At 56.4% G+C, this 57,671-nt stretch carries 48 protein-coding genes, 3 pseudogenes and 1 riboswitch; of the genes and pseudogenes, 23 read left to right on the top strand and 28 right to left on the bottom strand.

Annotated features, from left to right (window positions below; translation table 11 throughout):
• Nucleotides 1–67 precede the first annotated feature (67 nt).
• A complete protein-coding gene (locus RGAI101_RS20475; RefSeq protein WP_008230099.1) occupies nt 68–970 on the bottom strand; it encodes a LysR family transcriptional regulator in 903 nt (300 codons plus the stop codon).
• A 122-nt stretch (nt 971–1,092) separates the two neighbouring features.
• Between RGAI101_RS20475 and RGAI101_RS20470 the strand changes: the two genes are divergently transcribed.
• The 4 genes from RGAI101_RS20470 to RGAI101_RS20455 are packed head-to-tail and all read left to right on the top strand — an operon-like array spanning nt 1,093 to nt 5,557.
• On the top strand, nt 1,093–2,061 hold the full coding sequence (locus RGAI101_RS20470) for a TAXI family TRAP transporter solute-binding subunit (RefSeq protein ID WP_198133755.1): 969 nt from the start codon (nt 1,093–1,095) through the stop codon (nt 2,059–2,061).
• A 4-nt stretch (nt 2,062–2,065) separates the two neighbouring features.
• Entirely contained in the window at nt 2,066–3,925 is a 1,860-nt protein-coding gene (locus RGAI101_RS20465; RefSeq protein ID WP_008229891.1) for a TRAP transporter permease, read from the top strand.
• Nucleotides 3,922–5,271, top strand: a complete 1,350-nt coding sequence (locus tag RGAI101_RS20460) for an acyclic terpene utilization AtuA family protein (RefSeq protein ID WP_008229919.1) — start codon at nt 3,922–3,924, stop codon at nt 5,269–5,271. The genes RGAI101_RS20465 and RGAI101_RS20460 overlap by 4 nt, the downstream gene beginning before the upstream one ends.
• Entirely contained in the window at nt 5,258–5,557 is a 300-nt protein-coding gene (locus RGAI101_RS20455) for an AtuA-related protein (protein WP_008230085.1), read from the top strand. Before RGAI101_RS20460 ends, RGAI101_RS20455 begins: the two co-directional genes overlap by 14 nt.
• 192 nt (nt 5,558–5,749) lie before the next feature.
• Here RGAI101_RS20455 and RGAI101_RS20450 read toward each other — a convergent pair whose 3' ends face one another.
• Nucleotides 5,750–7,396: a mechanosensitive ion channel family protein gene (locus tag RGAI101_RS20450; RefSeq protein ID WP_198133754.1), complete on the bottom strand. Its 1,647-nt coding sequence runs from the start codon at nt 7,394–7,396 to the stop codon at nt 5,750–5,752.
• Between the two features lie 308 nt (nt 7,397–7,704).
• Here RGAI101_RS20450 and RGAI101_RS20445 point away from each other — a divergent pair, with 308 nt between their 5' ends.
• The 11 genes from RGAI101_RS20445 to RGAI101_RS20395 all read left to right on the top strand — a co-directional run bounded on the left by RGAI101_RS20445 (nt 7,705) and on the right by RGAI101_RS20395 (nt 21,669).
• Nucleotides 7,705–8,220, top strand: a complete 516-nt coding sequence (locus tag RGAI101_RS20445) for a 2Fe-2S iron-sulfur cluster-binding protein (RefSeq protein ID WP_008229917.1) — start codon at nt 7,705–7,707, stop codon at nt 8,218–8,220.
• Complete coding sequence (locus RGAI101_RS20440; RefSeq protein WP_008230018.1) at nt 8,217–9,203, top strand: FAD binding domain-containing protein; 987 nt, start codon at nt 8,217–8,219, stop codon at nt 9,201–9,203. Before RGAI101_RS20445 ends, RGAI101_RS20440 begins: the two co-directional genes overlap by 4 nt.
• Entirely contained in the window at nt 9,200–11,398 is a 2,199-nt protein-coding gene (locus RGAI101_RS20435) for a xanthine dehydrogenase family protein molybdopterin-binding subunit (RefSeq protein WP_008230087.1), read from the top strand. Before RGAI101_RS20440 ends, RGAI101_RS20435 begins: the two co-directional genes overlap by 4 nt.
• A gap of 95 nt (nt 11,399–11,493) precedes the next feature.
• Complete coding sequence (locus tag RGAI101_RS20430) at nt 11,494–12,444, top strand: L,D-transpeptidase family protein (protein WP_008230130.1); 951 nt, start codon at nt 11,494–11,496, stop codon at nt 12,442–12,444.
• Nucleotides 12,441–13,253, top strand: coding sequence for an extensin-like domain-containing protein (locus tag RGAI101_RS20425; protein ID WP_037230436.1), 813 nt, complete (start codon nt 12,441–12,443; stop codon nt 13,251–13,253). Before RGAI101_RS20430 ends, RGAI101_RS20425 begins: the two co-directional genes overlap by 4 nt.
• A 516-nt stretch (nt 13,254–13,769) precedes the next feature.
• A complete protein-coding gene (locus RGAI101_RS20420) occupies nt 13,770–14,885 on the top strand; it encodes a hypothetical protein (protein ID WP_037230434.1) in 1,116 nt (371 codons plus the stop codon).
• Nucleotides 14,882–16,039 carry a glycosyltransferase gene (locus tag RGAI101_RS20415; RefSeq protein ID WP_008230150.1) on the top strand — a complete coding sequence of 386 codons (1,158 nt, stop codon included), beginning with the start codon at nt 14,882–14,884 and terminating at the stop codon, nt 16,037–16,039. The genes RGAI101_RS20420 and RGAI101_RS20415 overlap by 4 nt, the downstream gene beginning before the upstream one ends.
• Nucleotides 16,036–17,793 (top strand): ATP-binding cassette domain-containing protein, encoded by a 1,758-nt coding sequence (locus tag RGAI101_RS20410; RefSeq protein ID WP_008229973.1) that lies wholly within the window; start codon nt 16,036–16,038, stop codon nt 17,791–17,793. Before RGAI101_RS20415 ends, RGAI101_RS20410 begins: the two co-directional genes overlap by 4 nt.
• A 43-nt stretch (nt 17,794–17,836) precedes the next feature.
• Nucleotides 17,837–19,309, top strand: coding sequence for a B12-binding domain-containing radical SAM protein (locus RGAI101_RS20405; RefSeq protein WP_037230432.1), 1,473 nt, complete (start codon nt 17,837–17,839; stop codon nt 19,307–19,309).
• Nucleotides 19,213–20,517, top strand: coding sequence for a glycosyltransferase family 4 protein (locus RGAI101_RS20400; protein ID WP_157044769.1), 1,305 nt, complete (start codon nt 19,213–19,215; stop codon nt 20,515–20,517). Before RGAI101_RS20405 ends, RGAI101_RS20400 begins: the two co-directional genes overlap by 97 nt.
• Nucleotides 20,518–21,669, top strand: a complete 1,152-nt coding sequence (locus RGAI101_RS20395) for a glycosyltransferase family 4 protein (protein ID WP_037230428.1) — start codon at nt 20,518–20,520, stop codon at nt 21,667–21,669. It abuts the gene before it with no gap.
• Here the strand turns inward: RGAI101_RS20395 and RGAI101_RS20390 are convergent.
• The 15 genes from RGAI101_RS20390 to nrdH all read right to left on the bottom strand — a co-directional run bounded on the left by RGAI101_RS20390 (nt 21,636) and on the right by nrdH (nt 36,687).
• Nucleotides 21,636–22,439: a class I SAM-dependent methyltransferase gene (locus RGAI101_RS20390; protein ID WP_008229874.1), complete on the bottom strand. Its 804-nt coding sequence runs from the start codon at nt 22,437–22,439 to the stop codon at nt 21,636–21,638. The two genes, RGAI101_RS20395 and RGAI101_RS20390, sit on opposite strands and share 34 nt — an antisense overlap.
• On the bottom strand, nt 22,436–23,836 hold the full coding sequence (locus tag RGAI101_RS20385; RefSeq protein WP_008229926.1) for a B12-binding domain-containing radical SAM protein: 1,401 nt from the start codon (nt 23,834–23,836) through the stop codon (nt 22,436–22,438). The genes RGAI101_RS20390 and RGAI101_RS20385 overlap by 4 nt, the downstream gene beginning before the upstream one ends.
• Nucleotides 23,833–24,000, bottom strand: a complete 168-nt coding sequence (locus tag RGAI101_RS22015; protein WP_008229885.1) for a hypothetical protein — start codon at nt 23,998–24,000, stop codon at nt 23,833–23,835. The genes RGAI101_RS20385 and RGAI101_RS22015 overlap by 4 nt, the downstream gene beginning before the upstream one ends.
• A 5-nt stretch (nt 24,001–24,005) precedes the next feature.
• Nucleotides 24,006–25,379 (bottom strand): B12-binding domain-containing radical SAM protein, encoded by a 1,374-nt coding sequence (locus RGAI101_RS20380; RefSeq protein ID WP_008230152.1) that lies wholly within the window; start codon nt 25,377–25,379, stop codon nt 24,006–24,008.
• Nucleotides 25,380–25,397: 18 nt separating this feature from the next.
• A complete protein-coding gene (locus RGAI101_RS21400) occupies nt 25,398–26,087 on the bottom strand; it encodes a methyltransferase (protein ID WP_008229905.1) in 690 nt (229 codons plus the stop codon).
• Between the two features lie 80 nt (nt 26,088–26,167).
• The gene (locus tag RGAI101_RS20370) at nt 26,168–27,103 is read right to left on the bottom strand and encodes a hypothetical protein (protein WP_008229909.1); all 936 of its coding nucleotides are present in this window, start codon (nt 27,101–27,103) and stop codon (nt 26,168–26,170) included.
• Nucleotides 27,104–27,595: 492 nt separating this feature from the next.
• Nucleotides 27,596–28,816 carry a cation:proton antiporter gene (locus RGAI101_RS20365; protein ID WP_008230106.1) on the bottom strand — a complete coding sequence of 407 codons (1,221 nt, stop codon included), beginning with the start codon at nt 28,814–28,816 and terminating at the stop codon, nt 27,596–27,598.
• 395 nt (nt 28,817–29,211) lie between these two features.
• Nucleotides 29,212–29,883: a hypothetical protein gene (locus tag RGAI101_RS20360; protein ID WP_037230424.1), complete on the bottom strand. Its 672-nt coding sequence runs from the start codon at nt 29,881–29,883 to the stop codon at nt 29,212–29,214.
• Nucleotides 29,884–31,284: a selenium-binding protein SBP56-related protein gene (locus RGAI101_RS20355; RefSeq protein ID WP_037230422.1), complete on the bottom strand. Its 1,401-nt coding sequence runs from the start codon at nt 31,282–31,284 to the stop codon at nt 29,884–29,886.
• 697 nt (nt 31,285–31,981) lie between these two features.
• On the bottom strand, nt 31,982–32,743 hold the full coding sequence (locus RGAI101_RS20345; protein ID WP_008230007.1) for a hypothetical protein: 762 nt from the start codon (nt 32,741–32,743) through the stop codon (nt 31,982–31,984).
• Nucleotides 32,744–32,949: 206 nt separating this feature from the next.
• Nucleotides 32,950–33,924 (bottom strand): class 1b ribonucleoside-diphosphate reductase subunit beta, encoded by a 975-nt coding sequence (nrdF, locus tag RGAI101_RS20340; RefSeq protein ID WP_008229988.1) that lies wholly within the window; start codon nt 33,922–33,924, stop codon nt 32,950–32,952.
• Nucleotides 33,925–33,932: 8 nt separating this feature from the next.
• The gene (locus RGAI101_RS22725; RefSeq protein WP_008229888.1) at nt 33,933–34,973 is read right to left on the bottom strand and encodes a ribonucleoside-diphosphate reductase; all 1,041 of its coding nucleotides are present in this window, start codon (nt 34,971–34,973) and stop codon (nt 33,933–33,935) included.
• Between the two features lie 32 nt (nt 34,974–35,005).
• Nucleotides 35,006–36,061 carry a ribonucleotide reductase N-terminal alpha domain-containing protein gene (locus RGAI101_RS22720; protein ID WP_302621190.1) on the bottom strand — a complete coding sequence of 352 codons (1,056 nt, stop codon included), beginning with the start codon at nt 36,059–36,061 and terminating at the stop codon, nt 35,006–35,008.
• Nucleotides 36,043–36,465 (bottom strand): class Ib ribonucleoside-diphosphate reductase assembly flavoprotein NrdI, encoded by a 423-nt coding sequence (gene nrdI, locus RGAI101_RS20330; RefSeq protein ID WP_008229970.1) that lies wholly within the window; start codon nt 36,463–36,465, stop codon nt 36,043–36,045. Before nrdI ends, RGAI101_RS22720 begins: the two co-directional genes overlap by 19 nt.
• Nucleotides 36,466–36,687 (bottom strand): glutaredoxin-like protein NrdH, encoded by a 222-nt coding sequence (gene nrdH, locus RGAI101_RS20325; RefSeq protein ID WP_037230513.1) that lies wholly within the window; start codon nt 36,685–36,687, stop codon nt 36,466–36,468.
• 102 nt (nt 36,688–36,789) lie between these two features.
• Nucleotides 36,790–36,981, bottom strand: a riboswitch (cobalamin riboswitch).
• A 458-nt stretch (nt 36,982–37,439) separates the two neighbouring features.
• Here nrdH and RGAI101_RS20320 point away from each other — a divergent pair.
• Entirely contained in the window at nt 37,440–38,687 is a 1,248-nt protein-coding gene (locus RGAI101_RS20320; protein WP_008229928.1) for a glycosyltransferase family 4 protein, read from the top strand.
• Here RGAI101_RS20320 and RGAI101_RS20315 read toward each other — a convergent pair.
• Both RGAI101_RS20315 and RGAI101_RS20310 read right to left on the bottom strand, forming a co-directional pair.
• The gene (locus RGAI101_RS20315) at nt 38,650–39,771 is read right to left on the bottom strand and encodes a hypothetical protein (RefSeq protein WP_037230417.1); all 1,122 of its coding nucleotides are present in this window, start codon (nt 39,769–39,771) and stop codon (nt 38,650–38,652) included. The genes RGAI101_RS20320 and RGAI101_RS20315 overlap by 38 nt on opposite strands.
• Before the next feature lie 178 nt (nt 39,772–39,949).
• Complete coding sequence (locus RGAI101_RS20310) at nt 39,950–40,591, bottom strand: polysaccharide biosynthesis/export family protein (protein WP_008229961.1); 642 nt, start codon at nt 40,589–40,591, stop codon at nt 39,950–39,952.
• Nucleotides 40,592–40,759: 168 nt separating this feature from the next.
• Here RGAI101_RS20310 and RGAI101_RS20305 point away from each other — a divergent pair, with 168 nt between their 5' ends.
• On the top strand, nt 40,760–41,686 hold the full coding sequence (locus RGAI101_RS20305) for a NodZ family protein (protein ID WP_254655324.1): 927 nt from the start codon (nt 40,760–40,762) through the stop codon (nt 41,684–41,686).
• Here RGAI101_RS20305 and RGAI101_RS20300 read toward each other — a convergent pair.
• Together RGAI101_RS20300 and RGAI101_RS20295 are read right to left on the bottom strand one after the other, a co-directional pair.
• Nucleotides 41,677–42,651, bottom strand: coding sequence for a glycosyltransferase family 2 protein (locus RGAI101_RS20300; protein WP_008229948.1), 975 nt, complete (start codon nt 42,649–42,651; stop codon nt 41,677–41,679). The genes RGAI101_RS20305 and RGAI101_RS20300 overlap by 10 nt on opposite strands.
• A gap of 13 nt (nt 42,652–42,664) precedes the next feature.
• Complete coding sequence (locus tag RGAI101_RS20295; RefSeq protein ID WP_008229978.1) at nt 42,665–43,375, bottom strand: sugar transferase; 711 nt, start codon at nt 43,373–43,375, stop codon at nt 42,665–42,667.
• Nucleotides 43,376–43,747: 372 nt separating this feature from the next.
• On the opposite strand from RGAI101_RS20295, the gene RGAI101_RS20290 reads away from it, so the two are divergent.
• Together RGAI101_RS20290 and RGAI101_RS20285 are read left to right on the top strand one after the other, a co-directional pair.
• Nucleotides 43,748–45,313: a GumC family protein gene (locus RGAI101_RS20290; protein ID WP_008230118.1), complete on the top strand. Its 1,566-nt coding sequence runs from the start codon at nt 43,748–43,750 to the stop codon at nt 45,311–45,313.
• A 74-nt stretch (nt 45,314–45,387) separates the two neighbouring features.
• A complete protein-coding gene (locus RGAI101_RS20285) occupies nt 45,388–46,119 on the top strand; it encodes a CpsD/CapB family tyrosine-protein kinase (protein WP_198133753.1) in 732 nt (243 codons plus the stop codon).
• 90 nt (nt 46,120–46,209) lie between these two features.
• On the opposite strand, the gene RGAI101_RS20280 is transcribed toward RGAI101_RS20285, so the two are convergent.
• The gene (locus RGAI101_RS20280) at nt 46,210–46,884 is read right to left on the bottom strand and encodes a DUF1045 domain-containing protein (RefSeq protein ID WP_008230073.1); all 675 of its coding nucleotides are present in this window, start codon (nt 46,882–46,884) and stop codon (nt 46,210–46,212) included.
• 109 nt (nt 46,885–46,993) lie between these two features.
• Here RGAI101_RS20280 and RGAI101_RS22010 point away from each other — a divergent pair.
• From RGAI101_RS22010 to RGAI101_RS20265, 3 genes and pseudogenes are all read left to right on the top strand, one after another.
• Nucleotides 46,994–47,152 (top strand): annotated as a pseudogene (locus RGAI101_RS22010) (IS6 family transposase); the annotation flags it as partial.
• A gap of 147 nt (nt 47,153–47,299) precedes the next feature.
• Nucleotides 47,300–47,911 (top strand): hypothetical protein, encoded by a 612-nt coding sequence (locus tag RGAI101_RS20270; protein WP_157044768.1) that lies wholly within the window; start codon nt 47,300–47,302, stop codon nt 47,909–47,911.
• A gap of 11 nt (nt 47,912–47,922) precedes the next feature.
• Nucleotides 47,923–49,017, top strand: a complete 1,095-nt coding sequence (locus RGAI101_RS20265; RefSeq protein WP_037230413.1) for a cache domain-containing protein — start codon at nt 47,923–47,925, stop codon at nt 49,015–49,017.
• Nucleotide 49,018: 1 nt separating this feature from the next.
• Here RGAI101_RS20265 and RGAI101_RS20260 read toward each other — a convergent pair whose 3' ends face one another.
• The 6 genes and pseudogenes from RGAI101_RS20260 to RGAI101_RS20230 all read right to left on the bottom strand — a co-directional run bounded on the left by RGAI101_RS20260 (nt 49,019) and on the right by RGAI101_RS20230 (nt 57,078).
• Nucleotides 49,019–50,998 carry a glycosyltransferase family 2 protein gene (locus RGAI101_RS20260; RefSeq protein ID WP_008230071.1) on the bottom strand — a complete coding sequence of 660 codons (1,980 nt, stop codon included), beginning with the start codon at nt 50,996–50,998 and terminating at the stop codon, nt 49,019–49,021.
• A 4-nt stretch (nt 50,999–51,002) separates the two neighbouring features.
• Nucleotides 51,003–52,172, bottom strand: a complete 1,170-nt coding sequence (locus tag RGAI101_RS20255) for an HlyD family secretion protein (RefSeq protein ID WP_037230409.1) — start codon at nt 52,170–52,172, stop codon at nt 51,003–51,005.
• Nucleotides 52,173–52,274: 102 nt separating this feature from the next.
• Nucleotides 52,275–53,330 (bottom strand): glycosyl hydrolase family 8, encoded by a 1,056-nt coding sequence (locus RGAI101_RS20250; RefSeq protein ID WP_083792111.1) that lies wholly within the window; start codon nt 53,328–53,330, stop codon nt 52,275–52,277.
• 152 nt (nt 53,331–53,482) lie between these two features.
• A pseudogene (locus tag RGAI101_RS20245) lies at nt 53,483–54,910 on the bottom strand (IS3 family transposase).
• An 80-nt stretch (nt 54,911–54,990) separates the two neighbouring features.
• Nucleotides 54,991–55,648 (bottom strand): annotated as a pseudogene (locus RGAI101_RS20235) (methylase); the annotation flags it as partial.
• A 233-nt stretch (nt 55,649–55,881) separates the two neighbouring features.
• Entirely contained in the window at nt 55,882–57,078 is a 1,197-nt protein-coding gene (locus tag RGAI101_RS20230) for a glycosyltransferase family 4 protein (protein ID WP_008229899.1), read from the bottom strand.
• 122 nt (nt 57,079–57,200) lie between these two features.
• Between RGAI101_RS20230 and RGAI101_RS22660 the strand changes: the two genes are divergently transcribed.
• Nucleotides 57,201–57,671, top strand: a 471-nt coding sequence (locus tag RGAI101_RS22660; protein WP_198133756.1) for a sulfotransferase, incomplete at its 3' end; no start/stop codon positions are given.

Here is a 57,671-nt window from a genome sequence, read left to right as displayed (position 1 = left end):
AGAGGATGCTTTATTCGGCGGGTAAAATATTTGAAAGACTGGTTTGAAAAGCTCTGCTGCCGCGACCTTAATGTCGCGATGAAACGCGGACATACTTCAGAAAGGCTGTGGCTGTCGGTGATAGCGTCCGGCCCGATCGCCTGACAAGGCCGATGCGCCTGCGCGTGCCGAAATCAGAAATATCGCGAATGACAAATGTCTCGGATCGCAGGATCGCCAGCGTGAGCCTTGGGAGAACCGTGATACCAAGCCCGGCGGACACCAAAGCCCCGGCCGTTGCAAGATGCGCGACTTCAAAGCGGGGGCTTAGGCTGTGGCCGAAACGCTGACATGTTCCGTCGATAAGCTCTCTGACGCTGGTACCGGTTTCCATGACGATAAACGGCATCGCGACCAGTTCCTCCCAGCCATAGGCGCGATCTTCTGCCAATGGCCCGTCCGGCATGCCGAGCGCGACAAATTCATCTTCCATCAACGGTTCGAAGGCAAGCCTTGAACGCGCGGTCACGGTACCTGCCGTAAAACCGATGTCAGCTTGACCGGAATCGACGGCATCCAGAACGCTGCCCGAAAGCGCATCAATGATCTTGAGATCGATTTCCGGGTGATCCGCAGTAAAGTTACGCAGGATCTGTGGCAGCAGGCTCGCGGTGATGGAGGGCAGCCCTGCGATGGTCAACCGTCCGCGCTGCGCAGACTGATAGCTCCCGAATTCTGCCAACCCGTCTTCGGCAGTGTTGATGATCCGTTCGGCGATCTGGGCAAAAGCACTGCCCGCAACTGTAATTTCGACACTTCGGGTATCTCTGTCGAACAGGCGGCTGCCAAGGCGCGCCTCGAGAGAGGTGATCTGTCGCGACAACGCAGAGGGAGACAGACCAAGCTGATCTGCCGCCGCGCGGAAAGATCTTTCTTGTGACAGGATCAGAACGGCCTGGAAATCGAGAAGGGTTGGATTGCTGCGTTTCATGCATCAATTATGTCGAATACTTCACTTCTTGCAATAGAGTGCATTTGTCATAATCGTATCCGAGACCGGATCGCGCTGCCCGCAGAGGTGACCTGATCCGTCCACATCATTGGGAGGATACCATGAAACACACTATGCGTACGCTCATCAGCGCAACCATTCTTGCGGGCTCAGCCGTGACCGCTCAGGCGCAGGATTTGCTGATCGGATCGACATCCGCATCGTCCAGCCACTACGGATACTTCGTCGCCGTCGGCCAGCTGATCAACGAAAATGCAGAGGGCGTGAATACCACTGTGGTCGAAACCGGAGCCACAATGGACAACATCCGCCGGATGGAGCGCGGTCAGATCGATCTGGGCCTTGTAACGACAAATGTAGTCCAGCACGCCAATGCCGGTACAAAGGAATTCGAAGGGAATGCGCAGGATTTGCGTTTGCTGTGGGTTTACACCGGCGCTCCTCAAAACGTCGTGGTGCGTACAGATGCAGGCGTCGATAGCCTGGAAGGGCTGGCGGATGTCAAATTCAACCCCGGCATTAAGGGGTCCGCAACTGAATCCACCACTGAAGCCGTCTTCGAGACCTTGGGCCTGACCGCAGATTTTGTGCGCGGCTCAACGACGGACATCGTCAATTCGATCAAGGACAACCGCGTCGCAGGTTATGTCAAATCGGGGTCTGGCAACAAGCTGGACGGATCGACCATGGATGTTGCCACAGCAACCGATATCGCGATTTTGGGCCTGAGCAGCGCACAAGCCGACAAACTGCGCGCCGACATGCCCGACATCTCGGTTGTCGACATCCCCGAGGGTGCCGCGGACGGTATTCCGGCCTATACGACATGGAGCTTTGGCGTCGGTGTCGCGGCTCCTGCGTCTATGGATGACGAGACAGCGTACAAGATTGTCAGCGCGATCATGGCGGACAAGACAGCGCAGGCCAATGCGATGGCCAGCCTGAAAGGCGCAAGCATCGCCGACATGACGGTACAGTTCGGCACGGTCCCGCTGCACCCGGGTGCTGCGCGCTGGTTTGAAGAGCAGGGCATCGAACTGCCCGCCAAGCTGATGCCAGCAAGAGACTAGGCAGATGACACTGGAGCGTATGCAAAAAGGGCTGGCGATCCTCGTTGGGGCCTTTGTCTTTTACACGGCAGCGACAGGCCCCTTCGAGGGTCTGATCCAGAGAGCAATCTTTCTGGCGCTGGTCGCAACCCTTGGCTTTGCGCTTTATCCTCTGGGTGCCGGGAAATCCTGGCACCCGGTCGGGCTGGTGGTCGATCTGGCCCTTACTGTGATCGTGATCTGCGCCTGCGGGTATGTGATCTGGAACTACGATGAAATCATGACGACGTTGCCTTGGGCCACGTCGCTGGACAAGGCGCTGACTGCCGGGCTTGTTCTTGCGGTGCTTGAACTGGGGCGGCGGACCGTCGGGCTGATCTTTCCCGTGCTGGTTTTGATCGGGGTCGGCTACGCCCTGTTTGGCAACCTGCTGCCCGGGCCGCTGCACCACCGTGGATTTGACAGCGCCTTCGTGACCGAAACGATATTTCTGGGCGACCTTGGCATCTGGGGGATGCTGACAGGTGTGGCCGCCACGGTCATCGCAGCGTTTGTGCTGTTCGGCGCACTGTTGCTTCATACGGGGGGCGGGCAGGCGTTCATGGATCTGGCGATGCGGTTGGGCGGTCGCCAGCCCGGCGGAGCCGCCAAGATCGCGACGATTGCCAGCGGCCTTTTCGGGATGATCTCGGGGTCGGCTGTGGCCAACGTGGCGACCACAGGGAATTTCACCATCCCCATGATGATCCGGCTGGGATATCCGCGTCCCTTCGCTGCGGCGGTGGAGGCCGTGGCATCGACGGGCGGACAGATCGCGCCGCCGATCATGGGGGCCGCGGCCTTTGTGATGGCAGAAATTCTGGGCATTCCTTACGTCACCATCATTCTGGGCGCGATCATTCCCGCCGTGCTGTTTTACCTGTCGGTCTTCATGACCGTGCATTTCGTTGCCCTGCGCCGCAATCTGGCGGTGGTGCCGGACGAGGATCTGCCCGACTGGGCCGTCATCATCGCACCGCGCCGGGTGCTGCCGATCCTTGCCGCATTGGGCGGGCTGGGCATCGGGATCTGGCTGGGCCGGTCAATTTCAACTGCGGCGTTCTACGGCGTCGTCGGATTGCTGGTGGCCTTTGTCGCCACGCAGGCCGGACGTCTGTCGTTCAAAGAAATGGCGCATATGATCGTCGAAGGGCTTGAGGACGCAGGCAAGGGAATGGTGATCATCGGCGTGCTGCTCGCTGGTGCTCAGGTGCTGGTCTCGATGATCAACCTGACGGGCATCGGGGTCACGCTGTCGTCGCTTATCGTTACCATGGCTGGGGATTCAGTGCCCTTGGTCGCCGTGATCGTCGCGGGGGTCTGCCTGATCATGGGCATGGGCCTGCCGACGACGGCGGCCTACGTCCTTGTTGCGGCTGTGCTTGCGCCTGCGATGACAGCGGTCGGGGTTGATCCATTGGCCGCGCATCTGTTTGTGTTCTACTTCGCCACCATCTCGGTCATTACACCGCCGGTCTGCGTCGCGGTCTTTGTCGGTGCGGGTATCGCCGGAACCAACTGGCTTCCCGCCGCAGGAGAGGCCGTGCGCCTGGGTGCCGTGACTTATGTGGTGCCGTTCTTGTTCCTTCTCTATCCCGGCATGATGTTGCAGGGCAGCTGGTTCGATGCCGTCGAAGCGATCGTGGCCGGTCTTGTCCTGGTCATCGCGATCCCTGCGTTGCTGGCGGGAATGCGGCTGACCGCATCGCGCGGGCTGGACATCGGCATACTGGTTGGGGTCATCGCGATTGCAATCTGGCCACATCCGGTAACGCCTTTCATCGCGCTCGCGGCTTTGGCCTGTGCGTTCAAGATCGGGTCTCAGAGCAGAAGGGTCGTGACATGAGCGTGCTGAGAATAGGGGCCGGTGCGGGATTTTCGGGGGATCGCATCGCACCCGCAGTCGAACTGGCCGAGAAGGGAAACCTTGATTTCCTCGTGTTCGAATGCCTTGCCGAACGTACCATCGCCCTTGCCCAACAGGCACGGTTGAAAGATCCGGCTGCGGGTTTTGACCCGATGCTTGAACGGCGGATGCGCGCTGTGCTGCCGATCTCCGCCCGCAACGGCACGCGGATCGTGTCGAATATGGGGGCCGCAAATCCGCTGGCAGCGGCGCGACTGGTCCGGAAGGTCGCACAGGATCTTGGCCTGCACCACCTCAAGATCGCCGCCGTGACGGGGGACGACGTCCTGAATGTTGTCGGCCCTTTCAAGCTGGATGAAACCGGAGCCACTGCGTCGTCGATGGGGGATCGTCTGATTTCGGCCAACGCCTATATCGGCATCGCGCCGATCGTTGCAGCGCTTGATGCGGGCGCGGATGTGGTGATCTGTGGTCGCGCGTCCGATCCGGCACTGTTTCTTGCCCCGCTTGTGCACCATTTCGGGTGGCCGATGGACGACTGGACCCGGCTGGGCCGCGGCACCCTTGTCGGCCATCTTCTGGAATGTTCCGCGCAGGTTACAGGCGGCTACTTTGCGGACCCCGGCGTCAAGGATGTGCCAGACCTTGCCCGCATCGGCTTTCCGCTGGCCGAGGTAGCAGAGGATGGCAATGCGGTCATAACCAAAGTCGCGGGAACCGGTGGATGCGTGACGCGCGCAACCTGCACGGAACAACTGCTTTATGAAATCCACGATCCGGAGAATTACATTCAACCAGATGTGGTCGCCGACTTTTCACGGGTCAGCATTGAACAGATCGGACCCGATCGCGTGGCGGTTTCCGGCGCGGACGGGCGGGCTGCTACGGGGTATTTCAAGATATCGGTCGGCTACCGAGACGGTTGGAAAGCTGATGGTCAAATCACATATGCCGGCGCGAACAACATCGCGCGGGCAAAACTTGCGGCCGACCTGGTCCTGCAACGGCTCGCGGACGCTGGCATCGCACTGACCGAAAGCCGGTACGATCTGATCGGTTATGATTCCGTCCCCCGTGCTGTAACCGCTGAAAACATGGCACAGCCGCACGAGGTCAGGATGCGTTTTGCCGCGCGGTGTCGCACATCGGAAATCGCCAATCAGGTGGTCGACGAGGTTGAAGGCCTTTATCTTTGCGGTCCGGCTGGCGGCGGCGGCGTGACCCGAAGCGTCAGGGAAATCATTGCGATTGCATCGACATTGATGCCTTCAAAAGATGTGCAGACAAGCTTTGAAATGCTGGAGACTCAAGATGCAGTTGCATGAGATTGCCCATGGCCGCACCGGGGACAAGGGGGACACCTCCAACATCTCTATCATCGCCTTTGATCCCAAAGATTGGGCGCGGATCCTGCGGGACGTGACCGAGGAAAAGGTCGCGGCGCATTTTGGTCCTGACGTTGCAGGGGACGTCACGCGGTATCTGCTGCCGCAGCTTCAGGCGATGAACTTTGTCCTCAAAGGCGCGCTGACCGGGGGGGTCACACGATCGCTTGCCCTGGATGCACATGGGAAATGTCTGGCCTCGGTCCTGCTTGAAATGGAAATCTGACGATCGTTGGAAGGTAAGCTGCTGTTTCAGACGCGCACACAGGATGTCGCTATTCCTGATACCCACCAGATGGTCTGCACCGTTTTCAAACGACCTGCCGGACTGGCAGCCCGGCTTGAGGGCGAAGCCAAATGGCCTGGTTGGCTTTATCATTCAGCCTTCTAAAGCCCTCGATTTACAGGTCCCTTAGGGTCATGCGCCCTCTGCCGGATTCACTTCGGGAAATACGCGGGTGCCCGCGCTCTCCATATCCTGCATGCGTTTGATCAGCCGCTCTCGCACCTCGCAGGACACTTCCCACGATGTGTTCGGGTTGTTGCAGGTCACGCAGAAGGTCACGATTTGACCAAAGACATCCTGACCCGTCACCCTGACCTCATGTTCGTCGCGATCGCCGAGGTCTTCATGTTCGACCTCGTCGATAACCTTAAAGAATACGTCTCTTAATTCCTCAACTTCAGCATCGTGCGCGACGTGGATTTCGACCAGCCGTTTCATGTGGGGGTCCCTGATCGTCCAGTTCTCGAAAGTCTCGGATACGAATTCCGTAACCGGCACAACCAACCTCACGCCTGTCCAGACCCGCAACAGGACGTAGGTAAAGTTGATCCGCTCGACAGAGCAGATGTGCCCTTTGTACACGACGTTGTCGCCGATCCGCGCCGACTGGTTCAGGGCGATCTGCATTGACGACATGATGTTGGACAGGACCTCGCGCGCGGCAAAGCCCAGAACCAGCATCACGGCACCTGCCGACGCCAACAAGGAGAAGCCGAAGGTGCGGAACACGTCCGCTTCGGCCAGAACGATGCCAAAGCCAAGCAGGACGATCACGACGATCAGCATACGCCGCACCAGCGATACTTTCGTGGCGGTTTCGCGGCGGTGGTCGTCGTTGATCTGCTGCAGATCGTCATTGTCAAATTCGATGATCCGGTCGATGATCCGGTCGACGACATTCACCACAAAGACGAGCGCCGCAATCACATAGCCCAAGGCAATCGTCGGTGGAATAAGGGCGGAAATCGGGCCTGAGAACACGAATATCCCGCTGATGATGGATATGATCAATGTCATCACAAAGGTCACGATCGGCAGACGCGATGCTTCGATGATCTTTTTGGAAAAATCCCGTTTGGCGGTCGCTGCGGCGCGGGTCAGGGCCTTGTGGGTCGTGACCCCGCCGATGATAGAAAGCAGGAACATGACCGGAAGGCCGATGACCTCCCACCACATGAGGTTCCAGAATCCGTTCTGACGGGCCCAGTCCGGCAGCTTTCGTTCCATCTTTGACGGACCATAGGTGTCGTATAGCTTGGTTATGTTGGCCACGGACCGCTGGGAAAACACCCACACCGGGGCTTGGTCCTTAACCTGAACGCGGTCCAGATAAATAGGATAGGGCCGGTTGTCGATTTCCAGCACCCAAAGCAGGATGGAGCGTCTGGTCTGCCCGGCGACCGCGCTTTTCGTCGTGGCGGTTGCGTCCAACGCATCTGGCCGGTCCAGAAGATCGCCCCAGCTGATGACAACCTTGCGGTCCACCAAGGCATAAAGCTGTTCGGCAAGCTGCGGTCCTGCCGCTGCCTGCTGCGTGCTCGGGACGGTCGCCAGATTAAGCAGATGTGCCGCGGTGGTGAAATCCTTTGCATCCGCGAGATCAAGCAACGCTTCCATCGTGGCATGGGGGGAGCTGCGATCAAGTTGGTCAGGAGGTGCGCCCAACCCGACGTTCAACGCATCTATCTGGTAGACGTTTTCTTCGGCGACGGCAGCGGCCGCACAAATCATCAATGTGCACAAAAGGAATGAACGAAGCACTGTGGCGTAAGACGGCATTGATATTCCTATGGCAGACCTCGGATACCCAAACCTAATATAACGTGTCGGGATAAGGTTCCCGAACGCAGCATGGCCAAGGTGCATTCCGGCCCGGACCTTGCATTTATGCAACAGGTCAGGGTGCGCGAAAGCGCTTTTTGTCTGGCCAACGGCGTGCCAGCGACAGCGCTGTAGTGTCCAGAGAACCGCGGCACTGCTTGAAGCGCGCGCAAACTAGGGAACAATAACGCCGACCGTACGTTGGTCTATGCTCGATCAGCTAATGGCTGACCTTCGCGCGATGCCCGTAATAAGAAAGAAAAAACATGACCCGTAGCACCTCTCTCACGATCAACGGTGAAACGCATGTCGTCGATGTCGACCATCGCACGACCTTGCTGGACCTGCTGCGCCACCACCTTGATCTGACGGGGACAAAAAAAGGCTGCGACCACGGACAGTGCGGGGCCTGCACGATATTGGTCAACGATCGGCGGATCAATGCATGCCTGACGCTGGCTTGCATGCACGACGGCGACGATATCACCACGATCGAAGGGTTGGGCACGCCGGACGACCTGTCGGCGATGCAAAAAGCGTTCATCAAACATGACGGGTTTCAATGCGGCTATTGCACTGCCGGGCAGATATGTTCGGCGACAGCAATGCTGAAAGAGGCCAAGGCCGGGTGGCCTTCGAACGTATCGTCGTCTTTGGATGGTAAGGGTGCCCTGTCGAACGAAGAGATTTCGGAGCGGATGAGCGGAAACCTTTGCCGCTGTTCGGCCTATACCGGGATCGTGAATGCGATCCGCGAAGCGGCCGGGGAGACGGGCCAATGAAGCAATTCGATTACAGCCGTGCCACGTCAACCTCTGATGCAACCAGGGCGGCGTCGGTCCATGGTTCCGCAATCATTGCAGGGGGTACGAACCTGATTGACCTGATGAAGCTCGAGGTGATGTCACCCGATGTGCTGGTCGATATCAACAGGCTGGACCTTCATCAGATTACACCGACGCAGGACGGCGGGTTGCGGATTGGCGCATTGGTCACCAACAGCGATCTTGCCGCGCATGAAACAGTGCGTCGCGACTATGAGGTGTTGTCCCGCGCCCTTCTTGCCGGAGCATCGGGCCAGTTGCGCAACAAGGCGACGACGGGCGGCAACCTGCTTCAGCGGACGCGCTGCGCCTATTTTTATGACACTGCGATGCCGTGCAACAAACGGGAACCGGGCAGTGGATGTCATGCCCGCGACGGCTTTAATCGTATCCTCGCTATTCTGGGCACCAGTGAACACTGCATCGCCACGCATCCGTCCGACATGGCAGTTGCCATGATGGCGCTTGATGCGGTGGTTGAGGTCGAAAACACAACTGGCGACACGCGCAAGATCGCGCTTGATGACCTGTATTGCCTGCCGGGCAGCACACCGGATGTGGAAACCGTATTGCAGCGAGGTGATCTGATCACTGCTGTTCTATTGCCACAGCCAAAGGCGGGCCTGCACGTCTACCGCAAGGTACGCGACCGGTCTTCCTATGCGTTTGCGCTGGTGTCGGTTGCGGCGGTTGCGCAGATGGACGCTGGAAAAATTGCGCAAATCTCGTTGGCGTTTGGCGGACTGGCACCCAAACCATGGCGCAATCAGCAGGTCGAGGCTGCCTTGACCGGTCAGGCCCCGTCAGAGGCGCTTTTCGATCAAGCTGCCGACATTCTGTTGGCGGAGGCACAAGGCTTCGGCGCAAACGATTTCAAAATTCCCCTTTCACGTCGCACGCTCAAGGCTGTGTTGCGGACCGTTACGGAGACCAGCCAATGAACGCGCATCACAAAATGGACGAAAAGCAGACCGATGTCCTATCCGGCATGGCGCAAGGCGTTCTTGGCAAAGGTGCATTGCGTGTCGATGGCCCGCTGAAAGTTACCGGGCAGGCCGCTTATGCCGCTGAAATCGGTGACGGTACCGAAGCCGTCGGCGTGTTCGTACGTGCCACGATCACAAAGGGCCGTGTCGCAAAGATTGATGAAGCGGCAGTACGTGCCATGCCGGGTGTCTTGTCCCTGATCACGGACGAACGGCTTTTGCGCAACCCCGCGCAGGGCACCGCGAACGAAGCGCCGATACAAGGCGCGCGCGATGTCGCGTATTTCGGTCAGCCCATCGCATTGGTGGTGGCCGAAACCTTTGAACAAGCGCGACATGCCGCCCAAAATATTGCCATCACCTATGATGCCGAAAAGGCTGTTACCGACCCCCTTGATGGCGCGGCGCAGTTCGACCTTCCCGACGCCAAGCAAATTGAACACGGCGATGTACAGACCGCCATGGCCGATGCACATGTGAGCATCGATGCCACCTATACCACCCCGTCCCAGAGCAGCGCCGCAATGGAACCGCATGCGTCAATCGCAAGCTGGGAAGGCGACATGCTGACGCTGCACGGGTCCTATCAGATGCTCAAATACAACCGGAACGAATTAGCGGATGCCTTGGGCATTGATCCCGCGAATGTCAGATTGCTGGCCCCCTATGTCGGGGGTGGTTTTGGCGCGAAACTGGGCTTGTCCTCCGAAGCGGTAGCCGCCGCTATCGCCGCCAAGGAACTGGACCGCCCCGTGCGTGTCGTCATGACCCGCCCGCAGGTTTTCGAGACCACGATGCGGCGCAGTTCCACCCATCAGCGGTTAAGGCTTGCGGCGGATGCTGACGGCAACCTGACGGCTATCGGTCACGATGCGACAGTGTCAAACCTGCCCGGTGAATCGTTCAGCGAACCTGTCGCATTGGCCACGCATTTTCTTTATGCAGGCAAAAACCGCGCCTATGCACACCGCATCGCGCGGGTGCATCGCACTTGTGCGGGGTCCATGCGCGCCCCGGGTGAGGCCGTGGGCATGTTGGCGCTGGAAAACGCGATGGATGAACTGGCGCACAAGGCCGGGATCGACCCGGTCGCATTGCGCCTGCGCAACATCCCCGAAAAGCACCCTGAAAGCGACAAGGTGTTTTCATCGCGCCGCTTTGCGGATTGCCTGACCGAAGGGGCTGAACACTTCGGCTGGTCAATACGCAGGGCCACACCGGGCCAAGTCCGGGAGGGCGAGTGGTTGATCGGCATGGGCGTGGCATCTGCGGCACGGGGCAACATCCTGTCTGAGTCCAAAGCCCGCGTTATCCTGCATGCTGATGCGACGGCGACGGTTGAAACCGATATGACAGACATTGGTACCGGTACCTATACCATCCTCGCGCAGATCGCGGCCGAGATGTTGGGCCTGCCCCTTGAGAGCGTCACAGTGAGACTTGGCGATACCGATCTGCCCCCGGCCGCCGGTTCCGGTGGGTCGTGGGGGGCAAGTTCTGCCGGGTCTGCGGTGTTTCTGGCGTGCCAAAGTTTGCGCAATGACATTGCCGATCTAGTTGATGCAGACGCCGCCGACATCACCCTGAAAGACGGCATCATCACGACCGGAAACGTCCAGCGCGACCTGTCCGATACGTTGACCAACGACATCACCGCCACAGGGCACATCGAACCCGGAGAAACGAGCAATGCGGTAGAGCAAGCCGGTTTTGGCGCGCATTTCGCCGAAGTGGCCGTGAACAGCATCACAGGCGAAACCCGTGTGCGGCGGATGCTTGGCGTGTTCTCGGCGGGACGTATCCTGAATGAACAAACCGCCCGGTCACAATGCTTTGGCGGGATGATCTTTGGCATCGGTGCCGCGCTGACCGAAGAGCTGGTACATGACCACCGCGACGGACATATCGTTAACCACAACCTTGCCGAATATCATGTGCCTGTGAATTTGGACGTGCCGCAGTTGGACGTCGTCTTCCTGGAAGAACGGGACGAATGGGCCAATCCGATCCAGTCCAAAGGTGTTGGGGAACTTGGCATTTCCGGTGCAGGTGCGGCAATTACAAACGCGATCTTCAACGCGACCGGTGTGCGTGTGCGCGATTATCCCGCGACCCTTGATAAGATACTGCCGGACTTGCCAGAGGTTTAGGAAACTCTGTTTCCTTCAGTCAGGCTAGTAAGAATATGGTGAACCCTTTGGGGGTACCAAACGTTGTGAACGAGTTAATGAAAGAGTTTTGTAAAATGCGTACCCTTATCTCCGGTCTTGCGATCATGCTGGCCGCCCCTGCTTTGGCCATGACGGCTGACGACATCAACACGGCACAATATACAGATGGGGCCATCCCCAACGGACAGTCTGCCATTACCGTCAAGCTTCAGGTGTTGCTGGATCAGGCCGGCATTTCGCCCGGTGTGATCGACGGATATTCCGGCGGAATGAGCGAAAGCGCCCTGCGCGGGTTCGAGGCGCGCGAAGGCTTAGAAGTCGATGGCGTTCTTGACCCCGAGGTCTGGGCCGCACTGGGGGGTAGCAACGGTGGCGCCATATTGCAGAGCTACACCCTGACCCAAGAGGATCTAAGCAATCTGTCAGCTGAGATTCCCGACAACGTCGCAGAAAAGGCCAAGATGGAAATGCTCGGTTTTACCCGCGTGACCGAGGCGTTGGCCGAGCGGTTTCACATGGACGAAGATTTTCTGAAACTTCTCAACCCCGATGCCGCATTCGCCGAAGGGGATACGATCACCGTCACGGACACTGGACCGGACCTGGAAGGGGCGGGAGCCCGTATCGAGATCCGTAAATCGGAGCAGCGCGCGGTCGTGTTTGACGCAGAAGGCAATATGCTCACGAACTATCCGGTCGCCATCGGGTCCAAGGAAACACCATCCCCCGAAGGCAGTCTGGAGGTCACCGCTGTTGCGATCGACCCCACCTATAGCTACCGGCCTTCTGTCAATTTCGAAGCGGATGGCGTCAAAGAAGAACTCACGCTGCCACCTGGGCCGAATGGGCCTGTCGGGTCAGTCTGGATTGATCTGTCCAAACCTACATACGGTCTGCATGGCACGAGCGCGCCAGCAAAGCTTTTCAGTGCTTCAAGCCACGGATGCGTCCGCTTCACAAACTGGGACGTCAAGGAACTGGCACACATGGTCAGCAAGGGGGTTGTCGTGGACTTTGTCGAATGACACGCACTGCCTTCCTAACTTTGGTGATGGCGATGGCGTTTCCCGCCATCGCACAGGACCTTGCACCAGAGATGTCACCAAAGCCCCGGTTGAACCAGAACCGCGTCAGCATCACTGATGCGGGCAATGTTGTCATTCCCCCGGAGAAGAAGGCCGATCCTAAATCTGTCATCGAGACGGAGGATGACGCTGAAAAGACCGGCATGCGGGACCAGTTGCGCGAAACCGACGCCGACTACAAAGCATGCCTGATGCGCCTGGACCAAATGGGCGTGGTCTATAGCGAGGCCGAGCCGCTGATTTCCGAAGACGATGCGGATTGCGGCATATTGCGCCCGTTGATGGTCAGCGAAGTCGGCCCCGGCGTGGCGATCCAACCACCGGCAATGCTCCGCTGCGAAACGGCGCAAGCAGTTGCGACGTGGATGAAGGATTTCGTGCTGCCGGCAAGCGAACGTTTATCTGAACGGGGCGCTATGACCAGCATCGAAAACGGGTCCGGCTATATCTGCCGCCGACGCAATAACCTGCCGGATGCAAAGCTGTCGGAACATGCTTTCGGAAATGCATTCGACGTCATGGGTTTTCAGTTCAAAGACGGTTCGCGCATTGCAATAGAGCCCCGCGAGGCTGAAGGGTCCATGGCCGAAGCATTTCAGGACGCGGTACGCGGATCGGCATGTCTGGATTTTTCTACAGTTTTGGGGCCAGGCTCCAACGCCTCACACGACGACCACCTTCATCTGGACGTTATCGCGCGCCCCAGCGGATACCGTTTGTGCGAGCAAAGTGGCGTCAGCCCAAATTGAACGCCGTCGTGACGGGGTCTTGCCATTGGCAATGTGTCTATAACATCCTCTCTGAAGATCTCTGCTAATGCGATAAAGCCACCCGAAGTAAGGCCCTCAGCGAAGGTGTGATCCGTTCCGGACGCGCCCGTCGTACATGGCATAGATTTCGAGCAGTGCGTTCCTGCGTGCCTCAGAGACCAGTTGCGACGTCCCGACCTGATTGCAAAATTTATCCGCGCACATCAGGAAGGGTTCGACACTGGACGGATGTGATACTCTTCCATTGGTTAAATATTTTCGCCAAGCCCAAATTTAAGGGACAGAAAAAGAGTTTACTCGCTTCAGGACTAACTCGTTTTCACTTGGCAAAAGCGCTCTATTCGACTCCTGAAAAGTCGTGCTTTTGAGGTTAATGGGTTGTAAAAGATTGAACGACAGCCAAACACCATTGTGAATGTGCCTTCTGCGGCACATAACAATATTTCGCGATCTGGTATCCGCGATTTAATTTTGAATGCTTGACAGTGGCACGTAATGAGCAAGGCGCAAAAAGACAATCTTATCATCCATGTAGGACTTCCCAAGACCGGCAGCACGACGTTGCAACGGCATGTCTTTCCGGAAATCTCGGTGATGAAGAACATCACATTCAACCCTGAATCTCTGCAAAAACTGTTGGGACGGATACATTTTTTGCCGGATGAAACCGGGATCCAACTGGCGAAGGTCAAAGCTGAATTGCGCAAAGGTCCGCTTTTGGTCAGCAACGAAGCCTTGGTAGGCTTTCAGCCAGATGAATGGGAGGCGTTTGCGGACCGGAACCTGGAAATTTTTGGCAAGGACGCGACCATTATCTTGTCGATCCGCGACGGTGAAGCGCTCATGAAAAGCTTGTTTCTCGAAATGTTCAAACAAGGCATGCAGAAGTCTCCGGAATACTTCTTTTTAAAGAAAGACGCGTTCGTTCGGTTCAAAGCCTTTCGCGCGTCAGGGCTTCTTGCGCATTTTTCCGTCGATGATTTTGACTTGCAGAGACTTTATGCGCTGTATGCTACCCGCTTCGAAAAAGTATATTTACTGCCCTTGGAAACGCTGTCTGAGGGCGAGGTGTTCCAAGACATTTTCGCGCTGAGCGATGCCCAGACAGCCACGCTGCGGACACGAATTACGACAGCCAAGCGCGAGAACGTCGCTTATTCTGCCCGAGGGGTGCAGCTGGTTTTGTTGAAGGAAAAGATCGCCCGGGTGTTCGGGCTCAGTTCGTTCAACAGGATGCCTTTGGAACGGATTTTGGATGACCTCGATCCGGAAAAATCGGAAATTCTTATCGAAAAAGAGAAATTTGACCGGTCTAAGTTTTCGAGTCTATCCTATCAGGACAAGCGGAAAGCATTTGCACGGAAGGTCGGAAGAAAGATCGAATACTGGTTCAGTACCCGTTTCTTTATCGAGCGTATTTTGGACAAATATCTACCCTACAAACCCTATCAACTGACCCAGGGCATATATCGCAACGAAGACTTGAACGCCAAGAACCGGCAGTTCCTTTCAGATGTGATCCGCGAACAACGCGAGAGCGCGACGGGTTATATTTCGCCGGGCGTTCTGTTGCCTCAGGCCAAAATCACGTCACCCGAGACCACGATATGACGCTGCGCATCGCGTTTGTAACTGCAGAACCGTTTACCCAAGCGTCCGGCGTCCGGGTGGTTGTCGAAAGCTTGTCCAGAGAGCTTGCTGCACTTGGCCACGAAATCTGCGTTTTCGGGGTTATATCCAATGGCTCACCAAAGGAGCTGCCGGATTGGTGGCGCGGCGCGAAGGTTCAGACGTTTTCGGAGCGAATTGTCAAAACCTTTGGATTTTCCAACCAGATCTGCGCCCGACTGGCGCAGTTCAAACCAGATGTCATTCACGTCCACGGCATTTGGACGTTTTCCAGCATAGCCGGCATGCAGGTCAAACGCGCCACCGGTGCGTCCCTGATCATCTCGCCTCATGGAGCGCTTTCTACTGAGGCACTCAAGCAATCAACACACAAAAAGCGCCTTGCCATGGCGTTTTACCAACACAAATGTCTTATGGCCGCGGACGGCTTTCACGTCACCTGTGACGAAGAAGCACAAGAAGTGTTGAGCATTGCGCCAAAAGCGCATGTTCAGGTCATCCGCAACGGGGTCGATGCTGATGCCAATACCATTAGACCTATGACGGCGCGCAAAAAAAGGGTGCTGGCTTTGTGCCGGCTTGATCCGAAGAAGGGTCTAGAGAACCTGATTTCGGCTTGGAAGCATATGGCGCACCATCGCCCCGACTGGACGCTTGAATTGCGCGGCCCTGACCGTAATGGCTACATCAACCAGCTTAAGGCGCTTGCAGCGACTTGTACCACTGGCCAGATCTCCTTTGGCGGCCCGCTTTTTCACGCTGAACGCGATGCGGTGATGGCCGACAGCAAGCTTTTCATGCTGCCTTCAAAGAACGAAAACTTTGGATTAACGGCGGCAGAGGCGTTGAGCGTCGGGACCCCTGTGATCGCTGCAACCGGTACGCCGTGGTCGGGGCTGATCGACCAGAGCGCCGGATGGTGGACCGACAATACCCCAGAGATCTTGGCGCGCGCATTGCTTCATGCGACGAGCCTGCCGGATTCAACGCTTGAAGCTATGGGGCAGCGGGGGCAGGACTGGATGCTCAGAAGTTTTCGGTGGAAAGATATCGCAGCAGATATGTCAGGTTTTTACACCGACATCACCCGATGCCCCGCACAGACCAAACCGACCGCTCAAGAGCTTTGCCAGTGAAGGGCGTATTCTTTGACCTTGTCAAAGCGGTCGTTGTCTATTCTCCGCGTAAATCTATCCAGTTGTTTTGTCTCTACCTGCTTGCTGCCGCGTTGGAAGGGGCTGGCATTGCCTTGTTCATTCCTTTTTTCGCCGTAATGATCGGGGGGCAAAGTGTAGCCGACCGTCCGCCGAGCGTGCTGGATCAGTGGGTGGGGACAGGGCAGACATCCCCATGGGTTCTTGTTCTATTTTGCTTGATTTTCGTGGTCATGATTATCTTGCGGGCAATTGTTTCAAAAAATCGGGATGACGCGGCCTTTAAGCTGTCTACCTACTTTTCTGATCTGTTGCGGGTCGATCTGTTGGGCAATCTAGCGCAGGTCCGCTGGTCGTTCATGGCGGGACTGAAGCAAGCCTATGTCGAAAACATCCTGATCACCGAAATCGTCAGAGTGAAGTCCGCCGTTACCCTGATGAGCATTGCGCTTGTCGATGTGACCTTGCTGGTCTGCTACGGCGCGATCCTTGTTTATCTGTCGCCTGTGCTTGCAGTCCTAATTACCCTAGCGATTGGGGTCCTGTTTCTATGGCTCCGCCCTATCATGCGCAAAGCCCGGGATTTAGGGCGTGGCGTGACGGAAACCGGCCAGGCCTTGCATAAGATTACAAGTGAATTCCTGCAGAACCTCAAAACGGCCAAAGCGCAGCAGCTTGAAGCCCGATATGTTTTCTTTTTTGAAAAAGCTGTCGAGGCGTCGCAGCACAACAGCTTTGATTTCAAGCACCGTCAGCTTTCGACGGGTGTACTTCTTCAAGGGGTGATGGCGGGGGTGACCGGTCTACTCTTGCTCGTCGGCACGTTTTTGACCCAGACCCCGCCGGAACTCTTGTTGCTGATCCTTCTCATGCTCGCGCGGCTGACGCCGATCCTTCAGCGGTTCAACCAGAATGTTCAATCGATCGAGAACTTGTTGCCGGCCTTTGACACCTTGCGCGCCTTTGGCCGTGATTGCGCTGAGGCTCGGGATGGCAAATTGCCTGCAACACGCTGTCAAAACCTTCAGGAGGGCTCCTCTCATCCTGACTGTTTGATGCGTTTCAAAGATGTTGCCTTCGCCTTTGATCCAGAAGTACCATTATTGCGAGACGTCAATCTGGACGTGAAGTTCGGTGATTTTGTCGCCATCACTGGATCTTCAGGCGCTGGTAAAACGACGTTGATCGACCTTGCTTTGGGGCTCTATCACCCTCAATCCGGAGAGATTAACCATTTTGAAAACACCATCACCCCTGTCGCCGGGCGCGGTTACCTTAATCAGATTTCTTATATCCCGCAGCAGACTTTCTTGGCGAATACGACGATCCGGCAAAACCTGCTATGGGTTCAGGACGATGCGACCGACGCTGAAATTGATGATGCCCTGCGGCTTAGCGGTGCGATGGAATTTGTCGCTGCCTTGCCCCAGGGGCTAGAGACAATGGTCGGTGACCGGGGCTGTCGGTTGTCGGGCGGAGAACGTCAACGGATCAGTTTGGCCCAAGCCCTGTTGCGGCGGCCCCGCCTGATTATTTGCGACGAAGGGCTGAACGCCATCAGCCAAGACAATCTTGTTCCCTTGCTTGCCAACTTGCGCAAAGCGGACCCAAACATGGCCTTCATTTATGTAACGCATCGGTTGTTCGATACACATCTCATGGATAGGGTCTTTCATATTTCCTCGACGTCCCTGACTGAAATAAGGTCACACGAGACCAGAGTGCTGAAGCTGTGACGCTGAGGGGATCAAGACAAATAGAAGATGATCGGAACGTACATTGATCCTGCTTGTTAACGGCAAAAGCCATAGTGGTGCCAAACCTATCTTGCCCATGTCATTGCTGGCCGTCGCCGCAACATTCGAAGGGAAATTGCCCTACGAGATCGTTGACGCCAATCATCTGGCCGATCCCATCGAAACCTTGAGCGATAAGGTTGTGCAAACCGATGCGCGTATCCTTGCCCTGACGGTCATGCCCGGTCCGCAAACTGCCAGTTCATTTGAAATCACCCTTGCGCTCAAGCGTCGCTTTCCTGATCTGGTTGTGGTCTGGGGCGGATATTTCCCCACGATGTACCCCCGCGCCGCGATGAGCTGCCCCGCCGTGGATTACGGGCTCAAGGGATATGTGAACGGCGATCTGGGCACGTTTTTGCAAAGCGTTCTGGATGGCACGCCTGATCTTTCCTATCCCAACCTGATCTACCGCGACCCACAAGGCGAGATCATTCAAAACAGGATGTCCAAGCTTGTGGACATCAACTCCCTGCCGGAATTCCCTTACAAAGCTCTTGATATGGAGTTTTACATGCGGCCCACGTTCTTGGGGTCGCGCACGATCGGGCATCACATCAGCCTTGGCTGTCCGTTCAAATGCGGCTTTTGTGGCGTTGTCAGCATGGTGAATGGCAAAACGTCGGCTGAAACGCCTGATCTTGGTGCGCGCGGGGTTGCGCGACTGGTTGAAGAGTATGGCGCGAATGCCATTGAATTCCACGACAACAATTTCTTTCTGGGCGAGGCGCGCACAAAGTCTTTTTGCGATCAAATCGCGCATCACAAGATCAAATGGTGGGCTTACGGGCGCGGCGATACCTTGCTGAAATATTCCGAAGAAACGTGGGCTTCGATGGCGGCAAGCGGGCTGAAGATGGTCTATATCGGGGCCGAAACCGGATCTGACGCAACCTTGAAAAAGATGAACAAGGGGGGCAAACAAACTGTCAACGGCATATTGCAACTTGCTGAAACGATGCGAAAATTCGACATTGTGCCCGAGTTTTCATTTATTATCGGCAACCCTCCGGACCCGGTCACGGACATGGACGAGACGCTAGAATTCATCAAGAAGATCAAGGTGATGAATCCGGGCTCGGAAATCATTCTGTATTCCTACACGCCTGTCCCGCAAGAAGGTGAAATGCTGCAAAGCGCTGAAGACGCAGGTTTTGTATTCCCGACCGAGATTGAGGAATGGTCATCAGAACACTGGCAGCGCATTTGTCAGCGCCGCGACGGAGAGCTGCCTTGGATCACCGAAAAGATACGTCGCAAGCTGCGTAACTTCCGATTGGTGATCGACAGCACATTCCCGACGGTCACGGATGAAAACCTAAGCCCGATGAAACGAACAATCCTGCGCACGGCGGGGCGTTGGCGGTTTGCCACAAATTTCCACTACGGGCCCTACGAGCTGCGTCTGCTGAACAAATTGATTCCTTATCAACGTCCCGAGACCGCAGGCTTTTGATGTCGATCAAGCAGGGAGCGAGGGTCGCGCTGGTCAATATGCACTTGGCGCGCCCCGGAGATGATCTGCAAGCCACCACCAAGGCTTATTTTCACGCGCACTGTCTTGCCAGGGCTTTGGTCGATTTGGGGTATCAGGTCACGCTTTATCAGGCCTTTGATGTGCACCAACGCCAAGAAATCGCGGGCGTCGATGTTTGTGGCTTCCCGCTTGTTCAGGCCGGACGCAACCGTTCGAACGGGTTGATGACCCGGCTCTTGGGCCTAGAGGCGACAGGGACCCCGAACTGCGATGCACTGATTAAATATTTTGCGGCCAACCCGCCTGAGGTCCTTCATGTTTTCGGTATTTCGGAATGGGTGGCGCATCAGCCCGTGACCCGTTGGGCCAAGAATGCGGGATGTCTGGTCAGCTGTTCCGACCACGGAGGCGTCCCATCGCGTCACCCCGTCCGGCGGATACGTCAGAAAAATGCGCTTCGGTGGAGCGATGTGTTCTTCACCCCCTCACTGGAGCGTAAAGAGATGTGGCGCGGCAGCGGTTTATTCAACGCGCAGCAGCGTTTTGAGGGTCTTCCAGAGATTTCGACCTCTTTCGCGTTAAGCTCACAAGAACTGGCGCGGCAGAAGACCGGTATGACGGGCAATCCCGTCGTGGTTTCGACATCAAACCTGCAACACAGAAAACGCCCGATCCTGATGCTTGATAGCTTCGAGCATCTTTTGGAACAGTGGCCTGACGCGCAGCTTTATCTGTTTTTCCGGTTCGACACGCTGCTGCCGGAGGTCAAAAACCGGATTGCCAATTCGCCGAAGTTGTCCAGCGCTGTCACAATTTGCGGATCAGTGCCGCATGACGAAATGGTGGCTGTCTATAACAGCGCCGATATTTACTTCTTGACCAGCACCTATGAAACCGGACCGATTTCACTAGGAGAGTCGCTTGCATGCGGCGCGATGTGTGCCTGTACGGCACTTCCTTCGATCCAGCTCATTGCAGAACAGGATCAGGAGTTGAACGGCGTGCTTTTCTCGCAGACTGCCAACGCTGCGGAGATCGCTGAACGGATGGCCCCGCTGAAACGGTATGTGTCTCAAGCCACGCGTTTGCGCCAGCGAAGCTACTTTGATAAATATCTCAGCTACGACGTGATGGCGGGGGCGATGATGTCAGCACTTGGCACCTTATCCAACTCAAAGAGGGTTTGAATGCGCATCGCGGTTGTCACCAAAGGGTTTGCTCAAAGCAATAACGACTTGTCGTTGCCCCCTTTGATCGATTTGATCCGGTCCATTTCGGGAACCGTAGATGTTGATATTTATGCGATGTATTACCCGTTTGAAACGCGAGACTATCATATCTTCGGGGCGCGGGTCTTGTCCTTCGGGCTTGCGCGATACGGACGGTTACGCAAACGCGTGGGCTTGGGCACGGTCGAAAACAGGCTAATCTCTGAGCATCAGAAAACCCCTTATGATCTGGTGCATGCGATTTCGGCGGACACACCGGGGCAAGTCGCTGCGCGTGCGGCAAAGCGGCTGGGATTGCCCTTGATTACAACGATGTATGCTGGCGAAGCCGTTTTCATCGACCAGATTGGCTATGGCGCATACAAAGGCGCGTTGAACAAAGCGCGGCTTTCGCGGGTCCTGCGGCAGTCGCGCGCAGTGACCTGCGGATCGGACAGTTTGGCCAAGCGGATTGGCAGCCACGATGGCCCATCACCGCAAACCATCCCCTTAGGTTTGGATGCAGCGCGGTTTTCACCGACAGGTCCGGCGGTAGCCCTAAAAGGCGAAACACGTATCTTGAAAGCTGCGTCGCTGACCCCCGTCAAAGGGCTTGATATTATGCTTGCCGCGTTGCGGGGGGTGGTTGAACAATCCCCGGCGCTGTTGGACGGGGTGCATTGGCATCTGGTCGGGCCAGATGCCAATACGCGCGGGGCACGCAATGCGTTGACCCAGCAGATTGGCACCCTGCCCATCACGCTTCACGAGGCGCAACCCCATTGGGAAATGCCACAATGGTATCGCGGGGCGGATCTGGTCGTGCAAGGCAGTTGGTTCGAAAGCCAGTGTTTCGCTGCGATGGAAGCTGCGGCCTGCGGTACGCCGGTGATCGGGACTTCGGTGGGAATTCTGCCTCAGATGGTGGCGCAAGACTGGCGATGCGAACCGGGGAGCGTTGAAGCAATGCAGAACTTGTTGAAAACGACCCTCAAAAAGCGCGTTGATTGGGCGGGCGAAGCCGAAGATCAACGCGCTTGGGTCATGGAAAATGCGACGTTGGACAAGGCTCGGGACGCATTCTTGGCGCTTTACGATCAGGTTGCCGCCGGGCGCGTGTCGGTCCGTTGAAACACAAACAGGCTGTGATCGCCCAGTTTTGAGAAGGGCCAGACAGGACCGAGCCTCTGATCCAGCCAATAGGCCATACGCAGCAGTTTCGGACGTTTCTGATAGCTCTGGTAAAGCTCGCTGGGGGGCACGAAGACACCGATGGGGGCGGTCTTTTGCAATTTGAAGTGGGGTGAAAATGCCGACGTCAGGTCGTTGACCGACGGCAAATGAAGCGCGAGCTTGGTGCCATCTTCCAAGGTGGCGGTGGTGTGTTTGCGCCAGCGGCGTGTCAGGTTCTTCCGGTTCATCAAAGCAAGGTTCAGGATAAGTTCAGATAGGCACCAGCGGTTGATAACCACGATGAACACAACCGCATTCGGACGCATAAGCGGCGCAATCCGGTTGGCGAAGGCCCCCAGATCAGAAATGCAATTCACCGCGCCAAAGTTTGAAAAGACCATGTCATAGGGACTGTAGCGGGCCAAAACCTGCGGGGGCGGCGCATCGGCATTCCAGATTTCGAATCGCCCGTGATCTGGCGCGCGGCGGTTTCGCGCGACCTGCAGCATCTCGCTTGACGGGTCGGTGGCCATCACAAAATGGCCCTGCGCTGCAAAATGTGCAGCATCGACGCCGGTGCCGCAGCCAACCTCAAGAATACGCGCCTGCGGGGGCAAATAGGCTGTAGCCTTTGCATGGAGGTGATGGCGCAGATGCTGCGTGATGGGTTGGTTTGAAAAGCGGTCATCATAGTCGGGAGCAACCTCGTCAAAAGCTGCTTTTCTCATGCTTCGACCTCGTGACGCCTGCGCCAGATGTTCAGCCTGTGGCGGTAGGTCTGAAGCACCAGTTTGGGCAGTTTCGCCAACCCCGCGACGCCGGTTTTGCGGACACGGGTCAATTGGACTTCTGCCTGTATCCACGCCTCGATCGAATTATAATAAAGACGGGAATGGCGCCCCTTTATCTTGGCATCGCGTTCGGTTGTGGTCGCCCAATCACCCTGCATGACAAGCCGGTCCGCGACTTGATCGTGGTAAGGCGTTCCCTTGATCGGATAAGACAGCGTCGATAGCACATCGTCCGGTAGGGCGGCCTTCAGATGCTGGACCGTCGCCGCTATGTCGTCAAATGTTTCGCCCTCATATCCAACCATGATGAAGGTGCCTGCGCGGATGCCATGATTTTGCAACAAGGTAATCATTTCCCGCATGCGTTTTGCATTCGTACGCCGCTCCATCGCATCCAATATGCGTTGGGATCCGCTTTCCGCGCCAATCCACACGCGGTAGCACCCCATCCGCTTGAGGGTTTTGATGACATCTTCAGTCAGGCGATCCTCTCTTGATATGGCTTCGAAAGGGTAGTGCAGATTGTTTTGTTCCAGAAGGTCGGCAAAACGGTCGAGCCAGCGGAAATTCATGGTGAATACGTCGTCGGCATACCAGACCTGATCAGGCTGGTAGACGTCGCGAATTTCCAGCAGCTCGGCAATGACATTCTCAGGCGTGCGGTGGCGGTAGCTTTTGCCAAAGACCGAATGGCTGCACCACTGGCAGGCATAGGGACACCCGCGTGCCGTGATCAGCGACACCGATCTGACCCCGTGGTGCGTTTGCCAGATATCCATGTAGTGGTTCAGGTCAATCGCGGCGCGGTCGGGAAACGGGTAGTCATCAATCTGGCGGTGCAAAAATCGCGGTGCAGTGCGTTCGATCGCCCCATCGGCTGCGCGAAAGATCAAACCATTGATCTTGCCTAAATTCTTTAGCCCGTTCTTTTTCAGATGCGGGATCAATTCAACAAGCGTTTGCTCGCCTTCACCGGCAACGATGACATCGGCACCATGGTCGAGATATTCTTGGGCATAATTTGCCGCTTCGGGGCCGCCTAGAATGACATGGCACCCTTGGGCTTTTGCCATTTCCATGATGGCCAACACATGACGGCGGGTCATCAGATTGGTATATATCCCCACTGCGAAGGGGCTGTGTCGTTGGATGTCGTCTGCGACGGACTGATAGGTGCTGAAGGTGGTATCATGCAGCCCGACAGCAAACCCTTCGGCCTTTAGATAAGACGACAGATACAGCAAACCCAGCGGTGGGTAGGGTTTCATCACGCGCTTTTCAATCGGGTCCTGATCGAGAAAATAACTATGGCACAGCAAGATGTCCAAAGTCATTTCCCTTCGGTCAAATCAACAGCACCAAGCCCGGCCGCCGCGCGGCTCAGTTTGGGATCAATCGGTGTGACGCCCGGCCGCGATGTCACGCGCAAGACATGCAATTGCGCCCACAGCGGCACCATATAGACGAACGCGCGCAGGGTTCCTGCGGCTTCGCGCATCGTTGCTAATGGTTTGATTTTCCTGCCGTATCGCGCTGGATCGGCGTTGCGGTGCCGCGTTGATAGCGGGCAAGGCGATGGGTAAAGCGGTGCAGAACGCGGTAGAATGACGTCTTGAACGGCCCGCGATACATCAGATCCAGATCGTCGGCATGCTGCCAGTTTTTCTTGCTGCCCAGTTGGTCCAGAACACGATCATGGAACGGGGTGCCGGGCAAAGGGTAGGACACAGAAATACCGATCACGTCGGGCAAGTTGCGCCGCAAAAGCCCGAAGGTTTGTTTGATATCCGCCCAGGTTTCTCCTGGATAGCCGTATTGCAGAAAAAAACCGACCCGAATGCCATGCTGTTTTAACAGGCGAGTGGCATCGTCAATTTGCTGCAACGAGGTGCCTTTTTCCATCGCGTCCAAGATCTTCTGGCTCCCGGACTCGGCCCCGATCCAAAGCTCCTGGCATCCTGCATCTGCCAGGGCTTCAACTTCTCCCTTGCGCAGCAGCAGGTCTGCACGGCTGAGGCATTTGAAAGGAAGCTGCACGTTGCGGTCTTTCAACGCGTTGGCAAAAGAGCGCGCCCAACCTGGCTTCATCGCGAAGATATCATCCATCACCCAGATGCGGTCAGGGTTGCCCTGTTTTGCCAATATCGCGAATTCATCGGCGATTTTCTCAGGACTGCGGGCGTTATAGGCCCGGCCCCAAATCGGCTTTGCGCACCAGTTGCAATGAAACGGACAGCCCCGAGATGTGGCGATGTTCAGCTCGAACCGACCATGATGTGCTTTCCATTTCTCGCGGTAGCGTGACAGGTCGATCAGGTCCCAAGCGGGCATGGGTAAACTGTCAATGTCGCGCAGGCTGCGCCGCTTAGGCGTTTTTATGACCGCCCCATCTGAGCCGAAAAAGGTAATGCCTTCAATATGCTGGATGTTTTGCAAGCCACCTTGTTCCAAGGCTGCCACCAGTTGCTCGAGGGTAATCTCACCTTCGCCATTGATCACAACATCGGCACCGAAATCCAGATAGGTCTCTGGGACATCCGACGCGTCAGACCCCGCGACGATGACCAGCGCACCAGTTTTCTTGGCCGCTGCGATCATCACCTGGGCTGCGTCGCGCATGTTCAGCAGACACATCTTGGTCAGGTAGTTGAAATTATCTTCGTACATAACCGCAAGCTGCGGTCTTTCGGCATCGAGGGCTGCAGCCCAGACATCCGTGCTCTCGGCGATCATTGAGTCCGAGAAATGTACTTCGTGCCCGGCTTCGCGCAGAACGGCCGCTGCATAAAGGCTGCCCAAAGGCGGGAACAGCTCCATATTGGACCAGTTCTTTGGGTCCAGATACAGATGGTAGGCTTGGCCGATAAGAGTTTTCACTGAGGCTCCTGCAAGAAGTTATGCCACTGTTGCGCGCGGCAAGCGCAGTTCGTAAACGCTCATGATTTCGTTCAGATAGTTTTTGCGCGCAAAGACCGAGATGTCAAAACCTGCGTCGTGGGCGAATTGCAAAAACCCTTCATTGTCCCCGTCTGTAGAAAGATGCACCAAGGCGCGCCCGTTTGGGTTCAGGTGGTTGTGTAGGGCATGGCAGAAGCGTTCGATAAGGCCTTCGCTCCAGAATGCCTGGCTAAGGGGGTCGCCTTTTGGCGGGCCTTTGAAATAGGGTGGGCCAAAGCACACAAGATCAAAACTTTGCGAAGTGACGGGGGCAAATAGATCTCCCTCCAGCACGGTGATCCTGTCGGTCTGATCGTTCAGCAGGGCATTTGCCTTTGCGACCCTGACCGCATCCGGATTGATGTCCACAGAGGTGACTCGAAACCCGTTGCGGGCAGCAAATGCACCGACGATCCCGGTTCCGCAGCCCATGTCCAACATGGTTTTGTCTCTTTCGTCCGCCTCTAAAGTTATACGGCCCGCAGCGCGCCCCAGCATGACACCTGCTCGAAAAACGACCGGGTTGAAAACGGTCGGAATAACCACAAAGCTAAATCCGTCTACCTTTTCAACGACCGGCCTGCGGACGCGCGGCAGCAAAAAGGGACGGTACAGCCGCCAAAAACCACGCACAAGAATCTGGAGCATTCGGTTGGGGTACTGATTCAAGGACACATTCTGGGTCATTCGAAGTTTCAGCTCATCATTGGAAAACGGTCTTGGGTTGATCAGTTTTCGCCTCCGTTGATCAACGTGTCAACGCGGCTGCGCCATGCTTTCTCGATGGTATCACCTGTGAATATCCTTTGTCCGGTACGTTCAAGTGTGAAGGGACTATGCGGTGTCTCATGAAAGCCGGGCGCATTCAGACGGCGGATCTTTCGCTTGCTTTCATACCTCTCAAACCAGGTACCTATCGGTGAGTTCATCAGGATCTCGAGACCTGTCTTGACCCAGCGGTTCGGACGAACGCCAAGATGACGGGTCATTTCGGGAACATCCGTGGCATTTGGCAAAAAACGATCTGTCCAGAGGTTTTGCGCACGCAACTCACGGTAAACGTCTTCTCCGTAAAGCGGCACCATCAGTGCAAGTTCGTTCGCGATATAGAGCGTGTGCTTTTCCATATGCAAAGCCTTTGTCGACACAAAGTAATTGGGGCAAACGCCCAGTTTCGCGGTTTTGCTGTCTAGGACCCGAACGCAGACCACCCAGGCGCGCGCCCGCCACATCTTGCCTTGTTCGGTGATGCAAAAGAAATCCAGATCGTCGCCTGGCGTACTGTTCCGTGCTGCAAGCGCACCGCTTAAACCGACCATGCGGACATGCGGCATATTGCTCAAAACTCTTGCGACACCTCGCGCTTGCTTCAATCTGGATTGAAGCCGCGCTTCACTATTCCGGCGATTTGTCAGGTTTTCACGGCACCCCTTAAGCCAGTAATACGTACCGTCTGTTTCCAATCGACCTTGGCAAAGCTGTGTCTGCTTCAGCGCATCTTGTAGCTCTTGTATCGTACAAGCATAGCCGTGCAGGAACCTGTGCATTTCTTGCAGAGAGATCGCAAACCGAAAGCAATCGCTGTAGGAAACCGTCGACAAAATGGCATCTTCGATCATCGAGGTCTGAAGAATAGGCTGCCCAGAAACCATCGGGTCATTCATTCTGTGGTGCGGCATCGATAGGTTTCACAGTTTGGCGCAAGGTACCACCCGCGTCGAGGAAAGAGAAAAAGTGCTAGCAAACTATCGCGAACTTAAAACTGATGAGGCCATAAAGAGCAATCGCAAAGGACAGGACACGATGGAAAACGGTCGTGCGCGGTTGCTGACATAGAAGGACCTACCAGATGTTCTTGGGCTGCATCGGAGAGAAATAGGGGTTTGAACGAAGGAAGGATTACTGGTTCAGCTTGGCGAGCAGGACATCGAGATGGTCAAGAAGCCAAAGACGCCGGGAGTTTGAGCAGTAAGTTATATGTGTGATCCGCTTGGTATCTCACGAAGTGGGTTCCATGCATGATTGACGGGCTGATGATGACGTTTGTAGCTGATCGTGAGAGTCTGCATCGCTATCAGCTAAGACCGAACTGCGGCGCGAAAAATCGCGGGGAGGTTATCGTGACAACACCTTCAGACCCGATCGTCGGTATTTGTTCAATCCGGCCTAGATCGGAACATCCGCGACAACAGGATTGGACTGACCAGCGTGGTAACGACTGCCATGACAACGACGGACGAAAACAGGTTCGGCACGACGCCACCACCGGTCGCAAAAAGCCCGGCCTTCAGGGCAATCCCTGCGATAACCAGTTCAACGGCACCGCGCGGGCTCATCGCGATGCCGATAGATCCTGAATCCTTGTTTGAAAACCCGGAAGCACGGGCCGCAAGCCCTGCGCCGACGATTTTGCCCAGGAATGCACACAGGATCAGCAAGGCAAGGAATAAAGGGGCATCAAAAACTGATGAAAAATCAATCTCCAGTCCAATGGACGAAAAAAATATGGGACCGAGAAAGCCAAAGGTGATGGCCGATACAGTCTGCTCCAGCCGCTCATAACTTTCCTCGTCAATAGTATTGCGGTCAAAGAATAGCCCGGCAACGAAGGCACCCACGATGAAATGAAGGTGTAAAATCTCGGCCAGAACCGCAAAAGCAAAGGCTCCGATGAGCATCGCGCTCATCTCGATCTCATGAACTTTGAAGTGTATCAGCAGACGACCGCCCCAGGGAAAGACGACCAAGCCGATGAAGGCGGTTACGAGGAAGAAAACCAATATGTTTCCGGACAAAACCGCCAGATCGCCCATGTCCGCCATGCTACCCGCATCAAGAACACCGGTGAGCCATGCCAGAAGGATAAGGCTGAGCACATCGTCAAATACCGCCGCAGATACAACCGTCTCGCCGATAGGCGTGTCAAGCTGGCCCAGATCGGTCAGAATGCGCACCGTTGCTGGAACCGCCGTAATGGCGAGGGCCGTGCCAAGGAAAAGGCATTGCGCAAATCGCAGGGGCGACTCCGGTATGAACGCAAGTCCGAGCAGTATGCCCAGTCCAATCGGGAGGAGCATGCCGCCCATGGCGATGAAAAAGGAAGCTTTCGCGCGCGCAACTATCTTGCGGGGGTTCAGTTCGATCCCGGCATATAACATGAGGAAAAACATGCCCAGATCAGTGATCGCCGCAAAAACGACATTGTCGGAAATATCTGAAAGGGTTGGAAACGATTCCGGAAAACCGGTCAGGACAGCGCCAAGGGTGATCCCTGCGATCAACTCGCCGACCAATGAAGGCAGTTTGAGGCGCTCCATCAATTCGCCGAAGGCACGGGTAATGACGAGCAGCACCAAGAAGATGTAGAATAGATCCATTGCATCCTCCTAAGCAAAAGACCTCGAAAGTTGCCTTTTAAATATATGCATGGCACCAATTTTATTCAACATCCGCGCGCTTAGACCGTTTGTCTAAGGCTGCGACAGGTCGTTATGTATCAGTCATGCGACTGAAAAGGGGCCTGCGAGGCAGGCATGATCCGAGCACTTGTACAACCGCGCCCCATCCAACTGGCGCACTGCCGGGCACATGCGCGGTGATGATCGAGACATGCGAATTGAACGTGATTGAACCGCATAACGATCTAACCAGCTTCCTTCCAGCCATCATGAATGGCCACACGCAAGGCAGTCGTTGAGGCGCAAAACGGGTCATTTGCCGCATTTTGCGCAAAGGTTTCATTTGAAACAGGATAACGCCCTGAAAATCCTAATCAATGACCCATGTGAGCTGAATAAACGCCGAACGCGCCGACCAGAACCAAGCTCAACGCCCAGACGATATCAAGATTGAACCATGTTCGAGAAACAAATTTAAGGCCCAGCCAAAAGTAGATCGCGGTGGCGATCAACCCTCCGACGATGGTCATGGACAAAGTATGCACACCGGCAACTGCAAAGGCCGTGGTCACACTGTTGTTCATCAGGTTTTGCGCGGCAAGGTGGCCCGTTTCATCCCCGCCAAGGGTGCAAATCCCCAGATAGATAGGGAGTAACATGAGCCCTGCGCCATGTGCCATTGCAGCGAGGAATGACCAAAGCGCCAGTCGCGCGGGATGCACCCGCGCCAAAAACCTCGGGTGTCGGCGATTGATCAGCAGATAGAGCCCCATTCCGATGACCAAAAAACCTGCGACGATGCGAATTTCAGCCTGCCATTCGACCAGCACGATCATCATGGAGAACGGAAGTAAGATGCCGATCATCGCAAGAAAATGTCCGAGGGCAAGCATGGCCAATGCCCTTGGCATTGCCGTGTGATCTCGAGCCATCAGTGCTGCCGAGACGGCAAGTGGCCAGCCCATGCCGGGGTTAATGCCATGATAGAGGCCAGAAAAAATGACGGCCCCCCAAAGGGCCGTCACAGAGGTTAGATCTTCAATCATTCAGACGGACGGATAGCAAAAGCTGTCGGTAGAGCAGTCCCCGCCTTCAAGTCGGATCTGGTGTGAGCGAAGGCCTTTCGGAAACTCAATGTAGAAATCTTTGTTGAGCGTCAGCCCCCCGTTCTCTCCCACATCGGCCATCACCATCTGCCCACCTTCGTCATTCGGATAGAACTGGTCGTCCCATGTGGAATACAGCGAGTTGGTCCAGTATACTCGCTTTCCGTCACGACTGATTTCAACCATCTGCGGTCCATATGCAAAGGGCTTGCCGTTGGTATGCTTTTCGCCCTTGGCGATGCCGCCCAATTCTACCTTTCCCGTCAACACTGGGTTCATCGGGTCGGTAACATCGTATTGGTGCATCTCGCCCAACCCCCAGCACGCCACATATAGGTATTTGTCATCCAGGCTTAGGTCGATGTCCGTGACCAGAGGGGGCACGGCTTTAAACCCTTGCAGTAAAGGCGGCAGGTTTGCAGGATCTTCAGGACGCGGATCAATGGTGATGGTTTTCTTGGACTGCCAAACCCCCTCGTCATCGCGCCACCACGTAAAGATCGCGCCTTGCAGGTTTGTGGTATCAACCACTACGCCGCAGAACCCATAAGACTTTGTGGGATCATGCGCAGGTCGAATTTCCAGGGCCATCTGATAGTTCGCGCCGAAATCAATCGTTTGAATATTCTTGCGCGCGCGCAGGTTCCAGAAATGGATGGAGTGGCCGTATTTATTGGACAGCAGATCCTCTGGGACGAGACCATTTTCAAACTGTGGTGGCAGCCCCCATTCGGAACTGACCATGTAGTCCTGCGGCAGGTTCCACCAGAAATCGTAGTGCTTGTCCTGCTTGCCGCGATCCATCTCGTACTGGCCGATGATCTCGAAGGTTTCACAGTCCATGATAAAAATACCCGGAGGGCCGTCAGTACCATCCTTACCGCTACCACCAAGGCACGAGACATAGATGCCTTCAGGCCCGCAATGGATCGTATGGGGTCGGGAATAGCCGGTCTTGGCGAACAGTTCCTCAGGCTCGATCGTCTTGTGAATACGAGCTTTTAGCGGGTCTTTTACGTCGATTACGTAGATCCGCGAGGAACGGATACCCGGCACGATCAAGTAGCGTCGCTCAAGGAAGGCGTGGCCCGACAGCGGTGAGAGAGAAGATGAACAGGCGTTCCAGCCGAAGTGATGAAATTCGTCGCCTTTGTTTGGAACGATCACCTGATGCACGATCTGGCCGTAGGTGTCTGAACCAGGCTTGAGGTCAATGACGGCGATGCCATCAGATTGTGAACCATCAGGGCTGAGCATTACGGTAAAAGCGTAGTTTTCAACAGGTGCTTGCATGGCCAATTTTGGCGATGCATGGAATGTGGGGTCAGGTCTAAGGTTCATATCGTTCCTCCCGGTTTGAAATGAATGCCCTGTTGGGGCTGATTTTTTGGGGCCTCTTTTGTCTATTTGAAAATGCGCGTTTCAACGCAGCGACTGCTGACATCAAAAGCATAACATCAAAGTTGACCAAACTCTGAGTCAAATTTGACCAGTACAGAACTGTCAGTTTGGCAATGGAGCCTTAATTGACCTTGTCTTAACGGTCAGTGGCAGTCGAAAATGGCGACTTCGGTCGGCCTTCAGTGCAGGTTAGACTGTTTGGGGCGCGCAAATCCGGTTGTTTGTACCGGAGTAGAGTGACATCGGAAATCCGAAGTCGCCGTGAGCCGTGTGATCGCAAAGGGGCATTGTTTGGTCAGACCGATTGACCCGTGCTTTCGCGCATATCTCCAAGGTTGGGATGGTGAATGGGGAGAGTGCGGAATTCGATCATTCCAGGATGCTGCCACAAACCGCGCTGCAGTTCCAAGATGTACGCCAAGTGTGAATTCGCCGCTTTCAGACCGTCGCATCTGGAGAGAATGGCCGGTTTGACGGGCGCGTCACAGCTTGCCACCTTATCGCTGAACATTAGTCTTGCTCCGGTCACATCCGGCAACCGAACTTGGTGCCTATCACTTTGCAGAGCCCGCTTCCTGCGCTTGGCCACCCTTGGGGGCCTTTACCAACAGCGATCCATCCGGGAACACAGAACGAACTACGGAAGAAACACTTTCCTCACGTAGACCGGCACATCCATGACCGCGATTGTCTCCTGCGAGCCGTCCAAGACGGTGTCCAATTCCGCTACCGTGCCGGTCAGACTGAACTCGCCGCTGGACGGCTTGCCAAGTGTTTTGCTGACGACCAGATCGACCATCTGATCATAGCGATAGATGCGAGAGAAATCCGGGTTGGCGGCCGAGTGAGGGGCAACTTCGCCTTGGCTCCAGCCGCGTTTGCCTGTCGTGTAATTTAGCGTAAAAACGAGTTCGCCACCGCCGGCAGGCATGATCCGCCACTCGTCGAAACTCGTCCGACCGCCATTGGCCGGGCCACTCAGCGACTTGGTGCGCGCTATTTCGGCAGCGGTGGCCACACCGTAAGGGTTGCGGTCAGGGACAGTTGTCATAATTCGAAGGACAAACATGCGTACGGCGTCATCATTCTTGCCGAGGCCCACCAACACAGCGGCGCGGCGGCTGGCAGGGTCGAGCGGCTTACCATCCGCTTCCATCTCCAGCACACCATCAATCAGCGCAAAGAGCAGGTTCGCCCCCTTCAACGGCCCGTCAGGGAAAGGAATAGAAGCCCAGCCTTCAGGCATCAACCCCTGTATGCCGTCTGGATTTACCTTCAGGCCCAGCAATACGCGGCTGTCGATATTGGTGCCAACATAGGTCTCGGCCTGCGCCGGAATGGAGAGTACCGTCATCGCAAACACAAACGTCAGCCAACGCATGAATGACTTAAGCGGCATCGCAATGCTCTCCCATCCTGTACAGCAGCACCCCGAATCCAGGGGCTTTCCACGCTCAACCTTAGATTCTGGCGCAATACGTGCGATGATATGCATCAACCCAAAGCGACGGGAACCAGCCGCCACGACCGTCGAAGACACGTGACGGGCCGCGACCCGATCATCGAACGCTCAGCCATTGAATGATCCGGACGCATATTTTGGTGTCAGAAATCCCAGTCTTCGTCTTCTGTCGCTACCGCCTTGCCGATGACATAAGATGAACCGCTACCTGAAAAGAAGTCGTGGTTTTCACTGTCGGGAGACAAAGCAGCAAGGATCGCGGGGTTCACCTCGCAGACTTGCGCGGGAAACAGCGCCTCATACCCCAGGTTTTGCAGCGCTTTGTTCGCGTTATAGTGCAGAAACGCTTTCACGTCCTCGGTCAGGCCCAGATCGTCATATAATTCGGCAGTATAATGCGCCTCGATCTCGTAGAGGTCGAACATCAACGAAAATGCGAAATCCTTGAGAGCGTCGCGGTCGGCCTGTGGCAATTGTTCGGTGGCGCGTTGGAACTTGTAACCGATGTAATAGCCATGGATCGCCTCGTCACGGATGATAAGGCGGATCAGATCGGCCGTGTTGGTCAGCTTGGCACGACTGGACCAATACATCGGCAGATAGAAGCCCGAATAGAACAGGAAACTCTCCAGAAACACCGATGCGATCTTGCGCTTCAGCGGGTCGGCTGTGGCGTTGTATTCTTGCAAAATCAAACGGGATTTTGCTTGAAGATGCGGGTTGTCCTCTGACCAACGAAAGGCATCATCGACTTCCTTTGTGGAACACAGCGTCGAAAAGATCGACGAATAGGACCGCGCATGCACGGCTTCCATGAACGCGATGTTGGTCAGCACGGCTTCCTCGTGCGGGGTCTGTGCATCGGGCATCAGCGACGGCGCGCCAACGGTGTTCTGGATCGTATCAAGCAGCGTCAGCCCCGTCAGAACCCGGATCGTCAGCGTGCGCTCGTCCGGTTTCAATGTGGCCCAGCTTTGCACATCGTTGGAAAGCGGCACCTTTTCGGGCAGCCAGAAATTGACGGTCAGACGGTTCCAGACCTCAAGGTCTTTGTCGTCCTGGATGCGGTTCCAGTTGACGGCGCGGGGTACGGCGGGGGCGTGGTCAAGGTCTTTCATATCGGGCCTCACAATGTGCAGGAAACGCAGCCGTCGACTTCCGTCCCCTCAAGGGCGGTTTGGCGCAGGCGGATGTAGTAGATGGTTTTGATGCCCTTCTTCCACGCATAGATTTGGGCGCGGTTGATGTCGCGGGTCGAGGCATCGGCGGGGAAGAACAGGGTCAGCGACAGGCCCTGATCCACGTGGGTGGTTGCAGCGGCATAGGTGTCGATGATCGCTTCGGGCCCGATCTCGTAGGCATCGCGGTAGAATTCGAGGTTGTCGTTATTCATGAAAGGGGCAGGGTAATAGACGCGCCCGATCTTGCCCTCTTTGCGAATTTCGATCTTGCTGACGATGGGATGGATCGAAGACGTTGAGTTGTTGATGTAGCTGATGGAGCCTGTGGGCGGCACTGCCTGCAAGTTGCGATTATACAGCCCGTGTTCCATGACCAGATCGCGCAGCTTGGCCCAATCCTCACGGGTGGGCAGATCTTTGCCGTCAAACAGCGCCTTTACCGCGTCACTTTCTGGCAGCCAGTCGCGGGTGGTATAGGTTTCAAAGAACGCACCGCTGGCATAGGTGGAGGTTGCGAAGTCTTTGAAGGTTTCGTCCTTTTCCTGTGCCAGAAGGTTCGACGCGCGAATAGCGTGATAGGTGACAGCGGCGAAATAGACGGACGTAAATTCGACCCCCTCGGCGCTGCCATAGTGGATGCGTTCGCGCGCCAGATAGCCGTGCAGGTTCATCTGTCCCAGCCCGATCGCATGGCTTTCGTCATTGCCGCGCCGCACGGATGGCACCGAATTGATCGACGACATTTCAGACACAGCCGTCAGCACCCGAATGGAGGTTTCGACCGTCGCGCCAAAATCGGGTCCGTCCATCGTTTTGGCGATGTTAAGCGACCCCAAGTTGCAAGAGATATCCGTGCCAAGGTGGTCATATCCCAGATCATCGTGAAACGTGCTGGCCTCGTTCACTTGCAGGATTTCCGAGCACAGGTTCGACATCGCGATGCGCCCGTTGATCGGGTTGGCGCTATTCACCGTGTCTTCGAACATGATGTAGGGATAGCCGCTCTCGAACTGGGATTTCAGCGAGGGTCTGAAAGAATTCCCGCGCGTTTATCTTCTTTTTGCGGATGCGTTTTGTTGTCGACCATCTCGGCGTATTTTTCGGTTACTGAAATATCCGAAAACGGCAGGCCATAGACACGTTCAACATCATGCGGCGAGAACAGGTACATATCCTCGTTTTTCTTGGCCAGCTCAAAGGTGATGTCCGGGATCACCACGCCAAGGCTGAGCGTTTTGATACGGATTTTTTCATCCGCATTTTCGCGCTTGGTATCAAGAAAGCGCAAGATATCAGGGTGGTGTGCGTTCAGATATACCGCGCCTGCACCTTGCCGCGCGCCCAGTTGGTTGGCGTAGGAGAAAGAATCCTCAAGCAGCTTCATCACGGGGATGACACCGGATGACTGGTTTTCGATCCCCTTGATTGGCGCGCCTTGTTCACGAATGTTGGTCAACATCAAGGCGACGCCGCCGCCACGCTTGCTCAGTTGCAGGGCTGAATTGATACCGCGCCCGATGCTTTCCATGTTGTCTTCGAGCCGCAGTAAGAAGCAGGATATCAGCTCTCCGCGGCTTTGTTTTCCGGCATTAAGGAACGTGGGCGTGGCGGGTTGGAAACGGCCAGACAGGATTTCATGCATGAACGCCATCGCCTGCACCTGATCGCCACGAGCCAGCGTTAGCGCGGTCATGACCACGCGGTCCTCGTAGCGTTCCAGAAACCGGTTCCCGTCTCGGGTTTTCAGCGTGTAGGAGGTGTAATATTTAAACGCGCCCAGAAACGTTGGAAAACGGAACTTTTGCGCAAATGCGGCCTCCCAGATCAGGTGAAGGAAGGCGCGCGGGTATCCGTCAAGGACCGCCGCTTCGTAATATCCTTCGTCGACCAGATAACTGAGTTTTTCGTCCAGCGAATGGAAGAAAACGGTGTTCTGGTTCACATGCTGAAGGAAATATTGACGCGCTGCCATGCGGTCGGCGTCAAACCGGATATGACCCTGAGAGTCATACAGGTTCAACATCGCATTCAGCGCATGATAGTCCATTCCTGCATCTATACCGTCATCAAGCATTGCGTTCTCCAAAATTTGTCCAGCCCGTCGCGGATGCGGGCGATATCCATGTCTGTTCCTGCCAGCTCGAACCGGGTGAGCACGGGCACGTTGCATTTCTGGGCGATCACATCGCCAGCAAGGGCGAATGTGGCCCCAAAGTTGCGGTTCCCCGCGCCGATCACACCGCGCAGCAAGGCGCGATTGGCGGGGGCATTTAAAAACCCGATCACCTGTTTGGGGACAGCCCCGCGCCCTGCACCATCGGCAAATGTCGGACAGATCAGCACAAAGGGACCGGCAGGCAATGGCATCGGATCGGACGGACGGATCGGAATGCGCATTGCATTGCCCCCCAAGGCTGCAACCAGCCGCGCGGTATTGCCCGTCGCAGACGAATAATAGACCAGCCCGCCCTTTTCCATTTATGCCAACTGGCCGATCATATCGGGGCGAAATCCGGCCCAATGCGCGTCACCCGCCACAACGACCGGAACCTGACGGTAGCCCAATTCGGTCACGTCATTCATCGCGGCGGCATCTTGCGTCAGGTCGATAACGCGGTAGTCCAGACCACGCATATCCAGCGCGCGGGTGGTGGCCGTGCATTGCACGCAAGAAGGTTTTGAATAAACAATGATGGTCATGCCCATATCCTTTGATTTTTCTTACAAAGGAACAGGGGCGCGCAGGGTACTGTCCCATCCGGACTGTATCCATAAACACGTCCCCAAGCCCTCCGCTCGCGGTTGTCGTATCGTGCTCGGGCAGGTCTCCTGGCTCACGGCTCTAATGCGTTGCCATCCTTCCCGATGCAGATGCATCAGTGGGTAAAAGGCCAACACTTGCCGCTTACAGTTGCGGGGGCAGCGCCGGTATCTCACCGGCTTCCCTCTTAGCCTGCGACTCGCATCGCAGGAACCAAAGCACCTACATTTTGGGGTGAATCGACATTTCGTGTCAATATAGAGTTTTGATATCCATCAAAGTTTCTGTGTTGGGCGGAGAGCAGCTTTTCATAGCGTTGCAAAAAGCCTGGCAGACTGGCCCCTTTCCGGTCTTTCACAGCGGCGCAAATGAATGTCCGAAAATGGGATGAGGATCTTCTCTTCAGCTTTCAACCTAAGCCGTTGAAGTCGCCGGGTGACACCGAACAGCAATGATTGTGATTACTCAGATGAATGAGCACTCCAAAAAAAGGGGAGGGAGAATAATCTGGGGCCTATGTCCAAACCCAACTGTTAGGGTGGGCGCTGATGACCGTACAAGCAGTGGACGGCGACGTGTCGCAAGTCGTGACTAAGGTCTAGATACGGTCAATTTAAAACGGTTTTACGGAAAATTCATACCTCTTGGCCAAAGGTAAAAGCATAGCCCTTTCCTCGACGCAAAGTGTGACATGCCGACAGCCTCCGACCGCCACATTCTGATCGTCGTTGAAAACCTCCCGGTGCCCCTAGACCGCCGCGTCTGGCTGGAGGCGACGACACTGGTGCGCGAAGGCTATGAGGTGTCGGTCATCTCGCCCATGGGGCGGGGCTGGGACGCTGCGTTCGAGGTTATCGAAGGGGTCAACATCTACCGCCACCCCGCCCCGCCAGAGGCGCATTCCGGCGCGTTGGCCTATGCCCGCGAATACGGGTCGGCAATGCGTCATTGGTTCAGGCTCGCCCGCAAGATTTGGCAAAGACACCCGTTTCAAGTGATACAGGGATGCAATCCGCCCGATCTGATCTTTTTGCTCGCCTTGTGGTACCGTCCGCGCGGCGTGCGCTACATGTTCGACCACCATGACGTTTGCCCGGAACTGTTCGAGGCGAAATTCGGCAAACGCGGCTTGCTTTACGGGGTGATGCGGGTCTGGGAACGGTTAAGCTTTGCCACCGCCTCGGTGTCGATCGCGACGAATGGCAGCTTTCGCGACATTGCGATCCGGCGGGGAAAGATGCAGCCGAGGGATGTGTTCGTCGTCAGATCGGCCCCAAATACCGAACGATTTCTGCCTGCTTCGGGTGACCAAAGCTATCGCAAGGGGGCTGCGACCGTAATGGGATATGTTGGTGTGATAGGCCAGCAAGAAGGCATGGACCTGTTGGTCGCCGCCGCCGATCACCTGATACGGCAGCTAGGTCGCCGGGACGTGCATTTCGTGATCATCGGTTTCGGCCCCACCCGCGACGAGGTGATCCAACACGTCGCAGATTTGGGTCTGGAGACGTATTTCACGTTTACCGGTGCGCTTTACGACGACGATCTTTTGGCGGCGATGAATACCATTGATATTGGTCTGGCCCCCGATCCGAAGAACCCGATGAACGATATCTCGACCATGAACAAGGTGATGGAATATATGACCCTTGAAAAGCCTGTCGTTCAATTCGACCTGACGGAAGGGCGGGTGTCGGCTGGCAGCGCCGCCGTTTACGCTCAGAATAATGACCCGCAAGATTTTGCGCGTCAGATCAATATGTTGATTGGCGATTACGCGATGCGGCAGCAGATGGGCAGGGCAGGGCGCAAACGTGTGCTTGATGATCTGTCCTGGGCGCATTCAGAACCGCAGTTGCTGGCGGCTTATGCCCGCATATTTGCCAAGCAAAAAGACACTGTCAGTAGCGCGTCAAGAAAACGCGCCCGAGCCCGATAAACAGTTCGTTCGACCGGGCAGCGCCCGTGACATCATCGCGTTGCCGACGGTGGCGCAGACCAACCTCTAATGTCAGGGTGCGCGTCAAATCGCGGGCATAGGTGATGCCGACAGCGCTGTTTGTGGTGCGCAGCCCGCTAGCCGTGTCCTTTGATCGACCCCAATCGGCCCTTAGGATCAGGGCGGAAAGTTCAGAAATTTGCACGCGATATCGGACATTCAGGCTTGTATTCAGCCTTTCCCTGTCGGTCTGGTCGCTGCTGGCCAGTGCACGGGAAATCCGCGCCTCGATCCTGCCGGTGGGGACGCTCTGCCGAAACTGGAGGCTACCGGTAACATACGCGTCACCGGTCACACCGCGGGCCACACCAAGCCCGGCCTGAAGCTGCCCTGCGGTCGTTTCGTATTGACGGTTCATCCTCGCACGCAGGCGGTAGCCTTCGGGCGTGTCGGTATAGCCCAGCGTGAAATCCAGGTCTCCCAAGGGGCGTTGTAGTTGCAAAGCGCTGGCCAAATCCACGGTCTTGCGACGGCCGGAAATCCCGCTTTCACTGAATAATCTGTAACTTAGCGTATTGCTCAGCCAAACAGCGGGATTAAGGTCCATGTGCAATGATGCTGCGATCATATGGCGTTTTGTGTCATTAAGCGTGCCACCCCCGACCCCGGTTGCGACACCGTCATGGTAGGTGGTGTTTTCCACACGGGCCAGAATGCCGTAGCTGACAGGGGTATCAAGGCCCCGTTCCAGCCCCATTTCTACATTCGCATAGCGGCGTGTGGCGGAGCCGGTCGCGTCGGTGATATCGCCAGCGAGGCCGACCAGATCGGCATTCTGTGACAGATCAGTTTCACGGTATGCCGCCGCGAATGACAGCCGCGCACTGGCCGCTTCGCGCGCGTGTTGGACAGCGAGAAAGGGATCGACAAAACCGCTGGACGGGGTCGCCCCGGCAGGCCCATCAGCATTGCGCAGCTTCAGGCCGACATCAAAGGCTAAACGCTGGCTGCGGGTTTCGGTCAGCAGGCCCATCGACAAATCGCCCGTGACAGTACCGGTCCGTCCGGGGGGCGACGGGGTCAAGGGTCGCGTTGCTTCGGGTCTGCAGGCCGACGCGGGTGCCAAATGTCAGCTGAATGCCACCCGTGTCATAAGATCGAGCCCGCGCCGCCAGAGGAGCACCCAGGGCAATCACCACGCAAACGCCTTTGGCCAGACCGCCCATCACACCATACCCCTTAGCACTGCGCCAAAGCGCGGGTTACTCGAAAAGGCGGCGTTGTGGGACAAGGATCACATCCCCGTCCATCAGCAGGGTGCGCCCCTGGGCCGCGCCTGCCTCTATACTCGGGTAATTCAAGGCTCTGGTTGTCTCAAGACCGCTTTGCTTGTCGGTTCTGCGCAGTTGGATGCGCTTTTGAGCGGCGAATTTTGTGAAGCCACCCATCATAGCGAAAGCTTGCAGCACGGTTGTCCGCGGTGGCACGGTCAGCATGCCGGGTTTGGCGGCTTCGCCCACCACGAAGACCGAGATTGTCTGTGGAGTTTGGGGCTGGCGCGGGACATAGGGTTTGGGCGTAGCAAGCCGTTCGACGGAAACGAACACGTTGGGCGGATTGGCAAAACCGCTGGCAAGGCGGTCGGTCAGGTTGCTTTGCACCGATTCGACCGCTTTGCCAGAGGCGCGAACCGTTCCCGCGATCGGCACCGATATGCGCCCGTCCGGCGTGACAAGGACAGACCTGTTCAGCGCGGGGTCTTCCAATACTTCGATCCGCAGCACGTCACCGGGTTTGATTTTGTAGGGTTGTGCCAAAGCACCCTGAGCGCCCAGCAGCAGCCCCATGATCAACGCGGCCAGAACAAGCAGATGCGCAGGCACACGGGCGGACAGACAAAGCATGCTTTTCCCTTCAGAAGTATCATTTTTCTGAAACCCACTTTGCGGGGACAAGGGTTAATGGATTGTTAATCTGTGTCCATGATCTTGTAGATACATAGTATTTCCTATCCTCAAGGGCTGTATCCCGACATGTCTTCCCGCGTGCTTTTGATCAAAGGGAAGGGAGGCTTGGGTAATCGGATTCTGTCGGCTGTTTGCGGGCTTGTATATGCGGACCTGACCGGGCGCGATCCGGTGATCGACTGGCGCGATGGAAGCTATGCACCGATCGGTGAAAATGCCTATCCGCTGTTGTTCAAGTCCCCGATTGCCCGGGAGTGCGCCGCGTTTGATGGCGTGCGCGTGCCGGTGTCACCGGCGATCTGGACGGGGCATTTGGGGCGTACCCCGCAGCAGATGATTGACAGGTTTCTGCCCGACAGCCATTCAAAACCGACAGGCTATCGACGGTTGTGCACGGATCTGACGCGGCTCGACGCCCCCGAAGACATTGCTGTTTTCTGGTCCTATCTGCCAAAGTTTGGCAGGTTGGCCGGGCATCTGCACCGCGATCCACGGTTTTCCGGAAAAAGCGAAGCCGATGTGATGTCGGAGTATCTTCAACGATATTTTACGCCCAATGACCGCGTTCTGTCAGCCGTTGACGGGCTAAGCGCAAAGTTGGGCACACCCAGCATCGGGGTGCACATCCGTTACACAGACCGGAAAATTCCGCTGCACCGGGTGCGGGCCAGTTTGCACAAGCGCTTGCGCCTGATGCCCGGCGCGCCGATCTTTCTGGCGACGGACAGCGCGCAGGTGCAGGCGCAGATGCAGGCGGAATTTGCCAATATCCACCATATCCCCAAATACTTGGCACCTGATGGCGGCCGGCTGCATTGGCCCACATCGGAGATCGAAAAACTGCATGAGGCAGAGAACGCCTTGATCGATATGTGGCAGTTGGCGCGCTGCGATCACCTGATCTACTCGCGCCATTCGACGTTCTCCGTCACGTCTTCCTATCTGGGGCGGATGGGGGCAGCGCAACTGGACGATGTGGACCGGCTTTCCCCGATTGTCGTGGCAAAGCGGTGGATCCAGAACTACGCCTGATCATAGCCCGACAGCCATGCGCGTCGTCTGGTCCATATCGTCTGCCATCTGTCGGCGCTGGCGCGCAGCCGCGGATGGGATGATGCCGCAAAAGGCCGGGTGGCTCCGAAGCGCAGCGCAGACCAGAGCCACATCAGGGAAATCCCAAAGCCAATTTTCCAGCGCGGCCAGTGATCCTGAATCAGGGACGCGCGGGCCTTCATGACAAGCAGGGCTTTTTCCACATTCCGCGGTGTAGACGCCCCGACATGATGCACAATCTGTGCGTCAGGGGTGATCATCGGGCGATATCCCAAACTGCGGGCCCGAAGGCACAGGTCCGCATCTTCGCCATACATGTAATATTCTGGTCGAAAGCCGTTGAGCGTTTCCCAAAGATTGCGTCGGATCAGCAAGAAACATCCGACCACGATATCGACCTGGCGCGCGGTGTCGCGGGGCCAACTGCCATAGGTTTCAGCATTGATGAAGGCCGAGCGTGGGAAAAGTGTGCTAAGCCCGAAGGTGCGGAAGAACAGACTGCGCAGGGACGGTGCCGCCCAGCAGGACGCGATGTTCAGCGACCCGTCGGCAAAAACAGTGCGCCCGCCCCAGATGCCGGCCTGCGGCTGGGCCTCGGCAAAGCGCATCAGCGCGTCAACAGCCCCAGCCTGGGTTTCAGTGTCAGGGTTGAGCAGCAGGATATAGGGCGAGGTACATTGCGCCGCGACATGGTTATTCGCGCGGGCAAAGCCCAGATTTTCACCCGACGCGATCAGTTTGATCTGCGGGAACGCTGCGGCGATGGCCCGTGCTGATCCGTCAGTCGAGGCATTGTCGAGAACAGCACAGTCAAATCGGGTGTCATGGGTGTTGGCAAAAAGCGTCTCGATCGCCCTCAGGGTCATCCGTCTAGTATTATAGCTGATGATGATGACAGTCAGGTCGGCAGTCTGACCGTGCGGTTTTGCATCAATGGTTTCCAAAGCGCCGGCCGGATCACTGACCTTTTGCGCGCAGGACCACGCCAAAGGTGTCTTTCAGGATTCGCAGGTCTTCGGCGAAGGACATTTTTTCGTTATAGGCCGCATCGTACAGCGCGCGATCCTTGAACGAGGAGGCGTTGCGCGCCGACACCTGCCAGTTGCCGCTGAGCCCGGGCCTCATGTCGTAATAATCCCGGCCGGGGTACAGCGGTTCCTGGCTGATCAGCATCGGGCGGGGTCCGACCAGGCTCATCTCTCCGCGCAGGACGTTCCAGATCTGCGGCAGTTCGTCCAGTGAGGTGCGGCGCAGCAGTAACCCGAAAGCGGTGATGCGCGGGTCGCTTTTCAGCTTTTGCGCGCGCTGCCATTCGGCCCGCGCAGAAGGATTTTCATCCAGATGCGCCTTGAGTAGCAGATCGCTGTTATGGATCATCGACCTCAATTTCCACATCTTGAAGATCCGCCCGGGCTGGCCCACGCGGTTTTGTGCATAGAAGGGGCTGTGACCGGTCAGCGTGACAACCAGAGCGAGGACGGCCACCAGCGGGACGACGAAGGGCAGGGACAAGATACACAAGGCAAGGTCCAGAAGTCTTTTTCCCCCATTTCGGTAGGGCGTTCTGGCCAAGGATTGCGGCGGTGTCGTGGCAGAGGGGGCCACAGTGGTTACGGCACGTGAAACCGTCCGGTCGGTCGAGGGCGGATCGAAATAATGAAAACTCATCAGATGCCATTTCTCTTTCGCAGAACTGTCGGATTAACCAATGCCTAAGTGCTAGAGCGATAGGGTTACCAAGGGGTTAAAGGATCATCCCCGCGGCTGCATTCATTCGAAATTCCTGTAAAACCCTGGTGAAATGGAAACGATTGGCCGGATTTTAGCGCGTTTCAGCAAGACCTGTTTCTAAATTAACACTCGGTTAAGGACAGTACGCACAGATAGGGCATTGAACCCTATCCGCAGTTTCGTCCTGGAAACTCTCCGCCTTTGCACATGCGTTAACCAAAATGAAGGTCCCGCCATGATCCGTGTCGCCACGCCTGACAATGTCTTAACGCGATACCTTTCCCGCTTTGGCAAAGGGGTTTTTTGAGGATGGATATCAGATTCTATCTTCAACGTTTCTTGCGGCGCATTCATTGGTTTGCGCAGTTCCTGACCCTCGGTGGTGTCGGCAGTCTTGCAGCGATCCTTTTTGCGCCGCCGATTTATGCGGGTCATGCACGCCTGTTGATGGAGGCAGAGCAGATTTCCGACGAATTGGCGGCTTCCACGGTCCGGACCCAGGGCGCAGAGCAGTTGGAATTGATCCGGCAACGTATTCTAAGGCGCGATACATTGCTTGATCTGGCGGCAAGGATGCAGGTTTATCCCCCCACAGCGGGTCTGACGCCGTCTGATCCCCAGGATATCGTTGATGACATGCGTGAGCGGATCATCATGACGATCGAAGGTGGGCGCGACTCGCCGACCCTTGCGACGGTCGGTTTCAAGGCGCAGTCCCCCGATCTTGCCGGAAAGGTCACAACTGAAATCGTCGATCTGATCTTGCGTGAAGATGTCGACATGCGAACCAAAAGTGCCGGGAAAACCTTGGACTTTTTCACCCGCAAGGTTGCGCGGTTGGGGGCCGAATTGGACGCGCAGGATGCGCTTATCTTGAATTTCACGGAGCAGAATAAGAACGCGCTTCCTGACAGTCTGGATTTTCGTCGCAGTCAGCAAACGACGGGTCAGGAAAGGCTTTTGCAGATGGAGCGCCAGATTGGTGCCTTGCAGGAGCGCCGCGCCAGATTGCAACGCAGGCAAGAACTGCAAACCGCTGCCGGATCGGGTCCCTTTCAAACGCCAAAACAACAGCAGTTGGACCAGCTGGAGGAAGAACTGGCATCGCAATCCACGCTCTTGTCGCCGGAAAATCCAAAGCTGCGCATTCTGGCAGCGCGTGCCGCTGCATTGCGCGCACGCATATGGTCAGATGAAGGGCAAGATGGCGCTGCTTCGGAAGCGCTGGAACCTTTGACCGATTTCGCCTTGCAACAGCTCGAGATGGCGCGGGAGCTTGCGTTTCTAACGGCGCAAAAAGATGGGATCGTGGACGGTTTGGCAGATCTTTCAAGATCAATCGAAGCGACCACGGCCAACGCAATTACACTTGGTAACCTCAGGCGCGCGCAGGCCAACACACGGGTGCAATACGATCAAACAGTCGCCAACATGGCCCGCGCCGAAACCGGCGATATGATCGAGGCATTGCGCCAAGGGCAAAAACTGACGGTGTTCGAAGGGGTTACCGTGCCCCTTGAACCTGTCGCGCCCAACCGTCGTAATTTTATCGCCGCGGGAGTTTTGGTGGGTGCAGCCTTGGGCCTTGGTGTGATCCTTTTGCTGGAGAGCATGAACCGCGCAATGCGCCGGCCCGAGGATCTGACGGCTGCTTTGGGCATCACGCCTTTTGCAACACTGCCTTACCTGAAGACCCGCGCGGAAATTCTGCGCCACAGGGTCTATCTGGTCGGGGCTATGGCGGTTGTTGTGGTTGCGGTGCCGTTTGCGTTCTGGGTGGTCCAAACACAGGCGGCAGAAAAGCTAAAATCGATGTCATTCGGGACGTTGATCGGGTTGGATGCAACGGGCGGGAAAGAAGGCACAAAATGGTAGTAACAGCCCAATTGGAAAGACATCAAAACAGTGTGCACATGGTCCCAGAGGCCGGGCATAAAGGCGCACCAACCATGCAGGAAATCAATACGGTGGCAGATGCCTGGCGCAATTTGCCTGCGACCGATCTGGATGCGACCACACTGGCAAAAAGCCGGATAGTGGGTCACCTCTCGGCCGGGGAAGCGCACCATTTTGATATGATGCGCACCAGAGTTTTACAGCAGATGCGGCGAAACGGGTGGCGCAGACTGGCGATCACATCCCCTACGGCGGGCTGCGGGAAAAGCACTGTTGCGGTGAATTTGGCCCTTAGTCTGCGCCGCCAGGCCGAGTTGCGTAGCGTGCTGCTAGATTGCGATCTGCGGCGGCCATCGCTGGCAAGGATGCTGGGGATCGCGGATGACATGGATCTGGGTGGGTGTCTGCGCGGGGATCATGACTTTGCAGCACGCGCGCGACGCATCGGATCGACCCTAGCGATATCTGCAAGCAAGGATCCGGCGTTGGACGCGGGTGAAGTTTTCGGGGGTCGATATTTGCCGCGTGCCCTTGCCGCGATCGAGGATGGCTTAGCGCCAGACGTGATGATCTTTGACACGCCGCCGATTTTGCTTACCCATGATATGATGTCATTTGCAAGTCATGTCGATTGCGTTTTGCTGGTGGCGGGTGCCGAAATGACCAGCGTGAAAGAAATCGATCTTTGCGAGCGCGAATTGGCGGCACAGACAAATGTGATGGGCGTGGTGTTCAATAAATGTCGGCACATTGGGGACGGCTACGGATATGACACCTATGATTAAGCCCCTATAACGGAAGTACCCGCTAAAAAGAACACGTTTGATACCTGTTCCAAGTTTTCAGCTTGTATGCCCGTGTGCGCCGCGCCGTGGTCAACCGGACAGGCGGTAGCGATTGATCTGGTGAAACATGCCTGTTTCATCTTGCCCCATCAGTGTGATGGCATCGATGAAGAAAGGTTTGGGCACCAAGGCGTCCACATGCGGTTGCAGCGCAGCGATAACTGTAGCTGCGTCTGTCTTCGGCAGGCCCCCGGTCAGCGTCAGGTGAAAATGGAAATCATCAAATATAAAGGGATAGCCCCACTTCAGCATCTGTTGATCCTGGCGGGTGGTCAACCGCGCCTTTCGGCGGCGGGCAATGTCAGCATCGCTTAGCGGGGCGCGAAGCGGATCAAACGCTTTGACGGTCGCGGCTGCAAAATCCTGCAAGGCGGCAGGGTTATCCTGGGGCCGAAGGGCTATGAAACCGTTGTCGTGGCGAAGTTCAAGGTTTTGAAGTTCAACACCGCCATGTCGCGCTGCGAAATCTGCTGCGGCCTGTTCCAGATCTGTCTGAGAGACCGTTGCTGCCAGTCGGAAAGGGGCCTTCAAGGTGCCGTGCAGCCCATATTTGCGCGGCATCGCGGTAAGTTTTTCAACATCAAGGCCGGCAATTTCCAAATGAGCGACCGCGACACCATTTGCGTTATCCCAACCCAGCCACTGCGCACCCAAAGCGGCGAGCGGTCCGGTCGGGGTGTAGAATATCGCGTAACGTTCAAACATTGGTGTCCCCTCGCATTGCTGACCTTCTGCCATACCTGCGTAACATTGATATGGCAGAACGCGGCATTGCCAACGTGCTGCCGCACCTTGGTACGTCTAGCGTTTTGTCATGAGGATACCAGCTGCGATGTCGCGCCTTAAGGGTGATCGTTTCCCCCGTGAAGCCGTGGCCTATGCCATATGTGCCTATCATCGCGTCTCGCTCGACACAGTGGACGTCAAGGATCTGCTGGCTGAACGCGGTGCAACCGTCAGCCGGGAAAGTTTGCCCCGAGTGTCGATGTTCACGCGTCATGCATCTTGAAATCCACGGCCAGACGAAATGCGTATGTCATGATTGCACCCGAGACCTATGCCCTGTAGACGTTTAGGGGACCACGACGTTGCGAGGTTGGGCGTGAATACGGTGTATCCTGTGAAAACAAGTTCCGCTCTCGACATGCGCGGATTGCGTCTGCTCGCTGCTGGCCTGCTTTGCGGCTCCGCGATTTGGGTGGGCCAGACCGCACGGGCGGACGGCGCATTTCTTCAGTTCGACCTATCGCAGACAACCTCGAACGCAACGATGAGCATTGCGCGCGGACCTTTGACGTTTGGTGCGGGCGCGGTCGATTATGATGGTGGGCGTGCCTATAGGGTCAGCGCAACTTATAAGCTGCCGTTCGGTCAGGACGTCGCGACAGTCAAAGTTGGCCCGTCTGTCGGCCTTGTCGTTGCTGATGATGCTGAAGACACTGTTGACCTCGGACTAAACCTCGTCGCCGAGCGGTATATTCCGACCGACTTTGGCAGCCTGTTTCTGCTGGCAGACTTCGATACGAACGAAAGCGCCTGGTTTGTGCTGGCGCAGGGCACAAACGCACGGTTCGGCCTGTCGGTCGAGCTGTCACATGGGGAAAGCGACAACTACGCGGAAACCTCCATCGCTTTGGCAAAACGGCTGTCTGACAGCCCGGTCAGCTTGCGGCTCGGCTACAGGCTCAAGGCGGACGAAATCTTTGCCGGGGTATCGATCAATACCTTCTGAAAGGAGTGACCTTGCCGGATCGCCTGTCCAAATACCCGAATCTCACGTTGTCGCGTGCGGTTTACGCGTTCGTATTGGTAGGTATGGTCGCAGTGGGCCTGCTGACGGCGGTGTTTGCCTATTCAACGTCATCGCATATTCTGGACGACGCACTGGACGCTGCGGTGAGAGTGAGAACAAATGCGGCCGGCGAGAATTTCGCACGTGCCCTGCACAACGACTGGACAGACCTGAGATTCCTGGCTGATGAAATTCCAGGAAAACCGGCTCAAAGCACGACCGACCTGATGGATGGGTTGCGCGGCGATGCAGCCCGGATCAGCTGGATCGGGTTTGCCGATTTAAGTGGCAAGGTCCTGCAAGCATCTGATGACCTTCTGGTGAATGAAGATGTGAGTGAGCGGCCATGGTTTCGCAACGGCCTAAGGGCACCATATGCAGGAAATGTCCAGAAAGCCGTCCTTTTGTCAAAAATCCTGGCGTCCGACGAACCTGCCGGATTGCGCTTTATCGATTTGGCTTTGCCTGTCAGCAATGGAAATGGACAGGTCATTGGCGTGGTCGGCATGCACGTCAATTTCGCGTGGGCTCAAAGCTTTCTGAAAGACCAAGCTGAAATGATGGGGCTCACGCTTTATCTGTCTGGCGTTGATGGCGAGGTCATTCTTGCGACGAACGGCACGCAGCCCGCGCCCGACGAGACCCGGATTTTGCTTACAGCACGGTCTGGTGCCGAAGCTGCGACGCGGGAAGTCTGGCCGGATGGCAAAAGCTACTTTTCCTCACTCGTGCCCCAGGTCGTTTATCAAGATCTCCCGAATTTTGGATGGCGGCTGATCGGACGGCTGGACGGCGATAAATTCAATATTGGCGTCGACTCGCTGCGCAGCGCGGGAATTTTCGCGTTGATTGGCTTGGCGTGCGTCATTGCAATGATTACGGCGGTCTTTGTCCTGGCGTTCATTCGCCCGATCGAACTGCTTGGAAATGCGGCCGAGGGGATTGCGGATGGTGAGGATATCTATCCACCCGACATCAATCGAACGCGCGAGACCGCGCAGTTGTCGTCCGCGCTGGCCCGCCTCCAGTCGTCGCAGAACGACTGAATCACGACGACTTCGAATTGAACGACAGACGCCGGGCGATGTCCGACAGCATCGCAGAGGTGCGCACCCGCGCGACCCCCGGCATGTTGTCTTCTGCGTAAAGACGCAGCAACAGCGCTTCGCGTTGATCGTCCGTCGGCAGAAGTTTCAGACGCGCCCCATCAGGAAGCTGTGCGATCACATAGGCGTCCACGTCGCCGATATCCTTGATCCGCAGACTGCCCTTCATGCCTTCGGGATAGGGGATACCGCGTATACGCACCGAATCAGACTTGAGCGAGGTGATCCACAAATCCCGGCTGCGATCTGACGTCGTGAAGGTGGCACGCTCGGGTTCGTCCGCGATATGCCGTTCCTGGCGCGGCAGCTCAATACAGGCAATGATCGTGACGCTCAGGACAAAGAGGTTGTAGATGGTCCAGAAAAGCACCACCCATTTTCCGTCTCCGGCGTCGCTAAAGGCAAAGCGGTCGGAAAATATTCCGATCACCAACCCCAGCAACGTTAGGCAAAGCAATACCGCAAATGGGGCCATCATGCGCCACTGAACCAGGATCTTGGTGCGGTCCCCGCCTTTGGCCGTCACGCTGAACGGATGTCCCTTGGGTTTGATCAGGCCAACGACAGCCGCGCGGGTGATCGGGATCGCACCGATCAGCTGGCTGACATCGTTGAGGATGGGAACGACCATGCCGCGGCTCAGGATATTCAGGACGACCAGAATCCAGATGTAATATGCGCCGAAATAGCTGATCACATCCGGCAGGCGGGCATCGACGACGGTAATGTTGCCGAACCAGTAAAGCAGCGGATAGACAATCGCGGCCAGACGGAATGGAAAAGTCGTCATCCAGTAGAAAATCGAATCCAGTACACTCCAGCGATCACGAAGCCGCAGCTTGTTGTGGCTCAAGGGACCCAGTTTAGACCGTGCGATCTGCATGAGGCCAAGACACCAGCGCGCCCGCTGGGTCACGTATTCCTTTAGCCCCTCCGGCGCGAGCCCCTCGGTCAGCGGTTCATCCAGATAGACTGTTTTCCAGCCCGAATTCTGCAACGTCAGGGTCAGCATGAAGTCTTCGGTGATGCTCTCGGTCGGGAAGCCGCCGACATCCTGCACCGCCGACCAGCGCACCATGGACGACGTGCCGCAACAGAACGCGATCCCCCACCCGTCGCGCGCCGGCTGCATGTGATCGAAAAAGAACCGCTGTTCGTCCGGGTAGGACCGGCTCAGCCCCAGATTGTGCTGGATCGGATCGGCGTTGAAAAAGTGCTGCGGTGTCTGGACCAGACCCACCTTGGGATCATGGAAAAGCGCCATTGACCGCGAGATGAATCCTCGGTGAGGCACGAAATCCGCATCCAGCACGGCAATGAAGTCAGGCGGAACAAATTCGCTGGCAAGCAGGCCCAGCGTGTAGTTGATGTTTCCTGCCTTGGAGCCCTTGTTGTCCGGGCGCCGCACATATCGGACGCCCTGCTTCGCACAATAATCGCGCAGCCAATCACGACGGCCGTCATCAAGGATGACGACCTCCTTGTTTTCGTACCGAAGCGACTTGGCACCGATGATCGTGCGTTCCAGCACATCAAGGGTCTCGTTGTAGGTAGCGATCAGAATGGCAACCCTCGGGTTCTTCGACCCCCACCATCCGGCGTATTTTGTCGCTTCCTCGCTCCGGAACTTGACCCGGGACATGATCACGAACGCACTCGCTGATCCGACAAGTGCCAGCATTTCCAATGCCAGAAGAGACCAGCTTGCCAGCATGTCGAGGGTGAAACCGAACGGTGCCACCGTCTCTGTTATGCGCCAAAAGGCATATCTGGCCGCCAAAAGCCCTGCCGCCATCAGCAAAAGTGCGCGATGAAGTGTCTTTTCGCGGTTCAGGACATACGGTAGCACAAGCCCCAGCCCGGACAACAACATCACGAGGATGAAGCTCGACTGGACTTCGCTCAGGTGGGGATAGGGCATGTGTTCAGAACACTCGGCGCAGCCAGTCAAGCGGGCGCCGTTCAAAGAATACCCGACCGGTGCGACCGATACCGCATGATAGCCCGGGCACGTCGGTTAGCCCGCTCACCTGCAACGTAACGTCGTATCGTTCGAGATGCTTCTGGCCGGGTGCAACGGCAAGGTTGCGATAGATCGTTGCCGCTCCCGCCCCGGCCAGTCGCGACACAGTGGCGTTGAAAACGCGGGTTTCGCCCAGCGGGCGAAACTCGGCCGCCTGGCCCAATTCCAATGAATTATATAGGCGTTCGCTGACCGAAAGGCTGACAATTACCGACCCGCAATCGACCAGTTTCAGCACCGGATCTCCGCGTTCAAGATGCTCACCATCAGCCGCAAGCACCTCCCAGAGCATTCCATCGACGGGTGACGCAAGATCCCCTCCGGTAAGCCCATTGACCCGTTGCCGCTCCAGTGCGACGCGTGCCGCAACGGCCTCTTGGCGGCCTTCTACGTCCGCCATGGCAGCTGCGGTGGCTGCAACCTCGCTGCGCAATTCCACGGCGCGCTGCTGCGCATTCGGGGCGTCGTTGTAACCATCCCCAAGGAACACACCGTCTTCTGCCGCGCGCAGGGCCACTTCAAGAACCTCCACACGTTCGCGGGCATGATCACGTGCCAGCGCCGGAAACCGCGTTTCGCCGGGCAGCGCGTCCGTGACCGCCCCAACGGCATCCAGCGCTTCATTCAGATCGCTCTCTTGATCCGCCTGGCCCTCTATCAGTGCCAGCCTCTGGCGCGCATGATCAAGCCGTATCTTCAACTCTTCGATCCGATGAACGGAGTAGACCTCGGAGCGCTTCTCCAGAAGTTCAAGGATCGCTTCAGTCGCCTCTTGATACCCCTCTAGGCGCGCGCGTTCAGAGACGAGGAACGCCTGTTCCATCAGCAGGTCATTCAGACGGATCGTGTCAACCAGCGGGTCGGTCATCGAGGCGACAACCTCGCCTTTACCGACCCGGGCACCGAGGGCGCGCGATGGAATGGCGATTTGTCCCGCCACGTCGCTGCGGACGGTCACAAGCCGTGCGTTGACAAACGCATTGGCACTGGTTCCGGACATTTGCTCTGCCACGATGATCCAGAGCGCAAACACGATCACAAGTGTACCGAGGAGGAGACGAGAATACTTCATTTGGGTCCTTTCGACACAGCCTTAAGGTGATGTACTCACCCGACTACATACCCGTTTTCCTATCTTAGCGATACTACCCTGGCGAGCGCCCTCTGGTTTGGTCTAAGGCAAGTTGCAAGGTGTGGCTTCTTTGCCTGCAATTCGTGCAAGTAGCTCGACCGTTGCCGGATAGTACGTCTGGAGATGAACAGCATCATCCCGATCTTGATCCGCCGCGCAGGACGCCAAGGCTGCGATTGCCTGATAGCCCGGTGAATTGCTCTGCGCCAGCACATCTTCATTGGCAGCGACAACAACTGCCAAATGACCGGCGATGCCCGACAATTCAAAAGTCTGCCGTGCACGTTCTACGGCCGGATGGCTCTGGTTTCCCGACCAAACCAGATACAGCGGGACACGCAATGCGTCATATCCGGAACGAACGTCATGCTCCTGCGGCGGCGCAAAACCGTCGCTGGTCACATCCACCCAGTCGGGCACAGGTCCAAGTGCGGCAAGTTCGGCCAGCACGGATTCGCCATGATCTGCTGCCGCAATCAGACGGGGTTCATCAAACGCGGCACCCAACGCGCGCAAAGCGCGTGGCATCACGTAGGAGGGATTGAATAACACACGGTCAGGATTGGCGCGCGCTTCTGCGCCCGGGGTCAGCAGCAGGAAGTGTGGCGCGCGCGGATCCGGTCGCAGACACAGGGCAGCAATGTCGCGAACAATATTCTCGGCGCTCTCATCGCTCCCAATCCAGCCAAAGTCCCGCCTAGCACGCAGCAAGGCCCAGGCTCTGAAAAGATCTCCATCAGTCGCAGAATGCCAGTCGTCGCCGCCAACTGCTTCACTTTCTCGCCAACGCCAGGCCATCAAATGGTCCTGCCGCACCAAGAGGTTGGCCTTCGTCCAGTTTTCGATGCATTCAAAAGCAGCGCGGTCACCATAAGCCTGCGCCAGAAACGCGCCAAAGGCCTGACCTTCGGAATGACTGATCTTGCCGTTTTCATCATCGATCACCCGACCGTCTTGGGACAGAAACCTTGATTTCCAATCAGACCATTCGGGCGGACCAGCCACCAGTTCATCTGCCAGAGCGTATCCAGACAGTGATGGAGCCGTCGAAACCATGGAGAGCATCATGGAGCGAATTACAGTGCGGCGATTCATCATCTAATCTGTGCTCGGTGTCATCTGAGGCTTTGCCGGTGATAGCTTGGCATTTTGATCTCGGGTTTTGCATCTCTGGGACTGTCCGTCGTCATATAAAATGGGACATCAGAGCGGCTTGAGCATTGGAGGCTCTGGCTCGTTTGTATGATTGATTATGCTGCTTGTTTTTGATGTTGCAAGCGGCGTTGTCGGATTGTCTGTTTCTTGATCTTTGCCCTTTCTCTCAGAATGGATTTGTCTCGCCCGAAGTAGACGTCGGCCGGTGTGACGTTGTTCAGGCTCTCGTGGTAGCGTTGGTTGTTGTAGTAATCGACGAAGGCCCCGATTTGGCGTTCGAGATCGCCGGGCAGATAGTAGTTTTCCAACAGCACGCGGTTCTTCATGGTCTGGTGCCAGCGTTCGATCTTGCCTTGGGTCTGCGGGTGGAATGGCGCGCCGCGGACATGCGTCATTTTCTGATCCTCCAACCACTTGGCCAGATCGCCTGAGATGTAGCATGAGCCGTTGTCGCTGAGCAGACGTGGCTTGTGCCGCACAACCGCCTGGTCGCAGCCTGATACTGTCAGAGCCAGTTCAATCGTGTCTGTCACATCTTCGGCCCGCATAGTGGTGCAGAGCTTCCAGGCGATGATGTAGCGGCTGTAATCGTCCAAGATCGTGCTGAGATAATACCAACCCCAGCCAATGATCTTGAAGTAGGTGAAGTCGGTCTACCCCTCGCCCGCCAGGGCATGTTTACATGCCTGAGAGGAGCATCTCGTTGATTGCCGCCGTTTTGTCTTTGAACTCATCAGCGGCCTTGATCACCACGTAGTCCGGTGCGGTGATTAGATCAGCCGCTTTCAAAATACGGTAAGCCGATGATTCAGAGACAAAATACCGCTTCTCATCGGTGTATTTGACGGCAAGTTCCCGTGTGGTCAGGGCCTCATGTTCCAGCGCAAACTCAATCAGGTCATCACGGCGGGCATCCGGGATGCGGTTCCAGACCGATCCTAGGCGTGGGGACCTATCAGCCAGCCCATCCAGGCCGCCATCGACATAGAGATCATATCCCGCTGACCGGCAGCACATGCGTAGCATGTGTGAGAGAGGTCGATAGAATGTCGTGCGCGGGATGCCCAGCATGTCGAGGGTCTGCTTAACCGGCAGATGCGATCCCTCCACGGTGCGGATGATCTCCAGTTTCTCGGACGCAGAGTATCTCATTCCTCGAACTCCCCAGCCCCTGTCATGCTTTTTTTGAGCAGACGGTTTTCAAGGGTCAGATCAGCGACGCACTCTTTCAGTGCCAAGGCCTCAGAACGCAAATCCTTTACCTCAGGCGATGTGGCCTGCCGCGCCGTATCGCCTGATAACCGGCGCTTGCCAGCTTCGAGAAATTCCTTCGACCAGCTGTAATACAGGCCCTCAGCAATACCCTCCCGGCGGCATAGCACCGAGATGCTTTCCTCACCACGCAAGCCTGCCAATACAATGCGGATTTTCTCTTCAGCTGAATAGGTTTGCCGGGTCTTGCGGCGGATGTTCTTAACCACCTTGTCGGCGGCGTCTTTCGACGTCTGGGGCTTCTTCGTCATCTTGATCTCCTAATCGATAAGATGAACCAGAAATCCTCCCTTATTCAAATCCTCAAATCTGTCCCAAGGGCGCTGACGTCAGACACCAGAGCGGAAAACGGCGGATTCATCAGGATCACACTCGGGCGGAGGTGCGCGTCGAGGTAATCGTCGATCTGAGCGGCGACAAAGCAGGTGACAGGGGATTCCGGAAACAGAAGGCGCAGCAGATCGGCGCGGGTCTCGGCAAGTTCGTTGAGCGCGAGGCTGCCGCCCGCGATCGTGGCCAAGATGGCTAGAAGTCCAGTCCCGGCTGAAGGCTCCAAGACCAGATCGCGCGCGGATATCTGCGCGGCCGTAAGTGCCGCGAACCCCATGGGCAGCGGGGTGCTAGATTGCTGGAAGCGATCCATCTCTTCCGACCGCCGGGTATGATTTGGCAACAGGTTTGATACTTTGGCAAGGATCGGCAGCAAGGCTGTAGGCGATCCAGCCAGGACCAACAGCGCGCGACCGAATTTCCGCAAAAAGAGGACAAGCGCCACCTCGCAAGCCTCATAGGCCAGCTTCCAGTCCCAGGTGCCTGTCGCATCTGAGCCGCCAAAAAGAGTGCTCCATCTCAAGGCGCAGGCGCAGCCCATCGATTTGGAAGTCCTGTGCCAAGTCGGGTTGCAGCGCTTCAGCAACGGCGATGATCGCTGCAGCAGTATCTGGGGAGGGGATTGAGGCGACCCAACATGGGGATCGGCGGTATGACACCCGCAATGAAACTGAAAACAGCCGCGTGAATTCTACGGCTGCGCCCCATTAAAAATGGGGGGATTACCCTTCGACCTGTGGCACGGTTATGCGATCGAAATGCCTGCCTGAGAAAATCGCCTTTGCGGACTGACACCGCCTGATCACTTCAAGTTGGCAATGCCGGTGCAAGCGCTGCGCTTTTTCACTCAAGGTTTCCAGGAAGCGCTGACTGTCGCATTCGTCGCAAAGTTTTATCCGGAGCCTTCAGTGCTTGAGCCTCTGGTTGCGATAGCCGATTGCAGCGTGGACGCATCATCAACGAGGCGTTTGTAGAGCGTGCAGTGTCTCTGGGCCGAAGCCTCCCAAGTGAATTGTGCGGCGTGTCGTATCCCGGCGTCGCAAATTTCACTCAGCTTTTCTGCGCTGTATTCAAGCAATCTGGCCATTCCGGCTGCGATTTCGTCGACGTCTGTCGGATCGGCAACCAGCAAACTTGCGTCTTTCGCGATTTCCCTGGTTGCCGAGTTTGCACTGGTCAGGACGGGTGTGCCGCAGGACATGGCTTCGAGCACGGGCAATCCAAAACCCTCATAAAGCGAAACGAACGCAAACGCGCTGGCTCCGTTATAGAGCAATGGAAGTTGTTCATTCGGAAGCGGGCCAAGGAAACGGACATTTTGTGATATGCCTGCACGTTCGACCAAGTGCGCCACGTCTTTTTCATTTGGATGTTTGCGCCCTGCTATGACAAAATCATGTGTAAGAACTCCGCGCCGTTTCATGCTCGCGAAGGCTTCGATCATGCGCATGACATTCTTGCGCGGCGCACAGGGCCCGACATATAGAAGATAGGGCTTTGCCAGCCCTTTGATCCTGCGAAATTCTGTAACCTGTGCGGCGTCAATGATACGGAACTGCTGGTGATCCACACCATGTGGAATGACTGCAATTCTTTCTGGTGCAATTTGATAATGTTCGATGATTTCATTTTTCGCGAATTGCGAAAAGGTTACAAAGAAATGGTGGTCTGCGTTGGCTTGGGCAATCGAACTGCGCAGTCTTGCAGCCCGGTTCGGGTCGGTGTCCCACTGCGGGGCAGCTTGTGCGGCGGCACCATGCACCGAAAATAGGCACTTTCGCCTAGTGCCGAGCCATTCCAAGGGGACGTCATGGGCCGGAAAATGCAAAAGGTCAGCGTGGCACCGGCGTTCTGCCATCGGGTAGAGGTACTGGCGATTAAACTGAACCAGTCGCGCCGGAAGGGCGCGCCGCGTGTTGCTCAGGCGTTTCCATAGATCGGGCCGCATGCGCAGCCCCCACGACAGAACGGCGATCTCGAGATCGTCTGTCGCCAGCGCCGCGCGCGCCGCAGTTTCTTCCATATAGCGGGTGACCCCGTTGAAAACAGGATGCGGTACACGGTCGACGATGAGAACGGATGAAGCCATTTTTTAAGGACCGAAACAGGGCAGGGTACCCTGCATAATTGTCTGCATATATTGTTATCGTTGCAAGCCTAGATCACATGTCGTACTGATCTTCCATGGCATCATAAGAGATTTGTCATCGCATGCCGACGTTTACTATGCCTCAAAATCCTGCGTTCTTGTGTATTGGCGAACAACGATGTGGCACGACATGGCTGTACCATGCGTTGCGTCGTCATCCCCAGATATGGCTGCCGCCTCTCAAGGCGACGCGGTATTTTGTCAGGACAAGCGACAAGTCACTGATGGCAACCCTTGCGCATAATCGGGACATTCTGGAATTGCGCAAGATGCATAGGTTGCTGCGACGACGGCAGGTGACCCTGTCCAATTTGACTTGGTTCGCCCGCTATTATTGTATGCCTCGCAACGATGGATGGTACGCATCCTTGATGCGCCCACCGCCGGGTAGGATGTCCGGTGAAATCTGCCATGCCTATAGCGGGATGACCAATGCGCAACTGCGCGCAATGCGCGACGGGTTCCCTGATCTCAAGCTGGTTTACGTGCTGCGCGAGCCCTTGGCGCGAAGCTGGTCGGGTCTGGCGCGACGT

The organism is Roseobacter sp. GAI101, assembly GCF_000156335.1.
Classification (GTDB): Bacteria; Pseudomonadota; Alphaproteobacteria; order Rhodobacterales; family Rhodobacteraceae; genus Sulfitobacter.
The sequence above is the reverse complement of the archived record's forward strand: the minus strand, read 5'-3'. Positions and strand labels throughout refer to the sequence as shown.

What these genes read in the sequence shown, in the direction of transcription:
- RGAI101_RS20475 (WP_008230099.1), bottom strand. Translation starts at nt 970, where the DNA reads ATGAAACGCAGCAATCCAACCCTTCTCGATTTCCAGGCCGTTCTGATC.
- RGAI101_RS20470 (WP_198133755.1), top strand. Translation starts at nt 1,093, where the DNA reads ATGAAACACACTATGCGTACGCTCATCAGCGCAACCATTCTTGCGGGC.
- RGAI101_RS20465 (WP_008229891.1), top strand. Translation starts at nt 2,066, where the DNA reads ATGACACTGGAGCGTATGCAAAAAGGGCTGGCGATCCTCGTTGGGGCC.
- RGAI101_RS20460 (WP_008229919.1), top strand. Translation starts at nt 3,922, where the DNA reads ATGAGCGTGCTGAGAATAGGGGCCGGTGCGGGATTTTCGGGGGATCGC.
- RGAI101_RS20455 (WP_008230085.1), top strand. Translation starts at nt 5,258, where the DNA reads ATGCAGTTGCATGAGATTGCCCATGGCCGCACCGGGGACAAGGGGGAC.
- RGAI101_RS20450 (WP_198133754.1), bottom strand. Translation starts at nt 7,396, where the DNA reads ATGCCGTCTTACGCCACAGTGCTTCGTTCATTCCTTTTGTGCACATTG.
- RGAI101_RS20445 (WP_008229917.1), top strand. Translation starts at nt 7,705, where the DNA reads ATGACCCGTAGCACCTCTCTCACGATCAACGGTGAAACGCATGTCGTC.
- RGAI101_RS20440 (WP_008230018.1), top strand. Translation starts at nt 8,217, where the DNA reads ATGAAGCAATTCGATTACAGCCGTGCCACGTCAACCTCTGATGCAACC.
- RGAI101_RS20435 (WP_008230087.1), top strand. Translation starts at nt 9,200, where the DNA reads ATGAACGCGCATCACAAAATGGACGAAAAGCAGACCGATGTCCTATCC.
- RGAI101_RS20430 (WP_008230130.1), top strand. Translation starts at nt 11,494, where the DNA reads ATGCGTACCCTTATCTCCGGTCTTGCGATCATGCTGGCCGCCCCTGCT.
- RGAI101_RS20425 (WP_037230436.1), top strand. Translation starts at nt 12,441, where the DNA reads ATGACACGCACTGCCTTCCTAACTTTGGTGATGGCGATGGCGTTTCCC.
- RGAI101_RS20420 (WP_037230434.1), top strand. Translation starts at nt 13,770, where the DNA reads ATGAGCAAGGCGCAAAAAGACAATCTTATCATCCATGTAGGACTTCCC.
- RGAI101_RS20415 (WP_008230150.1), top strand. Translation starts at nt 14,882, where the DNA reads ATGACGCTGCGCATCGCGTTTGTAACTGCAGAACCGTTTACCCAAGCG.
- RGAI101_RS20395 (WP_037230428.1), top strand. Translation starts at nt 20,518, where the DNA reads ATGCGCATCGCGGTTGTCACCAAAGGGTTTGCTCAAAGCAATAACGAC.
- RGAI101_RS20390 (WP_008229874.1), bottom strand. Translation starts at nt 22,439, where the DNA reads ATGAGAAAAGCAGCTTTTGACGAGGTTGCTCCCGACTATGATGACCGC.
- RGAI101_RS20385 (WP_008229926.1), bottom strand. Translation starts at nt 23,836, where the DNA reads ATGACTTTGGACATCTTGCTGTGCCATAGTTATTTTCTCGATCAGGAC.
- RGAI101_RS22015 (WP_008229885.1), bottom strand. Translation starts at nt 24,000, where the DNA reads ATGCGCGAAGCCGCAGGAACCCTGCGCGCGTTCGTCTATATGGTGCCG.
- RGAI101_RS21400 (WP_008229905.1), bottom strand. Translation starts at nt 26,087, where the DNA reads ATGCTCCAGATTCTTGTGCGTGGTTTTTGGCGGCTGTACCGTCCCTTT.
- RGAI101_RS20370 (WP_008229909.1), bottom strand. Translation starts at nt 27,103, where the DNA reads ATGAATGACCCGATGGTTTCTGGGCAGCCTATTCTTCAGACCTCGATG.
- RGAI101_RS20365 (WP_008230106.1), bottom strand. Translation starts at nt 28,816, where the DNA reads ATGGATCTATTCTACATCTTCTTGGTGCTGCTCGTCATTACCCGTGCC.
- RGAI101_RS20360 (WP_037230424.1), bottom strand. Translation starts at nt 29,883, where the DNA reads ATGATTGAAGATCTAACCTCTGTGACGGCCCTTTGGGGGGCCGTCATT.
- RGAI101_RS20355 (WP_037230422.1), bottom strand. Translation starts at nt 31,284, where the DNA reads ATGAACCTTAGACCTGACCCCACATTCCATGCATCGCCAAAATTGGCC.
- RGAI101_RS20345 (WP_008230007.1), bottom strand. Translation starts at nt 32,743, where the DNA reads ATGCCGCTTAAGTCATTCATGCGTTGGCTGACGTTTGTGTTTGCGATG.
- nrdF (WP_008229988.1), bottom strand. Translation starts at nt 33,924, where the DNA reads ATGAAAGACCTTGACCACGCCCCCGCCGTACCCCGCGCCGTCAACTGG.
- RGAI101_RS22725 (WP_008229888.1), bottom strand. Translation starts at nt 34,973, where the DNA reads ATGTTCGAAGACACGGTGAATAGCGCCAACCCGATCAACGGGCGCATC.
- RGAI101_RS22720 (WP_302621190.1), bottom strand. Translation starts at nt 36,061, where the DNA reads ATGCTTGATGACGGTATAGATGCAGGAATGGACTATCATGCGCTGAAT.
- nrdI (WP_008229970.1), bottom strand. Translation starts at nt 36,465, where the DNA reads ATGGAAAAGGGCGGGCTGGTCTATTATTCGTCTGCGACGGGCAATACC.
- nrdH (WP_037230513.1), bottom strand. Translation starts at nt 36,687, where the DNA reads ATGACCATCATTGTTTATTCAAAACCTTCTTGCGTGCAATGCACGGCC.
- RGAI101_RS20320 (WP_008229928.1), top strand. Translation starts at nt 37,440, where the DNA reads ATGCCGACAGCCTCCGACCGCCACATTCTGATCGTCGTTGAAAACCTC.
- RGAI101_RS20310 (WP_008229961.1), bottom strand. Translation starts at nt 40,591, where the DNA reads ATGCTTTGTCTGTCCGCCCGTGTGCCTGCGCATCTGCTTGTTCTGGCC.
- RGAI101_RS20295 (WP_008229978.1), bottom strand. Translation starts at nt 43,375, where the DNA reads ATGAGTTTTCATTATTTCGATCCGCCCTCGACCGACCGGACGGTTTCA.
- RGAI101_RS20290 (WP_008230118.1), top strand. Translation starts at nt 43,748, where the DNA reads ATGGATATCAGATTCTATCTTCAACGTTTCTTGCGGCGCATTCATTGG.
- RGAI101_RS20285 (WP_198133753.1), top strand. Translation starts at nt 45,388, where the DNA reads ATGCAGGAAATCAATACGGTGGCAGATGCCTGGCGCAATTTGCCTGCG.
- RGAI101_RS20280 (WP_008230073.1), bottom strand. Translation starts at nt 46,884, where the DNA reads ATGTTTGAACGTTACGCGATATTCTACACCCCGACCGGACCGCTCGCC.
- RGAI101_RS20260 (WP_008230071.1), bottom strand. Translation starts at nt 50,998, where the DNA reads ATGCCCTATCCCCACCTGAGCGAAGTCCAGTCGAGCTTCATCCTCGTG.
- RGAI101_RS20255 (WP_037230409.1), bottom strand. Translation starts at nt 52,172, where the DNA reads ATGAAGTATTCTCGTCTCCTCCTCGGTACACTTGTGATCGTGTTTGCG.
- RGAI101_RS20250 (WP_083792111.1), bottom strand. Translation starts at nt 53,330, where the DNA reads ATGATGAATCGCCGCACTGTAATTCGCTCCATGATGCTCTCCATGGTT.
- RGAI101_RS20230 (WP_008229899.1), bottom strand. Translation starts at nt 57,078, where the DNA reads ATGGCTTCATCCGTTCTCATCGTCGACCGTGTACCGCATCCTGTTTTC.